Here is a 56,016-nt window from a genome sequence, read left to right as displayed (position 1 = left end):
AGCGCCCCTCGATCCGCGCCTTCGCCTCCTCGCCCGTCAGGGCGCCCCCGAGGACCGGGTAGTACCAGTCCATCGAGTAGTGGTCCTTGTCCAGGAACCGCTCGGGGTGACGGCGTATCGCATGCCGCAGCGCGCCCGCCGCGAGCTCCCAGTCCGGCTGCGGTTCCTCGCGGTGCTCGGCGATCGCCAGCGCGCAGCGCAGCGCCTGGTGGATGGAGGAGGACCCGGTCAGCAGCGCGTCGGTGACCGGCGTGCCGTCCGCCTCCCGCTTCCAGCCGATCTCGCCACCCGGCTGTTGCAGCGACAGCACGCACTCCACGGCAGAGTGGACGGACGGCCACATGCGGTCGAGGAAGGTGTCGTCGCCGGTCGACAGGTAGTGGTGCCAGACGCCGACGGCTATGTAGGCGGTGAAGTTGCTCTCGCGGCTCGCGTCCTGCGGCTCGGCGGTGTCCACACCGTCGGGCCGGTCGGCGTAGGCCGCGTACCAGGAACCGTCCTGGTTCTGGTGCCGGGCCAGCCACGCGTACGCCCGGTCGGCCGCCTCGTGCTCCCCGGCCGCGTCCAGCGCCATCGCCGCCTCGGTGTGGTCCCACGGGTCGAGGTGGTGACCGCGGAACCACGGGATGGCGCCGTCGGCGCGCTGCACCGCGAGGATGCCCGCGACCGTCTCGGCGGCCTGCTCCGCGGTCAGTACGCCATCCAGGACGAGGTGTTCGGTACGCCCGGGCGAGCTCACTGGGTCGCGCCGACGGGAAGGTGGGGCTTGGTCGCGTACGCGACGAAGCTCTTGCCGATGAGCGGGTTGAGGGCCTGCTCCGCGAGCCGCGTCGCGAGCGGCTTCTTCATGATGTCCCAGACCAGGAGCTTGTGGTACGCCTTGACCGGCAGCGCCTTGTCGTTGTCCACGCCGAAGGCGCACTTGAGCCACCAGTACGGCGAGTGCAGCCCGTGCGCGTGGTGCGTGCCGTACGGCTTGAGGCCCGCGGCCCGCATCTTGCCGAGCAGCTCGTCCGCCTTGTAGATGCGGATGTGGCCGCCCTCGACCTCGTGGTAGGCGTCGGACAGCGCCCAGCAGATCTTCTCCGGGCCGTAGCGCGGGACGGTTATGGCGATGCGCCCGCCCGGCTTGAGCACGCGGACCATCTCCGCGAGCACGCCCTTGTCGTCGTGGATGTGCTCCATCACCTCGGAGATGATGACGACGTCGAAGGAGTCGTCGGGGAAGGGCAGGGCCAGGGCGTCGCCCTCCATCGCGGTGGCGGTGGCACCGGCCGGGGCCTCACCGGCCTCCTTCATCGCGGCGAACCACTTGGCGACCTCGCGGATCTCCTCGCCGTTGCGGTCGACGGCGACCACCTGGGCGCCTCTCCGGTAGCACTCGAAGGCGTGGCGGCCTGCGCCGCAGCCGAGGTCGAGTACGCGATCGCCTGCGGCGAGCGGGAACCGGGAGAAATCGACGGTCAGCACGGGGTCCTGCCTTCGCGGTCGCGGGGGTGTACGGGGGTGGGGACGGTGTGGATGAGGCGGAAGGTCACCGCGCGCGGCGGCTGCGGGCGGCCCGGGACTGCTCGATGGCGGCACGGTAGTGCGCGGCGGTTCCCTCGGCGGCGGCGGCCCAGGTGAAACGGGTCAGGACCCGTTCGCGTCCGGCCGCGCCGAGGCGGGCCCGCAGCTGTGGATCGCCCAGCATCCGGCCCAGCGCGGCGGCCAGCGCGCCGGCGTCGCCGGGCGGCACGGCGAGGCAGGTCTCGCCGTCGGGTCCGGCGACCTCGGGGATCGCACCGCCGGTGGTGGCCACGAGCGGGGTGCCGGTGGCCATGGCCTCGGCCGCCGGGAGCGAGAAGCCCTCGTACAGCGACGGCACGCACGCCACCTGCGCGCTGCGCACCAGGTCGACGAGCTCGGCGTCGGTGATGCCCTTGACGAAGCGGACGGCGTCCTGGAGGCCGTACGTCTCGATGGCGCGGGCCACGGGGCCCTGCTCGGCGCGCTTGCCGACCACGACGAGGTGGGCGTCGGGCTGCTCGGTGCGCAGCTTCGCGAGCGCCTCGACGAGGAAGACCAGGCCCTTGAGCGGCACGTCGGCGCTGGAGGTGGTCACGATGCGGCCGGGCACCTCCGCCACCGACGCGTCGGGCGACCACAGGTCGGTGTCGGCGCCGATGTGCACGACGTGGATGCGCTCGTCCCGGACGCCGAGGTGGTCGGCGATCTCCTGCCGGGAGGACCCGGAGACGGTGAGCACGGACGGCAGCTTGCGGGCCACGCGGCCCTGCATGCGGGTGAAGGCGTACCAGCGGCGCACGGAGGCCCGCTTCACGCGGCCCTGCGCGGCGTCGAGGTCGAGCTTGCGGTCGACGGTGATGGGGTGGTGGATCGTCGTCACCAGCGGCGCGCCGAGGTCGCCGAGCAGACCGTAGCCGAGGGTCTGGTTGTCGTGGATGACGTCGAACTCGCCCGCCCGATCCCGCAGATGGCGGCGGGCGCGCAGCGAGAACGTCAGCGGCTCGGGAAAGCCGCCGGTCCACATCGTCGCGACCTCGAGGGCGTCGATCCAGTCCCGGTACTCGTCGCGCCCCGGCGTACGGAAGGGGTCGGGGCTGCGGTACAGGTCGAGGCTCGGCAGCTCGGTGAGCGTGGCACCCGTGTCGAGCACCGGGTAGGGCTGCGCGCCGATGACCTCGACGGAGTGCCCGAGGCGGACCAGCTCGCGCGAGAGGTGACGTACGTAGACGCCCTGACCGCCGCAGAACGGGTTCCCCTTATAGGTGAGGAGGGCGATGCGCAGCGGACGCTCACCGTCGTCGGCGGGACCCGCGAAAGGGCTCGTCGCCACGGCCTCAGCGGTCACTCTCGGCCCCCTTCTCACTGCACTTTCGCCGGAGCGTAACCGCTCGGATAATGTAGAACAAGTTTCAGACTTGATCCGTCCAAGAGCATTGAATCTACCGGCCGGAAACCACACCGTAAGAGATGGAGCAGGTGATTCGCGCCACGACCGCGGCGCCTGAGATGCTGGCTGCGGATCAGCCCGGAAACAGCCCGCGCAACGACACGGAACGGGACACATGAGTGCGGAAGTGAAGGCCGTCACCACACCGGCGTCGCCTCCCCTGACGGAGCGCCAGGAGGCACGCCGCCGCCGGATCCTGCACGCGAGTGCCCAGCTGGCCAGCCGGGGCGGCTTCGACGCCGTCCAGATGCGCGAGGTCGCCGAGGCCGCCGGCGTGGCCCTGGGGACGCTCTACCGCTACTTCCCGTCCAAGGTGCACCTGCTGGTCGCCACCATGCAGGACCAGCTCCAGCACATGCACACCACGCTGCGCAAGCGCCCGCCCGCCGGGGACGAGCCGGCGGCACGCGTCGCGGAGACCCTGATGCGCGCCTTCCGCGCCCTCCAGCGGGAGCCGCAGCTGGCCGACGCGATGGTGCGGGCGCTGACCTTCGCGGACCGCAGCGTGAGCCCCGAGGTCGACACCGTGTCCCGCCTGACCACGGCGATCATCCTGGACGCGATGGGCCTGGAGCACCCGCCGACGGCGGAACAGCTGTCGGCCGTCCGGGTCATCGAGCACACCTGGCACTCCGCGCTGATCACCTGGCTGTCGGGCCGCGCCTCGATCGCCCAGGTAAAGATCGACATCGAAACGGTCTGCCGCCTGATCGACCTGACGTCGCCGGAAAAGTCCTGAACCAGACGGTTGGCGTCAGACCATGATGGTGGTCGACCAGGGGACGGCCGCGTTCCAACCGGGCCAGAGGCTCTCGGGTTCGGCTCGGGCGGTCAGCACCACGAGCAGGGGTGTGCGGCCCGCCGTACGGATCACCTCGCCGACGCATTCCGGCACGCCGCCGCCCACGTCGTGCAGGTTCTCGGCGACCACCACCAGCGGGCGGTACGGGGTGGCGCGGCGCAGGGCGGCGCGCAGGTCGTCGCCGAGCGCGGCGCCGTCCGGACCGGTGCGCACGTGCCAGACGGTGACCTGGCCGTCCTGGCGCAGCGTGCTCGCCAGTTCGGAGAGGAGCCAGCCCTGGCCTCCCCCCGGATCGCCGGCGAGGGTGACCACGTGCGGGCGCCGCTGGCGCTGCACCAGTGCCAGCAGGGCGAACAGCAGGTCCAGTTCGGGGTCGGACTGGGAGCTGAAGTCGAGGTCCGGGCCGCCGGACGGGAGCAGTGCGGGGTCCTGGTTGATGATCGCCTGGTGCAGGTCGCGCACCTCGCGACCGGGCTGGACGCCGAAGTCCTTGCTCAGCTGCTGGTGGAGCCGCTCGTACGCCCGCAGGGCTTCGGCCTGGTGGCCGGCCCGGTAGAGGGCGAGCATGAGGAGGTGGCAGGAGCGCTCCCGGGAGGGCTCGGCGGCCGCCCCGGCCTCCAGGCCGCCGATCACCTCGTGGTGGCGTCCGTTGCGCAGTTCCGCGTCGCAGTAGTCCTCGAACGCCGCGGTGCGGGCGCTGTCCACCACGGCCAGCTGCGGCCACTCGACGCCGGATTCGGCGAGTTCCTGCGCAGCCCGGCCCCGCCACAGCCCCAGCGCGGCACGCAGCAGGCGGGCGGCGCTCTCCGGCTGCCCGGCAGCCAGCGCGTCGCGGCCCTGGTCCGCGAGGACCCGGAAGCGTTCGAGGTCGAGGACTCCCGGCGCCATCCGCAGCATGTAACCGGGAGCCTGGCTGACCAGTGAGGCGGCGTGGGCCGGTACGGCCCCGCGGGCGAGTACGCCGCGCAGCGCCGAGATGGTGTTCTGCAGCACCTTGCGCGCGGTGGCCGGGGCGTCCCCGTTCGGCCAGAGGACCTGCATGAGGTCGCCGGTGGCGACCACCTGGTTGGCGTGGAGCAGCAGGAAGGCGAGGATGGCGCGCTGGTTCATCCCCCGCAGCGGGAGCGGTCCGGCCCCGGTGGCGATCTCCAGCGGTCCGAGGAGCCGGAAGGACACCCCCGGGTCCGCGGCGGCCGCAGGCCGGGTACCGGGCCCGCCGGACGGATTCGATCGGACACCTGTCATTGCCGCGCCCCGGGAGCCGGACTGCGCCGCCACGGGGCCGCGGGCCGCCGGAACGCGGCCGAGTGTTCGCGACATCGTCTGATTGAGCATGTCTCCCCCGAATTCAGCTGCCGTCGGCGAAGGCATCATCGGCCGTTTACGGCTGAACGCCTCCGCCTTGCGTGGGGGAGTTCTGAAACGGGCCCGGCATGGCCACATGTCGGGCCCGTTCCCGTCGGCGCGATCGCATGGCCTCCCCCCGGTAAGCCTTCTCCGCCGCCGTGAACGAATGTCCAGGACGGCTCGGAACTGCGATTGACCTGGGACGTTAGCAGACAGGTCAAAGGCGCCGACGATTACCCTACTCGCGAGTAACGGTTAGCCCCATAACGTCCCTCACCTCTGCGCTATTTTCAGCCACCTCTCGCAGCACCGTTTCCATGGTGACGACGGACTGCGAGAAGAGCTCGCGGCCGGACGGCGTGAGCCGGACGTCGAACCCCCTCCGGTCACTCGTGCACGGCTTGCGCTCGGCATATCCCGCGCCGACCATCTGGGCCAGCAGGCGCGAGACCTGCGGCTGGCTGCGGGAGGCGCGGGAGCTGAGCTCCCCCGCCCGGATCCAGCCATCCGCGTGCGCCATCACGTCCATGATCTCGAAGGCGCTGGCACACAGGCCGTGGCGCTCGGACAGGACGCGCTCGGCGGCCTGGTTGATCTGCGCACAGGCGCGGGTCACGGCCACCCAGCGGTCGGTGAGAGCTGTTTCAGTCACGGTGCTCATCGTAGGTTCACTACCTCCTCTTGTCGATGCATACGCATGCATGTACTGTGCGGCATCAAGATCGATGCATTCACATAAATCGTTAGCACAAACGAAGGAGACGTGGTGACCGAGCAGACGCTGGCACCCCAGGCAGCCGAGCAAGACGCGCCAGGAACACCCGCACCGGCCCCCGGCAAGGCCCCCTGGACCACTCTGGTGGTGGTCGGCGTCGCCCAGCTGATGGTCATGCTGGACTCGACGGTCGTGAACGTGGCCCTTCCCTCGATCGGCGCCCAGCTGCCCGCGGATCAGACCGCCCTGCAGTGGACGATCAGCGGGTACGTCCTGATGCTCGGCAGCCTGCTGCTCTTCGGCGGCCGCGTCTCCGACGTCTTCGGACGCCGTCGCACCTTCCTCACCGGCCTCGCCGTCTTCGCCGTGGCCTCCGTGCTCTGCGGCATCGCGGGCAACCAGGAACTGCTCGTCGCGGGCCGCGCGGTACAGGGCGCCGGCGCCGCACTGCTCTCCGCGGCCGCCCTGTCGATCATCCTGGAGGTCTACCAGGACGAGGAGCAGCGCAAGATCGCGCTGACCGCCTGGAGCGGCCTCGGCGTGATCGGCGCGACCATCGGCGTGGTGCTCGGCGGCCTGATCGTCACGGCGATCAGCTGGCGCTGGGCCTTCCTGATCAACATCCCGGTCAGCATCGCCGCCGGCTTCGGCGCCCTGCGCAGCATGCCCGCCCTCAACACGAGCAGCGGCCGCAAGCTGCGGCTGCCGTCGGCGATCGTGTCCACCGCCGGACTCGCCGCCCTGTCCTTCGGCCTCATCCGGCTGCACGAGGGGTTCGGCGACCCGACGGCCTGGATCAGCATCGGCGCCGCCGCCGTCCTGCTCGCCGCGGTCACGTTCATGGAGATCGGCCAGGCCGACCCGCTGCTCCCGCTCCACCTGCTGCGCAAGCCCACCTACTGGCTGTCCAGCGTCGGCCTGCTCCTGGTGGCCAGCGTGATGATCAGCAGCTCCTTCCTGGCCAGCATGTACTTCCAGCGGGTCCACGAGATGAGCGCCTTCGCCACCGGACTCTCCCTGCTCCCCATGGGCCTGGCCGCCCTCGTCGTCGCACTGGTCGCGCCGTCGCTGGCGAACGCCCTGGGCCTGGGCGGGATGTACGCGGCCGGAGCCGCCCTCCAGCTGGTCGGCACGGGCATCCTGGCGACCGGTACCGACAGCGTCGCGCTCACCATCGTCGCGCTGGCCGTGATCGGCGCCGGGCTGCCCGCCTGCTTCGTTCCGCTCTTCGGCATCGGCACCTCGCACGTCAAGGTGGAGGAGTCGGGCGTCGGCTCCGGCCTGCTCAACACCTTCAACGAGACCGGCGCCGCCCTCGGCATCGCCGTCATCGGCACCATCCTCGCGACCTCGGTCGACAGCCGGCTCGACGGCGGCGGCTCGGTCGCGGACGCGACCACCGAGGGCGTCGCCAACGGATTCCTGGCCCTGGCCGTCTGCTCCGGCGTCGCCATCGTGATCGCGCTCGCGCTGCGGTCGCTGACCCGCGCCCCGGCGGGCGCCGAGGCCTGACCGCCCCCGCGGGAACCGGCGTACGCACCCCGGTTCCCGCCGCGTACAACCACACACTCCCCTGAACGTGGGCTTGCAGACACCTCCGACTGCAAGCCCACTTCGCGTTTCCGGAAACCTTGCCGCACGACGCCCCGCGGGTGGCCGCGCATTCCGTTCCACCAGCCGTTTCAAGCCTCCGATGGACGGCCGATTACCGCCCGCTGGACCGCCCGTTCCATTCGCATGGAGCGGCAATTGAATTCTTGGACAAGGCATCAGGCATATCTGTAGCTTGATGATCACCGCACGGCCGGCGCCGCGAACGAAGAAGTCCGAGCCGAATCCGCCCGGCTCCATTCGGAAACGCTTTCATCCCCTATGGATCGGGTTTCCGACGGTAACCCAGCGGATTCGCCGCACACTGCGCCCGCCGGCCCGCCGTCCGGCACTCACACATCATTTCGACCCCGAACGCGAAGGAAATTCCGCATGGCCCTCTCGTCCGAAGAAATCCCGAACGCGCTGGCCGCCGCCGCGCAGGCCGCCCCCGCCTGGGAGGCCGCGGGTGCCACCGTCCGCTTCGTGGTCACCGAGCCCGCGGCCGAATTCACGCTGGACCCCCGGGGTGCCCTCACCGACGCGGAGCCCACCCACGTGTTCCGCATCGCCTCCGCGGACCTCGACGCCCTGACCGCGGGACGCCGCACCTTCCTGCGGACCGTCACCAGCCGCCGCGTCGCCGCCCATGGCCCGGTCATGCAGACGTTCGCCGTCGGGCAGGCCCTGACGACCTTCGCCATCCAGCACTGACCCCACCGGACAAGGAACCACCATGACGTACGCGCACAACCCCGCCGCCCACCCGCTGCTCGACTCCGTCGAGGCCGCCTTCCTGGAACAGGTCGTCGCCTTCGCCCGCGAGGAGATCGCCCCCGGTGCCGCCGAGCGCGACCGCATCGAGAAGGGCCACGTCGACTGGGACACCGTCCGCAAGGGCCACGCGCTCGGCCTGCTGCGGATGGCCATCCCGCGCGACTTCGGCGGCCTCGGGCTGAGCCAGCTCGCCATCGCACTGACCCTGGAGGAGCTGGCCTCCGCCGACCCGGGCATGGCCCTGGTCTTCGGTGCCACCGGCCTGTTCCAGACCCCGCTGCTGATCTGCGAGAACCCGCGCCTCCAGGAGAAGTACCTCCCCGCCTTCCTCGGCCCGGAGCCGGTCCTCGCCTGCAACGCGGTCGCCGAGGAGCGCAACGGCACCGACCTGGTCCTGCCGCAGCAGGCGGCCCACGCGCAGGACATGACGGTCGCCCGCCGGTCCGGCGGCGAGTACCTGCTGACCGGCACCAAGCGCTACATCACCAACGCCCCCGTCGCCACGTACGCCACCGTCATGGCGAACCTGGACGGCGCCCCCGGTTCGACCGGACTGACCTGCTTCGTCACCGAGCTCGAACAGGACGGCGTCACCCGCGGCGAGATCCACGACAAGGTGGGCTACCGCACCGCCCCCGCCGGCGAACTGATCCTCGACAACGCCCGCGTGCCGGAAGAGAACGTCATAGGTGACGAGAACGGCGGCTGGGACCTCAACGTCGCCATCGGCAACCTCACCCGCGTCACCTGCGCTGCGGTCGCCACCGGCATCGCGCGCCACGCCCTCGACCGCGCCGTCGCGTGGGCCGGCACCCGCCGGCAGGGCGGCCGGCTGCTCTTCGAGCACCAGATGTCCGCCCGCAAGCTCGCGGACATGTCCGCGCGGGTGTCCGCCGCGCGCGCCCTGTACCTGGACGCGGTGCTGAAGGCCGACACCGTCATCCCGACCCCTGCCTACGAACCCGCCGTCGCGAAGCTGGTGGCCGACCGCGCCGCGATCGACAACGCAGACGCCGCCATGAGCCTCATCGGCGCCGCGGCCTTCCAGCGGGAGGACGGGATGGACCGCGTCCTGCGCGACGCCTACGGCCCCCGCATCTACGAAGGCAGCCCGGAAGCGCTCGCGCTGGTCATCACCGGCGAGCTGTTCGGCGTCCCGGAGGTCCGGTGACCACCGCCACCACCACGGGGTACGCCACCGCCTCCTACCGGGAGCGAGTCCTGCGGGACACCGCCGCGATCCGGCTGCCCGACCTCGACAGCCGCGTGGACGGCGAACCGCTGTTCCGCTCCGCCAGCCCCGAGGGCCTGCTGACCCTCACCGTGCGGGGGGCGCAGCTGCCCCCCGCGTACCTCGACGACATCTACCGGTTCCGGCTGGCCCAGTACCTCAAGCGGGGCTGGCTCAACGAGGGGCTCGCCGCCGCCGCGGACCTCGCCGCCGAGCCGTACGACGCCCACGCCCTCCAGGACCAGCACACCCTGGTGGTGGAGGAGGACACCTGGCGGCTGCGCGGCTACGGCACCCTGGCCCGCACCCGCAGCCCCGAGCGCACCCTCCTCGGTGACGACGCCCACCGGCCGTTCGTCGTGGAGCGCGACTACGGTCTGCGGCTCGCCGACGAACTCGGCCCGGCCACCCCGGCGGACCGGGTCTGGGAGGGCAAGCGGCTCATGCGCGACTACGCCATGGACCGTTCGCAGGCCGCCGTGTCCGTCCCCTGGTGGGTCTACCGGGGCTGGGCCGAGGGCTGTCTGCAGGCGCTGGCCGTTGACGGCGCCGCGATCGTCGGCGACGGCAAGCCGAACGGGGCCGTCCTCCAGCTGGCGATGCTCGGCTTCCGCACACGGACCCTCGACGTACCCGCACTGCCGGCCGACCCCACCGACCTGTTCGCACCCATGTGGGACCAGCAGCAGCGCTCGTACCCCTTCATCCTCACCCACGGGGACGCGCTGCGCCCCACCATGGACCACCTCGACGCGATCCTCGCCTCCGGGGAGACCGGATCGGTCGCGGCCCGGCTGAGCGCGTTCCAGGAAGCACGGAAGGAGGCACGGACATGAGCACGAGCACAGACCCGAGCGGCCCGCCCGACGTGGGCACCCCCTCGGAAGCGCGCGAACTGGACGAGGAGCTCTACTACGCCTCCCTCACCCAGCGCAACCGCGGCCTGATCCCCGCGGCGCTCCAGGAGCAGATCCGGCACACCCCCCTGCTCATCGCGGGATGCGGCTCCATCGGCGGCGCCACCGTGCAGCCCCTGGGCCGCATGGGGTACCGGGACTTCGTCCTCGCGGACGTCGGCACCTACGAGCTGAACAACCTCAACCGGCAGAACGCCACCGTCGACGACCTCGGCCGCAACAAGGCCGAGGTGGGCGCCGACGCCCTGCGCGCCATCAACCCGCACGTCCGGGCCGAGGTGGTGCCCGTCGGCATCACCCGGGACAACGTCCGGGAACTGGTCCGCCGGGCCGAGGTCGTCATCGACGGGGTCGACGTGACCACCCCGTCGGGGCTGCGCGCGAAGATCGCCCTGCACCAGGAGGCGTGCCGCCAGCGCAAACCCCTGGTCACCGGCTGGGACATGGCCGGCATGCTGGCCGCCCAGTGCTTCGACTACCGGCTGGTCCGCAGGATCTTCGACGGCCAGCTGCTGGCCGAGGACGCCGACGTGCTGAGCACCTGGGAAGTGATCTTCCGTATCGCCCCCAGGTCGCACATCCCGGGCGAGATGTACCGCGAACTCCGCAGGGGTCTCGGACGTCCCGACTACAGCGTGCCGCAACTCACCGAGGCGGCGACCCAGTTCGGCTCGCTCGCGGTCCACATGGTCAACCAGCTGGTGGCGGGCGAGGACGTGCCGCGCACCGTCGCCGTCGACGTCCACCACATCGCCCTGAAGCCGGGGCGCCGGGTCGTGGACCGGGTCACCCGGCACTGGGAGCGGGCCCGCTTCCTGAACCACCTCCCGCGCGAGCAGGCCTGGCGCGGCTTCAGCCCCGCCGCCGTCTACCGCCTCGGCCGCCGTTCCGCACCGGCCGCATAGCCGAGCCGACCCGCAGAAAGGAAAGCCCTCATGAGAAAAGAATTCTCGTACGCCGACGCGCGCCCGTCCGGGATCGTGCTGAGCGAGACCGAGTCCGACATCATCGAGGCCGCCGCACTGAAGCTGGCCGCCCAGTACGCGGACTACTCACTGCACAGCACCGACCTCCTCCACGCCGTGGAACTCGCAGCCGCCGCCCTGCCCAGCCGGGTCCGGCGCGCGCTGATCGCCTTCCGCGACGAGAGCAACGCCGCCGGCACCCTCCTGCTGCGAGGCCTCCCGCTGGGCAGCCTGCCGGCCACCCCGGACCGCGTGGAGGACGAGCCGGCCTGGACCGAGGTCGCGGTGGCGACGCTCGGCCAGCTGATGGTGATGTCTGTCCTGGGCCGGTCGATCTCGTACAGCGACGAGAAGAGCGGCAACCTGGTGCAGGACGTCAGCCCCAAGCGCGGGGCCGAGAAACGCCAGGAGAACAGCGGCTCCATCCTGCTGGAACTCCACACGGAGGACGGCTTCCACCCCGCCGCCCCGCACTTCCTGAGCCTGATCTGCCTGCGCGGCGACCGCGACGGACGCGCCGCCACCGTGACGGGCGGGATCGGGGACGTGCTGCCGCACCTGGACGGGGAGACCGTCGCCGCCCTGCGCCGACCGGAGTTCAGGACCAGGTTCAGCACCTCCTTCGTCCACGACACGGACGAGGAGGTACTGACCCCGCCCGTGCCGGTGCTCTCCGGCCCGGAGGGCCGGCCCGACCTCCGGGTGGACTTCCACGGCACGGTCGGCACCACCCCGGCGGCCCGGGCCGCGCTCGCCGAGCTGGAGGACGCCGTACTCGGGTCCCTGCGCGGCATCGTGCTGCGGCCCGGTGAACTGATCATCCTCGACAACCGCCGTACGGTGCACGGGCGGACGGGCTTCACCCCGCGCTACGACGGCGCGGACCGCTGGCTGCGCCGCTCCTTCGCCCTGGCCGACCTGCGCCCGGTCCTCGACGACCTCGGCGAGGGCCGCAGCCACAACGCGATCACCGCGCGGCGGCCCGCCCGCGGGCTGGCAGCGGCGGCTGCGGCCTGACGGACGCCCGGGGTCCGGTCCGGCCTCCCCGGCCGGCCGGACCCGGACCGCCCTCCCGTCCGGGCCCCCGGGCCGGTCCCCCGGGCCGGCCCCCATTTTCGGTGGACAGCGGTCCCCACCGCGTCCGATAGTGCGCCCCATGGCTTCTCTCATACGACACATCACAGTTGACTGTTCCGACGCCTACCTGCTCGGCCAGTTCTGGGCCGGCGTCCTGGACGGCTCTCTCGCCGACGACGACTTCCCCGGGGACCCCGAGGCCCTGGTCACGGCGCCCGGTTCGACGCTGCTCTTCGTGACCGTTCCCGACGCCAAGAGCGTCAAGAACCGCGTGCACGTGGACCTTCAGCCGCAGGACCGCACCCGCGACGAAGAGGTGGAGCGCATCCTCGCCCTCGGCGCCACCGTCGTCGGCGACCACCGCCGCCCCGACGGCACCGGGTGGGTGACCCTCGCCGACCCCGAGGGCAACGAGTTCTGCGTCGAGCGGAGCGCCGCCGAGCGGAAGTGACCGGCGCGGGGGCGGGGCAGGGCCCCGGCCCCCGCCCCGCCCCCGCAGCCGCTCCCCTACTCCTCCGGCGGGAAGACCGGTTCGCCGGTGACGGCCAGGGTGATCATGATGGCCTCCACGGGGCAGCCCTCCGCCGCCGTGAGGACCGGTTCGCTCGCGTCCGACTGCGGGCTGCGGGGGTGGGACTGGCGCGCCGAGTCCAGGACGAAGCCGTCCGGGGCGTGGTTCACGCACATGCCCGAACCGATGCAGACCCCCCGGTCCACCTCGACCTGCCAGCGGTCGCCCATCAGGCACCCGCCTCGTAACCCGCCGGCAGGTGGATCATCTTGTGCTCCAGGTACTCGCCCAGGCCCTCCGGGCCGAACTCCCGCCCGAGACCGCTGTTCTTGTAGCCGCCGAACGGCCCCAGCATGTCCAGGCTGAAGGTGTTCACGTTGAAGGTGCCGGTGCGGATCTGGCGGGCGAAGTCGATGCCGTGCTCGACGTCGCCGGTCCAGACGCTGCCGCTGAGGCCGAACTCCGAGTCGTTGGCGACCCGTACGGCCTCCGCCTCGTCCCCGTAGGGGATCAGGCAGACGACCGGGCCGAAGATCTCCTCGCGGGCGATCCGCATGGAGTTGTCGACGTCGCCGAAGAGCGTGGGCTCCACGTACCAGCCCCGGTCGAGGCCGGCCGGGCGGCCGCCGCCCGCCAGGACCTTCGCGCCCTCCTCCTGGCCGATGCGGATGTAGTCCAGGGAGCGCTGCTGCTGGCGCTGCGCGACGAGCGGGCCGAGTTGCGTCGCCGGGTCGAGCGGATCGCCGACGACGAGCGCGCCGGCCGCCGCCGCGAGGGCCTCGGCGACCTCCTCGTACCGGCTGCGGGGGGCGAGGATCCGGGTCTGGGCCACGCAGGCCTGGCCGTTGTTCATCCAGGCGGCGGGCACGATCCCGGCGACCGCGGCCTCCACGTCGGCGTCCGGGAGGACGACGGCGGCGGACTTGCCGCCGAGTTCGAGGGTGACCCGGGTGAGGTTGCGCGCGGCGACCTCCATCACGCGCCTGCCGGCGGCCACGGAGCCGGTGAAGGCCACCTTGTCGATGCCGGGGTGGCCGACGAGGTACTCGCTGACCTCGCGGTCGGCGGGCAGGATCGACAGCACGCCCTCGGGCACTCCGGCCTCGCGCGCGATGTCGGCGAGGATGTAGGAGTCCAGCGGCGCTTCCGGGGAGGGCTTGAGGATCACGGTGGAGCCGGACAGCAGGGCGGGGGCCAGCTTGGCGGCCGCGACGAACTGCGGGACGTTCCACGGGATGACGGCGGCGACGACGCCCACGGGCTCGCGGCGCACCAGGATCGGGCCGAGCACGCCCTGGCGGTGCTCCTCGTACGGGTAGGCGCGCGCGACGGTGATCGCGGCGTCGTAGACCATCATCGGGCCGAGCGCCTGGGCCAGGACGCTCCAGGAGTACGGGGAGCCGTTCTGGGAGCTGATCGAGCGGGCGATCTCCTCGTGGCGGACGGCGATGGCGTCCTTGATGCGGGAGACGACCGCGATGCGCTCCTCCAGCGCCATCCGCGGCCAGGGGCCTTCGTCGAAGGCCCGGCGCGCGATCGCGACGGCGCGGTCGACGTCGGCCTCGGAGGCGTGCGGGACGGAGCCTATGACCTGCTCGGTGTGGGGGGAGACGATCCGGATGGTGTCGGTGCCCAGCGGATCCGTCCACTCACCGCCGATGAACAGTTTTCCGTGTTCCACGAGCTCCGTCATGGCTGAGGCCTCCTGCGGCTTGGCGTTCCCGAACTGATACCAGTTCTAGTTCTAGGAGTCCACGGCCAGGACGGAAGAGTGGAGAAGATCCAACGACTAGCCAGAAAGCCGCCCGGATGGTCGACTTGGGCCACTACTGGAACGCGTTCTCGTTCGAGGACGGCCGACAGGCGGAGGGCTCATGCCGCAGGACACGTCACAGGTCACCGATCACGGCGGAGGCGTGTGGGGGATCAAGGTGCCCATCCCCGACAACCCCCTCGGACACACCCTCGTCCACGTCCTCGACACCGACCGCGGCTCGGTCCTCGTCGACACCGGCTGGGACGACCCCGAGTCCTGGGACACCCTCGTCGCCGGCCTCGCCGCGCTCGGCATCGCGATCGCCGACGTCCACGGCGTGGTCATCACCCACCACCACCCCGACCACCACGGACTGTCCGGCCGGGTCCGCGAGGCGTCGGGCGCGTGGATCGCCATGCACGCCGCCGACACCGAGGTCGTCGTACGCACCCGCTCCTCCGAGCCCGGCGTGTGGTTCGACTACATGAGCACGAAGCTCGCCGCCGCCGGAGCCCCCGAGGAGCACATCGCCCCGCTGCGCGCCGCCCGCGCCGGCGGCCGCATGCGCACCCTGCCCGGGCTGCGCGCCGCCGTCCCCGACCGGGAGATCGTCCCCGCCGAGCTGCTCCCCCTCGCCGGGCGTCGGCTGAGGGCGGTCTGGACCCCCGGCCACACCCCCGGCCACGTCTGCCTGCACCTGGAGGAACAGCATCCGGCGAACCTCCCCGGCAACGGCCGCCTCTTCTCCGGCGACCACCTGCTGCCCGGGATCTCCCCGCACATCGGCCTCTACGAGGCCCCCGAGGACACCCGCGTCACCGATCCCCTCGGCGACTACCTCGACTCCCTCGAACGCATCGGCCGCCTGGCACCGGCCGAGGTGCTCCCGGCCCACCAGCACGCCTTCACCGACGCACCCGCCCGCGTACGGGAGCTCCTGGACCACCACGAGGAACGCCTGTCGGGGCTGTGGGAGCTGCTGGCCGATCCGCTGACCCCGTGGGACCTCGCCGAGCGGATGGAGTGGAACCGGCCCTGGGAGCAGATCCCGTACGGCTCCCGCAACATCGCCGTCTCGGAAGCGGAGGCGCATCTGCGGCGGCTGGTGAAGCAGGGCCGCGCCGAGGCGGTCCCGGGCACCGACCCGGTGACGTACCGGGCGCTGTGAGGGCGGCCGCAGGGGCCGGCCGCAAGCTGCCCGGCGCCGCCCGCCCCCGGACGCCCCGGGGCCCGGGAGCTACGGGCCGGTAGAGTGAGGCGGTCGTCCACACCCCGTACGGGGGGAAGCCGGTGCGATTCCGGCGCTGACCCGCAACCGTGACCCGCCCCCGGCACCACCCGGGCGGGAAGCCGGAATGCCCCGTACCGAAGTGCGCGGCTCGTGCCGCCGGTCCTCCCGGCGGCCGGCACCGTCGAGGAAAACGGAGCCGGAGCCCGGTGCCCGTGCGTGCCTGCCCCGGTTCCCCAGCAGGAGAGGCACCCTCCCCCATGACCGTCCGCCGCAGCGCCGCCGCGCTCGCCGCCTCCGCCGTGCTCTGCGTGGGTGTCGCCCCCGCAGCCCTCGCCGACACCGCGCCGCCCTCCCCCTCCGCGCCCCCGGTCATCCCCTCCGGGCTCTACGGCAAGAACGACCCCGCCTACGACGGCGTGTGGCGGCAGTCCTTCGCGCTGCTCGCCCAGGACACCGTCGGCGTCAAGCCCGCCGCGCAGGCCGTGGACTGGCTGGTCGGCCAGCAGTGCGCGAACGGCTCCTTCCCCGCATTCCGCGCGGACACCACCAAGGACTGCGACGCGACGGCGTACATCGACTCGAACGCGACGGCCGCGGCCGTGCAGGCGCTGACCGCGCTCGGCGGCCACGACGCCGGCGTCAAGAAGGCCGTGGGCTGGCTGAAGTCCGTACAGAACGAGGACGGCGGCTGGAGCTCCAACCCCGGCGGCGCCATGGACACCGGCACCGACGCCAACTCGACCGCCATCGTGATCAGCGCCCTGACCGCGGCGGGCGAGAAGCCGGCCGAGACGAAGTCGAAGGCGGGCAAGTCCCCGTACGAGGCACTGCTCTCCTTCCAGCTGGGCTGCGCCGCCGAGCCGGCCGCGGACCGGGGCGCCTTCGCGTTCCAGCCGGTCGGCGGCAAGCTGGTCGCCAACGCCGACGCCACGGCCGCGGCGGCGCTCGCCGGCCTCGGCAAGGGCACGGCCGTCGTCCCGTCCGGTACGGACACCCCCGCGACCACGCTGACCTGCCCGGCGGCTGCCGCCGCGGACCCGGCCGCCGGTGCCGCGGCCGCCGCCCAGGGCGCGGCCGGCTACCTGGCCGAGGCCCTCAAGAAGGACGGCCACCTGACCGCCCTCACCCCGGGTGCGGACCAGCCGACCGCGGACACCGGCAACACCGCCGACGCGGTGATCGCGCTCGCCGCGGCCGGGCACAAGCAGTCGGCGGCGGGCGCGCTGGAGTGGCTGAAGGGCAACTCCGCCGAGTGGGCCAAGGGCTCCCCGGCCGCCCTGGGCACCCTGGTCCTCGCCGCGCACGCCACGGGCACCGACCCGAAGTCCTTCGGAGGCACCGACCTCGTGGCCGCGCTGAACGCGACGGGCCCGGCCCCGCAGGGCGCGGACACCGGCGCGACCGAGGTGGAGGGCGAGAAGGAGGAGCCGTCCGGCGGCCAGAACCTCTGGTGGATCATCGGTGCGGGGGCCGCGGCCGGTATGGGCATCGGCATCCTGCTGAGCGGCCGCCGGAAGAAGAACCAGCTCTGATGCGCCGCCGCCTGCCCGCCGCGGCCCTCGCTCTCGGCATCGTCCTGGCCCTGCTGGCCGCCGCTCCGGCGCTGGCGGCCGGCTACCGCTACTGGTCGTTCTGGGACGGCGCGGCCGGCGGCCAGTGGTCGTACGCGTCGCAGGGGCCCTCGCTGGCCCGCCCCGCGGACGGCTCGGTCCAGGGCTTCCGCTTCGCGGTGAGCAAGGACGCGGCGACGGAGGCGGCGAAGCCGCGGGCCGCTGCCGATTTCGAGGCCGTGTGCGGGGCGACCGCCCCGGCGGAGGGCCGCAAGCGGGTGGCCCTCGTCATCGACTTCGGTGTGCAGGCGGACGCCCCGTCGGGCGAGGTGGTCCCGCAGGAGGCCCCGCGCACGGCCTGTGCGCAGGTGGCGCCGGAGGCCACGACGGCCGAGGCGCTGGCGGCGGTCGCCAAGCCGCTGCGCTACAACAGTGCGGCGCTGCTGTGCGCCATCGCGGGCTACCCGCAGCACGGTTGCGGGGAGCAGATCGCGGAGACCGGCGCGGCCGAGGCGTCCGCCGAGCCGTCCGGGTCCGCCCCGGGCGGCGGGGGCCCGTCCGCCGGTCTGCTGGTGGGCATCGCCGCGGTCGCCGTCCTGGCCGCCGCGGGCGTGTGGCAGTCCCGCCGCCGGCGCCGATGACCCACCCCGCGTCCCGCCCCACCGGAGCACCCGCACCCGTATCCGCGTCCGCAGGAGCACGTGCGGGAGTGCCCACCGGAGCCGCACCCGGCGACGTGCCCCCGGCCCGCCGGAGCGCGCCCGGGGCGGCGGGCTCCCCGCGCCGGTCGGCGTACGAACGCTTCAGGCCCCCGCAGGCCGGCCGGGCCACCGCCCTGCACGCGGGGGCCTGGTGGCTGTGGGCCCTCGGTCTGGCCACCGCCGCGTCGCGCACGACCAATCCGCTCGTCCTCGGGCTGATCGTCGGCGTCGCCGGTTTCGTGGTGGCCGCCCGCCGCACGGACGCGCCCTGGGCCCGTTCCTACGGGGCCTTCCTCAAGCTCGGCCTCGTCGTCATCGGCCTGCGCCTGCTCTTCTCGATGCTCCTGGGCTCGCCCATCCCCGGCTCGCACACCCTCTTCGTCCTCCCGGAGGTCCCGCTGCCCGCGTGGGCGCAGGGCATCCGGTTCGGCGGGAGGGTCACCGCCGAGCAGCTGGTCTTCGCGTTCTACGACGGCGCCAAGCTGGCCGCGCTCCTGGTCTGCGTGGGTGCCGCGAACGCCCTCGCCAATCCGGCCCGGCTGCTGAAGTCCCTGCCGGCCGCCCTCTACGAGGCGGGGGTGGCCGTCGTCGTCGCCATGACGTTCGCGCCGAACATGGTCGCCGACGTCGTGCGCCTGCGCACCGCCCGCCGGCTGCGCGGCCGCCCCACCGGCGGGATCAAGGCCGTCCTGCAGATCGGCCTGCCGGTGCTGGAGGGCGCCCTGGAGCGCTCGGTCGCGGTCGCGGCGTCGATGGACGCCCGCGGCTACGGCCGTACGGCGCAGGTCCCGCCGGCCGTCCGGCACACCACCACCGTCCTCACCCTCGGCGGCCTGCTCGGCATGTGCGCGGGCACGTACGGGCTGCTGGCCGCGCAGGGCGCGGCGTACGGGCTGCCCGTGCTCGGCATCGGCGCGGCCCTGGCCCTGGCGGGCCTGCGGCTCGGCGGGCGCCGGTCGGTGCGCACCCGCTACCGGCCCGACCGGTGGGGTGTGCGTGCCTGGCTGGTCGCCGGTTCCGGGGCGGCCGTCGCCGGCCTGCTCATCTACGCCGGCGGTGTCGATCCGGCCGGTCTGCATCCGGGTGTGGTCCCGCTGGTGGCCCCCTCGCTGCCGTTGTGGCCGGCGGCCGCGGTCCTGATCGGCCTGCTGCCCGCCTTCGTGGCACCCGTACCGCCCGAGGAGGCGTCGCAGTGATCCGCTTCGATCAGGTGTCGGTCACCTACGACGGCGCCTCCGCCCCCTCGCTGCAGGGCGTCGACCTGGAGATCCCGGAGGGCGAGCTGACGCTGCTGGTCGGCCCGTCCGGGGTCGGCAAGTCCACCCTGCTGGGGACGGTGAGCGGGCTCGTCCCGCACTTCACGGGCGGCACCCTGCGCGGCCGGGTCACGGTCGCGGGCCGCGACACGCGTACGCACCGGCCGCGGGAGCTCGCGGACGTGGTGGGCACGGTGGGCCAGGACCCCCTGGCGCACTTCGTGACGGACGTGGTGGAGGACGAGCTGGCCTACGGGATGGAGTCCCTGGGCCTGCCGCCCGCGGTGATGCGCCGCCGGGTGGAGGAGACCCTCGACCTGCTGGGCCTGAACGAGCTGCGCGACCGGCCGATCGCGACGCTGTCGGGCGGCCAGCAGCAGCGGGTGGCGATCGGCTCGGTGCTGACGACGCACCCGAAGGTGCTGGTGCTGGACGAGCCGACGTCCGCGCTGGACCCGGCGGCGGCCGAGGAGGTCCTGGCGGTCCTCCAGCGGCTGGTCCACGACCTGGGCACGACCGTGCTGATGGCGGAGCACCGGTTGGAGCGGGTGGTGCAGTACGCCGACCGCGTCCTGCTGCTGCCCGCCCGCGGCGCGGCGCCGGTGCTGGGCTCCCCGGCCGAGGTGATGGCCGTCTCCCCGGTCTGCCCGCCGGTGGTCTCCCTGGGCCGCCTCGCGGGCTGGTCCCCGCTCCCCCTCTCGGTCCGCGACGCCCGCCGCCGGGCCGCCCCCCTGCGGAGCCGCCTCTCGCCCGCGGCGGGCTCCGCACCGGGCAACCCCGTGCACCCCCTGCCCGCCCCCAACCCCGCTTCCGGGGCTCTGCCCGGACCCGCGCCGTCGGTTGCCCTTCCAGCCCCGCCGACGCTCGAGGCACCGGGATCCGACAATCCAGCCCCGCCGACGCTCGAGGCACCGGGATCCGACAATCCAGCCTCGCCGACGCTCGAGGCACCGGGATCCGACAATCCAGCCTCGCCGACGCTCGAGGCGCCGGGGTCCGGCAATCCAGCCTCGCCGGCGTTTGAGGCGCGGGGGTCCGGGGGCGGCGCCCCCCGCAGCGACGCCGCACCCGGCCTGCTCAGCCGCCTGCTGCGCCGCGGCGGCAAGCCGGAGCCCGCCGAGCCCGCCGCAGGCGACACGGCAGGCGACACCGCCCGGGTACGGAACCTCGGCCTCCGCCGCGCCCGCACCGACGTGCTGCGCGGCATCGACCTCACGGTGGCGCCCGGCGAGACCATCGCCCTGATGGGCCGCAACGGCGCCGGCAAGTCCACCCTGCTCTCCACCCTCGTCGGTACGCTCGCCCCCACCACCGGCGAGGTGACCGTCGGCGGCCGGACCCCGCACCGTACGCCGCCGCCCGAGATGGTGCGCCGGGTCGGCCTCGTCCCGCAGGAGCCCCGCGACCTGCTCTACGCCGACACGGTCGCCGCCGAGTGCGCCGCCGCCGACTCCGACGCCGGCGCGGCCCCCGGTACCTGCCGCGAGCTGGTCTCCGGACTGCTGCCGGGTGTCCCCGACGACACCCACCCGCGTGACCTGTCCGAGGGCCAGCGCCTGGCCCTGGCCCTGGCGCTGGTCCTCACGGGTCGGCCCGCCCTGCTGCTGCTCGACGAGCCGACCCGCGGTCTGGACTACGCCGCCAAGGCCCGCCTGATCGAGATCCTGCGCGGCCTGGCCGCCGACGGCCACGCCGTCGTCCTGGCCACCCACGACGTGGAGCTGGCCGCCGAGCTGGCCGACCGCGTGGTGATCCTGGCGGGCGGGGAGGTCGTGGCGGACGGCCCGACGGCGGAGGTCGTGGTGTCCTCTCCGGCCTTCGCGCCGCAGGTGGCGAAGGTGCTGGCGCCGGGCCACTGGCTCACCGTGGGCCAGGTGGCCGAGGCTCTCGACGCGGCGGCGGGCCGATGACCGGCCCGGCGAACCGCCCGTCGAACCGCCCGGTCCGGATCGGCCCCCGGGCCGCCGCCGCCCTGGTGCTGGTCACCCTCATCGGCATCGCGGCCTTCGGCTGGCCGCTCCTCGCCGACCGGCAGTCGGGGCTCGCGCACTCCCAGGACGCCCCATGGCTGTTCGCGGTGCTGCTGCCCCTCCTGGTCGCCATCGTCGTGGCGACGATCGCCGACGACGGCATGGACGCGAAGGCGGTGGCGATGCTCGGCGTGCTCGCGGCCGTCGGGGCGGCCCTGAGACCGCTGGGCGCGGGCACGGCCGGCCTGGAGCCGATGTTCTTCCTGATGGTGCTGGCCGGCCGGGTGCTCGGCCCGGGCTTCGGGTTCGTGCTGGGCTCGGTGACGATGTTCGCCTCCGCCCTGCTGACGGGCGGGGTCGGGCCGTGGATGCCGTTCCAGATGCTGACGATGGGCTGGTTCTCGCTGGGCGCGGGGCTGCTGCCGGGTCCGGAGCGGATCCGGGGCCGGGCGGAGCTGCTGATGCTGGCCGCGTACGGCTGCGCGGGCGCGTTCGCGTACGGCGCGGTCATGAACCTGCAGGGGTGGACGATCATCCCGGGCATGAGCGACGGCATCTCCTTCCATGCGGGGGAGCCGTTGGCCGCGAACCTGGCGAGGTTCGTCGCGTACTACCTGGCGACCTCGCTGGGCTGGGACCTGGGCCGGGCCGCGCTGACGGTCGTACTGACGCTCACGCTCGGCGGCACGCTGCTCAGGGCGTTGCGGCGGGCGACGCGCAAAGCTGCGTTCGATGCGCCGGTCTCCTTCGATTCCGGGGGCGCAGACGTCCGTAAACCTGCCGCGGACGGGTACGCGTCCGGCCACTGAGGGTGAGTTCGGGGGGCCTCGCCGGTGAGGCGGCCCACAGGACGCAGGTCACATACGAGGGCGGGTAGTAGGCCTTCGAACGGCAAAAGGCGCCTTTTTGTCCCATTTGCCCGGAGTCGGTGGGCCCGGGCGTGCGAGGCGGGCTAGTAGGCGGGGGCTTTGCCAGGGCGTCGGGGCGTCTGTAGAACTGGATGTGTCGCAAGGCGGCAGGGGTGCTTCACCCCCCGCCGACGAACCCCTCTCCCTCGCGTGAGTGGCTCACGCATGACTTCGGCATGCGTGCGACCGCCCTTGTCCCCTTCGGAAGGTTCATCCGTGTCCAACACTGTCATCCGCCGCATCGCCGCTTCCAAGAAGACCCTCGTGGGTTCCGTCCTCGCCCTGGGCGTCGCCGGTTCCATGCTTGCCGCGGTTCCCGCGCAGGCCGCTCCGACGGGTGCGAAGGCGATCGCGCAGCAGATGATCAAGGACCCGGCGCAGTTCGCGGCCTTCGACAAGATCGTCTCGCACGAGAGCGGCTGGAACCACACCGCGACCAACTCTTCTTCCGGCGCGTACGGCCTGGTCCAGGCCCTGCCGGCCTCGAAGATGTCCTCCGCGGGCGCCGACTGGAAGACCAACCCGGCCACCCAGATCAAGTGGGGCCTGGACTACATGAACGAGCGCTACGGCAGCCCGGTCCAGGCCTGGAACTTCTGGCAGGCCAACCACTGGTACTAAGCCGGCACCGGCCGCAGCAGTAGCAGTAGCAGTAGCAGTAGCAGCAAGACATTCGAAGGCCCCGGTGGCCGGCCTCCCCAGGTCCGGCCACCGGGGCCTTCTGCATCCCATCCCAAGGGATCGCGGGCGCCCTGCGCGCGGGGTGTGCGCGCGGGCGCGGTCAGAGGCGCTGGATGATCGTCCCGGTCGCCAGTGCGCCGCCGGCGCACATGGTGATCAGGGCGAACTCCTTGTCGCGGCGTTCCAGCTCGTGCAGTGCGGTGGTGATCAGGCGGGCACCGGTGGCGCCGACGGGGTGGCCGAGGGCGATGCCGCCGCCGTTGACGTTGACCTTCTCCAGGTCCTGGTCGAAGACCTTGGCCCAGCTGAGGACGACGGAGGCGAAGGCCTCGTTGATCTCGACGAGGTCGATGTCCTTGAGGGACACGCCGGCCTTGCCGAGCACGGCCCGCGTTGCGTCGATCGGCCCGTCGAGGTGGTAGTGGGGGTCGGCGCCGACGAGCGTCTGGGCGACGATCCGGGCGCGCGGCTTGAGCTTGAGGGCGCGGGCCATCTTGCGCGAGGCCCACATCACGGCCGCGGCGCCGTCGGATATCTGCGAGGAGTTGCCCGCGGTGTGCACGGCGGTGGGCATGACGGGCTTGAGCCGGGCCAGGGCCTCCATGCTGGTGTCGCGCAGGCCCTCGTCCCGGTCGACCAGGCGCCACATGCCCTGTCCGGCGGCCTGCTCCTCCTCCGTGGTCGGCACCTGCACGGCGAAGGTCTCGCGCTTGAAGCGCTCCTCGGCCCAGGCGGCTTGGGCCCGTTCCTGGGAGAGCAGTCCGAGGCGGTCGACGTCCTCGCGGGTCAGGCCCCGGTTGCGGGCGATGCGTTCGGCGGCCTCGAACTGGTTGGGGAGGTCGACGTTCCACTCGTCCGGGAAGGGCTTGCCCGGGCCGTGCTTGGAGCCCGAACCCAGCGGCACGCGGCTCATGGCCTCGACCCCGCAGGCGATGCCGATGTCCATGACACCGCCGGAGATCATGTTGGCGACCATGTGGTTGGCCTGCTGCGAGCTGCCGCACTGACAGTCCACGGTCGTCGCGGCGGTCTCGTACGGGAGCCCCATGGCGAGCCAGGCGTTGCGGGCGGGGTTCATGGACTGCTCGCCGGCATGGGTGACGGTGCCGCCGACGATCTGCTCGACGCAGTCCGGCTGGATTCCGGTACGGGCGAGGAGTTCGCGGTAGGTCTCACCGAGCAGGTAGGCGGGATGGAGGTTGGCGAGCGCGCCTCCGCGCTTGCCGATGGGGGTGCGTACGGCTTCGACGATGACGGGTTCCGCGGCCATGAGCTCGTCCTCTCCTGCACAGCGCCAGCGCGGCGGGCCGTCCCGGCGCCCCGCCTCGAACTAGTACGCGTTCTAGTTCTATCCGCAGTCTTATGACCTGGGGCCCCGCACGCAAGGGTCTTGCACGCGCCCTGCACGGATTCCACACGCAACAGTTGGCGCGCCGACCCTTGTCACTTCTAGAACTCGTTACTACCTTCAAGCCAACTTCTGATGGTCCGTCAGACTTTGGAGTTGCCCGATGTCCTGCCCCGCGCTCCCCGATGGCTTCGACGCCACCGACCCCGACCTCCTCCAGAGCCGGGTCCCCTACCCGGAGTTCGCCCGGCTGCGGCAGACCGCCCCCGTGTGGTGGTGCCCGCAGCGGCGGGGGGTCACCGGTTTCGACGACGAGGGCTACTGGGCCGTGACCCGGCACGCGGACGTCAAGTACGTCTCCACGCACCCCGAGCTGTTCTCCTCGACCACCAACACCGCGATCATCCGCTTCAACGAGCACATCCAGCGTGATGCGATAGACGCCCAGCGGCTGATCATGCTGAACATGGATCCGCCGGAACACTCCCGCGTACGCCAGATCGTGCAGCGCGGTTTCACCCCGCGGGCCATCCGCGGACTGGAGGAGGCCCTGCGCGACCGGGCGCGGAAGATCGTCGAGGAGGCCTCGGCGGCAGCGGCCGACGGGAGCTTCGACTTCGTCACGCACGTGGCGTGCGAGCTCCCGCTGCAGGCCATCGCCGAGCTGATCGGCGTACCGCAGAAGGACCGCTCCAAGATCTTCGACTGGTCGAACAAGATGATCGCCTACGACGACCCGGAGTACGCGATCACGGCCGAGGTCGGCTCCAACGCCGCCATGGAGCTCATCGGCTACGCGATGAACCTCTCCGCGCAGCGCAAGGAGTGCCCGGCCCAGGACATCGTCACCCAGCTGGTGGCCGCCGAGGGCCAGGGCAACCTCGGCTCCGACGAGTTCGGCTTCTTCGTGCTGCTGCTGGCGGTCGCGGGCAACGAGACCACGCGCAACGCCATCAGCCACGGCATGCACGCCTTCCTGACCCACCCCGAGCAGTGGGAGCTCTACAAGGCGACCCGGCCGTCCACCACCGCGGAGGAGATCGTCCGCTGGGCCACCCCGGTGGTGTCCTTCCAGCGCACGGCCACCCAGGACACCGAGCTGGGCGGCCAGAAGATCAAGGCGGGAGACCGGGTGGGGATGTTCTACTCCTCCGCCAACCACGACCCCGAGGTCTTCGAGAACCCGGACGTCTTCGACATCACCCGCGACCCGAACCCGCACCTGGGCTTCGGCGGCGGCGGTCCGCACTTCTGCCTCGGCAAGTCCCTGGCGGTGATGGAGATCGACCTGATCTTCAACGCCCTGGCCGACGCGCTGCCCGACCTGCGGCTGGCCGGCGAGGGCCCGCGCCGACTGCGGGCCGCCTGGCTCAACGGCATCAAGGAACTCCGGGTCAGCCACGGCTGACCCGTGACCCAGGACGGCAGGGGCCGCTCCTCCCACGCCCCGGCCCCTGCCGTCCGCTGGTCGCTCCGGTACGCCGTTCGAGTGGCGGACCCACCCGAACGGGGTGATCCTTACTCACGCGGCGATCCAGCCGAAGGGGCGCCGGGGCGATGTGCGCCCCGGCGCCCCTTCGGCCCGTGCGGTCCGGGCGGTCCGGGCGGTCCGTGCGGTCCGGGCGGTCCGGGCGGTCCGGGCGGTCCGTGCGTCCGTGGCGGGCCCGACCCGCGTCAGCCCATGCGCAGGATCGCGCAGGTCGTGGTGGCGTGGGCGTAGAGCTTGCCGTCGTGCGTGCCGGTCACCCGGGCCTCGGCGGTGGCGGTGGTCCGGCCCACGTGCAGGGCGGTTCCCTCGCAGCGCAGGGTGGGGGTGTCCGCCATCACCGGCCGGATCATGTGCACCCCGAGCTGCACCGTGGTGTAGGCGGTGCCGGCCGGGAGCAGGGTCATCACGGACGAGCCGAGCGCCGAGTCGAGCAGGGTGGCCAGGAATCCGCCGTGCACCGTCCCCATGGGGTTGAGCAGGTGGTCGCCCGGGTCCCCCTCGAAGACGGCGACGCCCTCGGCGGCCTCGGTGAGCCGGAAGCCCAGGGTGCTCATCATCGACGCGCCGGGCAGTTCGCCCTTGAGGCTCGCCCGGAGGATCTCCAGTCCGCTCATGCCGAGGATCTCCGGGGTCGTCTCCGGACGCGGCTGCCAGGTGTGCGTACGGCTGCGGAGCGGGGCGCCGGTCGCGGGCGGGGCGCCGGTCGCGGGCGAGGCGCTGGTCTCATACGTGGTCATGGCAACGACCCTAGGCACGGGCCGGGCCGATCGGGAGTGTCGGATCCGGCAGCTTCCGCACGGTTTCCGACACCCTCACCGAGGCCGTCCGCGCTACCGTGGAGCGGTGAAAGTCGCCGTACTGGCCCTCGACGGGGTCTTCGACTCGGGCATCTCGGCCGTCCTGGACGTGCTGCACACCGCCGACGTGCTGCGCGGCCGGGTGGCCGGCCACCGGGCTCGGCCACCGCATCGACACCGAGCCGGTCTCCGTAGCCGAGGACGCCGACCTGCTGGTGGTGCCCGCGCTGATGGAGCGCCGCCCGGAGGCCCTGGTCGAGGCCGTCGCGTCGGCCGCGTGCCGGCCGGCCCGCAGGGTCCTGGCCGAGGCCCGCGAGCGCGGCACTCCGCTCGCCACCTCCTGCACGGGAACGTTCCTGCTGGCCGAGGCCGGGGTGCTGGACGGCCGGCGGGCGACGACCAGCTGGTGGCTGGCCCCCTTCTTCCGGGACCGGTACCGGAAGGTCACGCTCGACGAGACCCGGATGGTCGTCAGCTCCGGCGGGGTCACCACGGCGGGCGCCGCGTTCGGCCACCTCGACCTGGCCCTGGCGATCGTCGGCACGCGCAGCCCCGCCCTCGCGGATCTGGTCCGGCACTACCTGGTCGTCGACGACCGGGCCTCACAGGCGGCGTACGCCATTCCCAGCGCCCTCGCCCGCCACGACCCGCTCGTCGCCGCCTTCGAGCAGTGGGCGCGGACCCGGCTCGCGGAGCCGGCGCCGATCGCGGACGCGGCGCGGGAGCTCGGCGTCAGCGAGCGGACCCTCCAGCGCGCGGTCGCCCGCACCCTCGGCCGCACTCCCGTCGGGCTGGTCCAGGACCTGCGGGTGGAGCAGGCCGAACACCTGCTGCGCACCACGGACCTGCCGCTGGCGGTCGTCGCCCGGCGGGTCGGGTACGAGAGTCCGGGACCGTTGCGGACGCTGCTGCGCAGGCGGCGCGGCGGAAGCTGACAGGGCACGGGAACGGGAACGGGGACGGGGACGGGGACCCTGGGAACGGGGACCCGGGGCTCAGGGGCGCGACCCTGCGACGGGCTCGGCCGCCGTCGCCGTCGCCGCCGCCGTCCCGGGTGCGGTGGCAGCGGCCCGCAGCGCACCGTCCCCGCCCGGCTGCGCCGGAACGTTCGGGTGCAGGCCGCGCGGACCCGACAGGACGTGCACGAGTCCGAAGCCGGCGGTCACGACGACCGCGCCGCCGACCGCGTCCAGCACCCAGTGGTTGGCGGTGGCGACGATCGCGCACACCGTGATCAGCGGGTGCAGTGCCCCCAGCAGCTTCTGCCAGCCCTTCGGGGCGAGCACCACGATCACGATCCCGCACCACAGCGACCAGCCGAAGTGCAGCGAGGGCATCGCCGCGTACTGGTTGGAGATCGCGGTCATGGCCCCGTACGACGGGTTGGCCAGGTCCTGCGGACCGTGCACGGTGTCGACGAAGCCGAGGCCGGGCATCAGGCGCGGCGGGGCGAGCGGGTACAGCCAGAACCCGGCGAGGGCGAGGACGGTGGCCAGGCCCAGGGAGGCCCGGGCCCAGCGGTAGTCGCCGGGGCGCCGCCAGTAGAGGACCGCCAGGATCGTCAGCGGGACCACGAAGTGGAAGGAGGTGTAGTAGAAGTCGAAGAAGGCCTCCAGCCAGGGCGTTGCCACCACGGCGTGGTTCACGGCGTGCTCGATGTCGAGGCCCAGCGCCTTCTCGATCCCGAGGATCTGGCTGCCGTTGCCCTCGGCGAGGGAGCGGCTGGTGGGGGCGGCCGCCCGGATGTGGGAGTAGAGCGAGTAGCCGACCCGTATCAGCAGGAGTTCCAGCAGCAGGTTCGGGCGGGACAGCACGCGCCGCCAGAACGGCAGCAGCGGCACGCGCGACCAGCGGGCCGCCGCCGGCCGCCCGTAGTCCGTCGGCACGGGATCGCGCCAGTACGGGGACGAGCGGGGCAGGAACGGCACCGCGCAGGCCGCCGCCACCGCGGTGAGCAGCAGCACGTTGTCGCGTACGGGCGCCAGCGCGGTCAGGTTCGGCAGCAGCACCGCGCTCGGCAGGGTCATGGCGAGGACCACGGCCACCGGCCACACGCGCCGGTCGGCGGCGCGCTTGCCCACCTTGCCGGCGACGGCGAGCAGCACCCACAGCAGCTGGTGGCGCCAGCCGGTCGGGGACACGGCGACGGCCACGCAGCCGGTGACGGCGACGGCGAGCAGCAGCTGGCCGTCGCGGGCGTAGCGGACCGCGCGGCGCAGGCCGACCCAGACGATGGCGCCCGCGAGGGCGGCGTAGAGCAGGACTTCGGCCGGTCCGGTCAGGCCGAGGCGCAGCAGGGCGCCGTGCACGGACTGGTTGGCGAGGCCGTCGGGGGCGCCGCCGAGGCCGGTGCCGCCCAGGTGGTGCACCCAGTACGTCCAGGAGTCGCGCGGCAGGGCCGCCCACGACAGGGCGGTGGCCGCGGCGAAGGTCACGGCGGCGGTGCGGCCGGCGGGGCGGCGTCCGGTCAGCCACAGCAGCGGGGCGAAGAGCAGCAGCGCCGGCTGGAGCGCGGCGGCGAGGCCGACGAGGACGCCGGCGGGCCGGTCTCCGGGCACCCGGAAGACCGCGAGGAGCAGCAGCAGGACGGGGACGACGGCCGTCCGGCCGGGTGAGGCGGCCTCGCGGACCGGCAGCGAGACCATCATCAGGGCCGTCAGGACGGGCGCGGCGAGCAGCGCGGTGCGCCGCGGCACGGGGTCGGGCAGGCCGCGGGCGGCGACGAGCCCGATGGCGGCGACGAACAGCAGCGTCACGCAGGTCCAGGCGACCTCCAGGGAGGGGGCGGCGAGACCGGCGAGCGGCTTGAGGACCAGCCCGGCGAAGGGGGTGCGGGCGAACTGTCCGACGTCGTAGACCGAGCCGACGGCCGGGCCGCCCGCACCCGGGAGGGTGCCGGGGAGGTGGAAGCCGCCCAGCCACTCGGCCGGTGGCACGCGCAGCACCGCGACGGCCTGTCTGACGGCGAGGGCGCCGGCCAGCGCCCACAGGAGGAGCCGCGCCGCGCCGAGCCTGCTGTTGCCGCCTATGACCCCGGCATGTCCGTTCGCTGTGCTGTGCTCCGCCGCGTTAGCCACGCCTCGCCGGCCTCCCACCCTGTTGACCGCAACCCCGACTTCGCCTGGCTGCCGCGCTCCCTTACGCGCACGACGATATCCCCCGCAGGGTCCCTAGGATGGCTCCCATGAGCATCGTGAAGATCAACGCACTGACGGTCCCCGCCGAGCAGCGGGAGGTCCTGGAGCGGCGCTTCGCCTCGCGGGCCGGGACGGTGGAGAGCTCGGACGGGTTCGAGTGGTTCGAACTGCTGCGCCCCGTGGAGGGCACCGACCAGTACCTCGTCTACACGCGGTGGCGTTCGGAGGAGGACTTCCAGGCGTGGATGGAGGGGCCGATGAAGGCCGCTCACCAGGGTGGCGGCGGCGAGGGCGGCCAGGGCGGTGCGGCCGGCGCGGAGCGGCCGAAGCCGGCGGCCTCGGCTTCGACGGTGTGGTCGTTCGAGGTCGTGCAGCAGGCGGCGCCGAAGAAGGCCTGAGCGATCAGCGTCCGGACCCCGGGTGGTGTCCCGGGGTCCGGACGGTCGGGGCGACCGGAGTCGGGTCGGTCAGGTCAGGTCAGGTCAGGTCAGGTCGAGCCGATCGGGGGGGCGGGTCAGCTCCAGAAGGCGTCTTCCTCGTCGATGTCCGCGGTGCACTGGTCGATGTCGGTGATCTTGTGACCGACGATCGTGAAGAAGAGGCCTTGGCGGATCTCGATGCCGCGGTCGCCGCGGTCACCGCGCGCCGTGTGGAAGCTCATCACGTGCCCCCGCCCGTCCACGAGCACCGATTCCAGGTGCACCTGGAAGGTCCCCTTCGTCTCCTCGCCGAGGCGGCGGTAGAAGTCGAGGACGTGCTCACGGCCCTTGTGGTGTCCGGACATGGGGTTGTTGCCGGGTACGTGGTGGATGACGTCGGCGGTCATGAGCGCGCCCAGCGCCTCCATGTCGCCCTTGCCGAAGGCCTCGTAGCCGCGGCGGATCAGGGCACAGTCCGGATGCTCTGCCATGGCGAATCACACCCTCCGGGTAGGCGGAATGGTCGTTTTTCCTATCATCAGCCCGTCCATGTGGATATTCCACGCGGGAGATCGCGCGCCGACTCCACAATGACGCCATGACCACTCACAGCGAACACCGCACACCGCGGTCCACGCCCACACCCACGCCCACACCCACTCTCGCTCCCGGTCCCGCGGTCACCAGGTCGTGGACCGTGTCCCCCGAGCCGTTCACGACGGCCGACGCCACCCGGCTGCGCCGTGCCTACTACGCCGAAGTCGCCGGCCGGTACTGGAAACGCGAGGTCACCGAGGCCGAGATCGACCAGGGGCTGTTGGACTTCCCGGACGAGGGGCTGGAACCGCCGACGGGGCAGTTCGTCGTCGGCCGCCTCGACGGCGCGGCACTCGCGTGCGGCGGGGTCCGGCTGCTCGACGCAGTGACCGCCGAGCTCACCAGGGTGTACGTCGACGGGCGCGCCCGCGGTACCGGCGGCGGGGCGGCCCTGCTCCGGGTCCTGGAGGCGGAGAGCCGTGCGCTGGGCGCCGAGCGGGTCCGGTTGGACACCCGGTCGGATCTCGTGGAGGCCCGCGCGTTGTATGCGCGTCACGGCTATGCCGAGATACCCGCGTACAACTCCGGCCCGTATGCGGAGCACTGGTTCGAGAAGCGCCTGGTCTGACTGCTCCGCGGAGGGCAGGCGGCGGCTAGGGCGCGGCGTGGTCGCGCCGCGGCTCGGCGTCGTAGGGCTCTTCGGCGTCGGATCCGCACAGCTCCGTGTTGATCTCCTCGACCAGCTTGACCAGGTCGGTCGGCCGGTCCGGTCCCCACCAGTCGCCGAGGAGTTCGGCGAGGGAGTCCTGCCGGGCCGCGCTGAGCTTCGCGGCGGCCTCGCTGCCCCGCTCGGTCAGCACCAGCGGCAGCCCGTCCCGGACGGCGAGCCCGCGCTCCTCGACCTGGCGGGCGGCGTCCGTGATGACCTTCACCGGCACGTTGACGCGTTCGGCGAGCAGCGCCGGTTCCGCCGAGCCGTATTTGTTGATCCGCAGCAGCAGCCAGCTGGAGGCGGGCAGCAGGTCGTAGCCGGCCTTCTCGGTGATCTTCTCGTAGACGTGGCGTCGGCCCTCGCGGGTGCCGAGGACGGACAGCGCGCGGGCGACCTCGTCCCGGGAGGAGCGCTGGACGGGGTTGGAGGCCAGGGTCTCGGTCACGTCGGGTGCGGTGACGGAGGCGCGGAGCTTGTCCTCCTTCAGGAAGCAGGCGAGGACGAAGGCGACCAGGACGATGGGGACGGTGTAGAGGAAGACGTCGGTGATGGCGGTGGCGTAGGCGTCGAGCACGCGGGGGCGGAGGTCGGCGGGGAGTGCGCTGATGGCCCGGGGGTCCGCCTCCAGTTGGGGGATGCCCGCGTCGGCGGGCAGCGTGACGCCCGCCAGGGAGGCTGCCAGTTTGTCGTCGAGCTGGTTGGTGAAGACCGTCCCGAAGATCGCGACGCCGAAGGAGGCGCCGATGGAGCGGAAGAAGGTGGCACCGGAGGTGGCGACGCCGAGGTCGGCGTAGCTGACGGCGTTCTGCACGACGAGGACGAGGACCTGCATGACCAGGCCGAGCCCGGCGCCGAAGACGAAGAAGTAGACGCTCATCTCCCAGGTGGAGCTGGTGCGGTGCAGCTGGTGGAGGAGGAGCAGGCCAAGGGCGGTGACGGCGGTGCCGGCGATCGGGAAGACCTTCCAGCGGCCGGTCCGGCTGACGATCTGGCCGGAGGCGGTCGAGGAGATCAGCATGCCGATGACCATCGGCAGCATGTGGACGCCGGACATGGTCGGTGAGACGCCCTGGACGATCTGGAGGAAGGTCGGCAGGTAGACCATCGCCCCGAACATCGCGAAGCCGACGACGAAGCTGATCGCCGAGCAGAGGCTGAAGGTGCGGATGCGGAAGAGCTTCAGCGGCAGGACGGGTTCGGCGGCCTTGCGTTCGACGAGGAGGAAGGCGGCGAGCAGCACGACGCCGAGGACGGCGACGCCGATGATCCGGGCCGAGGCCCAGCCCCAGGTGGCGCCGAGGGAGGCGACGAGGACGAGGCAGGTGGCGACGCACGCGATGAGGAAGGTGCCGAGGTAGTCGATGGTGTGCTTCGAGGAGCGCGCCGGGATGTGGAGTGCGGCGGCGATGACGACGAGGGCGACGAGACCGATGGGGAGGTTGATGTAGAAGACCCAGCGCCAGGAGAGGTTGTCGACGAACAGGCCGCCCAGCAGGGGGCCCAGCACGCTGGTGGCGCCGAAGACGCCGCCGAAGAGGCCCTGGTACCGGCCTCGTTCGCGGGGCGGGACGATGTCGCCGACGATCGCCATCGACAGCACGATCAGTCCGCCGCCGCCCAGGCCCTGCAGGGCGCGGAAGCCGATGAGCTGGGGCATGTCCTGGGCCAGTCCGCACAGCGCCGACCCGATCAGGAAGAGGACGATGGCGTACTGGAAGAGCTTCTTGCGGCCGTACTGGTCGCCGAGCTTGCCCCACAGGGGCGTGGCTGCGGTCGCGGCGAGCATGTAGGCGGTGACGACCCAGGACAGGTGTGCCATGCCGCCGAGGTCGCTGACGATGGTCGGCAGGGCGGTGGAGACGATGGTCTGGTCGAGCGCCGCGATCAGCAGGCCCAGGAGCAGGGCGCCGATGGGGACGAGCACCTCGCGGGAGCTGTGCTCGCCTGTGGGGCCGGGCTTCTGCGGGCCGGGGACGGGGTCCGCGGCACCTTGGGTCGCATCCTGAGCCATCGATTCCTCCTCCGGCCGGATCAACATTTCCATCCTGAGTGGTGTGTCCGGTTATGGCCTCTCGGGTGGTTGGGAGGGCTGCGGCGGGTCTGCATAATCGCAGGCAATGGCCAGGGAGGGAGTCCCCAGTGAACGGTGAGCACTGTCCGAATTGCGACGCTGCCGGCGCCGCCTGCGGGTGTGCACCGGGTGTGGCTTTCAACCCTCTGCGCATCCGTCCGTACGTGACGTTGTCCGATCCCGGCGAGCTTGCCGCCGAGGCCGTGCCGCCGTCCCCGCAGCCGGTGTCCGGGGTGGTGTCCCCACCGCCGGCGGCGCCGCAGCCGGTGCACGCGGAGGACGACACCCCGGCGTACGGGGTACCCGCGGCGCCCGCGGCCGGGCCGTGGCAGGACGGCCCGTGGCAGGCAGGGCCGGCGCCTGCGCCGCACCCGGCGGAGACGGTCCGGCTCCGCGCGGTCCCGGCGGCCGCACCAGCAACCGGCGGAGGAGGGGGTGGGGGCGGGGGCCCGGAGGAGCGGTCCGGCTCCGCTTCCCGCCGCCGGCCGCTGGCGCTGCTGCTGGGGGCTGCGGCGGCGGTGGCCCTCAGTGGCACGGCCGTGGCGGTGTGGGTGCTGCCCGCTTCCCCGGAGAGCGACACGACCCTGCTGGACGCGAAGGCGTCGGCGCCCGCGGTGGGCGCGGCTCCGGCCGCGCCGTCGGGCAGCCCGAGCCGCGCCAGTGCGTCCCCGTCGGCTTCCGCGTCGCCGAGTGCGTCGAAGTCGTCGTCGCCGTCGGCTTCCCCGTCGCCGAGCGCGTCCCGTTCCGCTTCCTCCGCGCCCCCGTCGCCGAGCACGTCGCCCAGCGCGAGCCGTTCCGCCAGTACGCCGCCGCCCGCTCAGGCCCCGGTCCTGCGCTACGGGGATTCGGGTCCGGAGGTGGAGAAGCTCCAGCGGCTGCTGGCGGCGGAGGGTCTCTACCGGGGCAGGTTCCACGGAAAGTTCGACTCGAAGGTCGAGAGCGCACTGTCGACATTCCAGTACTACAACGGGATCGACGACCAGGAGTGGGGCGTGTACGGGCCCCTCACCCGCAAGGCACTGGAGGGATAGGGGCCCGAACACGCCCCAGCAGGGGCGGGGCGCGGCGGCAGGCGACGGGGGTCACACGTCCGCGAGTGGCGCAGACCGTCCCCGGTTTTGTATCGTGAGGGAACAAAGTGGTTCCGTCCTCACTCCCTGACCGGTGGACGGAACCACTTGTTCTCTTTTCCCGCCCGTCTGGAGCCCCGTCAATGCCGGCCAGCACCTCCACCACCGCACCCGTAGCCCTCACCGCCAAGGCCCTGCTCCTTGACATGGACGGCACGATCGTCAACTCCGACGCGGTGGTCGAACGCTGCTGGCGCGACTGGGCCCTCTCCCACGGGCTGGACCCACAGGAAGCCCTGAAGGTGGTCCACGGCCGCCAGGGCTACGCCACCATGGCCGTGCTCCTGCCCGAGCGCCCCATGGAGATCAACCTCGCCGAGAACGCGGAGATGCTGGCGCGCGAGACGGCCGACACCGACGGCGTGGTCCCGGTCGCGGGGGCACCGGCCTTCATGGCCGCGATCGGCGGTCTGCCGCACGCCCTGGTCACGTCCGCCGACGCCGCGCTGGCCACCGCCCGGATGACGGCCGCCGCGCTCCCTATGCCCGAGGTGCGGATCACGGCCGAGTCCGTCGGAGCCAGCAAGCCGGACCCCGAGGGGTTCCTCAAGGGCGCCGCCGCACTGGGAGTGGACCCGGCCGACTGCATCGTCTTCGAGGACTCGGCCGCGGGCATCGCCGCCGGCCGGGCGGCGGGCATGCGCGTGATCGGCGTGGGCCCCCGCGCCGCGGCCCACGGCCCGACGGTGCACGTCCCGGACCTGACGTCCCTCGACATCACGACCGGCGCCGACGGCTCGATCCGCATCACGCTGCGACCGGAGCCCCAGGACGCGCCCGCGCAGTAGCGCGGCCACCCGAAGGCTCGGGAGCCTGCTGGCACCCGGCACCCGGCACCCGGCACCCGGCACCCAGCGAGGCGTTGCGCGGCAAGGCGGTGCGCGGCGAGGCGGTGCGCCGGGCGGCGCGCGCCCGCTGCGCCCGGCCCGCCCGCACCGGGGCCCGGCCCGGGCGTGCCTACTGCCCCACGCGCCCGTCGATGCGTTCCCGCAGGAAGTCCGCGTGGCCGTTGTGGCGGGCGTACTCCTCGATCATGTGGACCAGAACCTCGCGGAGCTCCATCGGCTCGCCGCCGCATTCGCCCGTGACGTCCACGCCGGGAGCCTGCGCGACGAACCGTTCCGCGAAGGCGACCTCGGACCGCCAGGTCGCCCACGCGTCCGCGACCAGCTCCGGGTCGGCCACCGCGCCGGTGAACTCCCCGGCGGGTTCCTCCTCCGAACGGTAGTGCCGGCGGATGTCCTGGCCCGCCATGACCTGCCGGAACCAGTACTGCTCGACACCCGCGAGGTGGCGTACGAGTCCCAGCAGGGACAGGTCGGACGGCTCCACCGAGCGCCGCGCGAGGGCTTCGGCGTCGAGGCCCGCGCACTTGAGCTCCAGGGTCAGCCGCTGGTCGTTGAGGTAGCCGATGAGCACGTCCCGCTCGCCGCGGAAGCCCCCGTCGGTGCGCGGATCCGCGTCGGGATCGACGAACATGTTGGACCAGCCGAAACGGCGGTCCGGGGCGGGCGCGGAGCCGGGGCCGGAGCCGGGGCCGGTGAAGGAGGGGGCGGAGGAGGTCGAGTCGATCACGCGCAGAGCGTGCCGCTCGGGCGCACCGTCCGCAACGGAGTTTCCACCGCCGGAGCCCGGGCCCGCCCCCCTCACCGCCTCCCTCCCCCCTCCCTTCCGCGGGCTGATCAGCCCGCGATCGCCTCGTACAGCGAGAACACGGCCAGCGCCGCCATCACAGCCGCCGCGATCTTGGTGATGAGCCGCAGCGGCACGTACTTCATCAGGGTGCGACCGCCCAGGATGCCGATGCCCGCGACCGCCCACAGCGCCAGCACGGCGCCGATGCCGACGGAGACGGGGTCGTCGTACCGTGCCGCCAGGTTGGCGGTCATGATCTGGGTCAGGTCACCGAACTCCGCCACCAGGATCAGCATGAAGCCGGCCCCCGAGACCTTCCAGAAGGACTGGTCGGCAGGCGGCTTGACCTCCTCGTCCCCGGCGTCCTTCTTCAGGAGCAGCATGGCCGCGCCCAGGAGGAAGAGGATGCCGACGACGGCCTGGACGAGGCGGTGCGGGAGCAGGGTGAGCACGCTGCCGGCGGCGATGGCGAGGGCGACGTGCACGGCGAAGGCGGCGGCGACGCCCGCGAAGACGTAGGAGGCGCGGTAGCGCGTGCCGAGCATCAGGCCGGCGAGGGCCGTCTTGTCGGGGAGTTCGGCAAGGAAGACGACGCCGAAGGCGATCGCCGTGATGCTGAAGCTGAACACGGAGGTGGAACCTCAATCGGTCGGGCAGGACGCCATCGGTACCGAGAGACCTGGGGTGTTTCAGGGGTCGCTTCGGCTCGGCGGCGCCCTGGCTTGCGCGTGCGCGTACGGAACGCGCCCACGACGGGACAGGACACTGCGGCCGAAGGTCTCGCTGGCCGACCGCTGGTGCTGCGCGGCCTGCCTCCGGGCGCCGGCTGGGTGACCCAGCAGTATGTCGACGGTCCGGCGAAGAGCTACTCCCCTTCTGCTCCGAACAGACTACGCGAGGTCGACGGCCGGCCGGAATGGGCCTTTGGTCCCGCCCTGTGTCGCCCTGCCCCCACCTCTCCTCCGCCTCGACCGCCCCACGACTGCGGAACCTCAACTTCCATTTAAATCAGGGGCCTTGCGTGGCTTGATGTGACGTGCCCATGTCGCCAGGCTGTCACCCGGCGCCCATCCCCACGCAACCCGATGGCGCCAGCATGGCCACGCCCCGCCGGGGCGAATCGGCCCGACCCCCCGCACCCAGGGAGCCCCTCATGGCACTCATGCCCAACGTCTACGCGCGTCGAGTTGGCGTGCTCGCGTCAGCAGCTGCGCTGGCGGCGCTCACCTCCCTCCTCAACGCCCCGACCGCCCTGGCCGCCCCGCCCGCCCCCATGAGCGCCTCGGCCGCCCGCGCGTACCTGGCGACGGTCACCCCGAAGACGGAAGGTTCCACCAGCGGGTACAGCCGCGACCTCTTCCCGCACTGGAGCACCGTCTCCGGCTCCTGCAACACCCGCGAGACCGTGCTGAAGCGCGACGGGGTGAACGTCGTCCAGGACGCCTCCTGCGCCGCCGTGAGCGGAAGCTGGTACTCGGAGTACGACGGCGCCACCTGGACGGTCGCCTCCGACCTCGACATCGACCACGTCGTCCCGCTCGCCGAGGCCTGGCGTTCCGGTGCCAATTCCTGGACCACGAGCAAGCGCCAGCAGTTCGCCAACGACCTCACGCGCCCACAGCTCATCGCGGTCACCGACAACGTCAACCAGGCCAAGGGCGACCTCGACCCCGGCAAGTGGCTGCCCTCGCGGACGTCCTACCGCTGTACGTACGCACGGATGTGGGTCAACGTGAAGCAGTACTACGGTCTGAGCATGGACTCCGGCGAGAAGACGGCCCTGGTCAACGTCCTGAACGGCTGCTGACCGGCCCCTGACCGGCTGCCGACCCGCTGCCGGCCGATCTTTCCCCCGCCAGGGGGAGGCGTGGCTCCCCCTCCCCGTCGTACCGTGATCGAAGGGGCTACGGAGGAGGGGGAGTTGCATGGCCGGATTGCGTCTGGGGCCGCTGCTGCGCCACGTCGACTGGGACACGGGCGCTGCGGCCACGATATGGGTCGAGGCCGACCGCCCGTGCACGGCCGAAGTGCGGTGCACCGGCGGGGCCGGCGGCAGCGCGCGGACCTTCCAGATAGCCGGACACCACTACGCGCTGGTGCCGGTGACCGGCCTGACCCCGGGCGCCACGACGCCGTATGAGGTGCTGCTCGACGGCCGGCAGGTGTGGCCGCTGCCCGACAGCGGCTTCCCGCCGAGCACGATCACCACTCCGGCCGTGGCGGGAGCGGGCAGGCCCGCGCCCGGGCCCGGGCTGCGCGTCACCTTCGGCTCCTGCCGGCAGGCCGCGCCGCCCGCCGGCCGTCACGGGCCGCACGGCGCGGACGCGCTCGACACCCTCGCGGCGCGGCTGGCCGCCGACCCCGAGGCGGAGCGCCCGGACCTCCTGCTCCTGCTCGGCGACCAGGTGTACGCCGACGCCCTGTCGCGGGAGACCCGGCAGTGGCTGGCCGCCCGCCGGGATCTGCGGGAGGCGCCCGGCGCCCAGGTCGCGGACTACGAGGAGTACACCCGGCTCTACTACGAGTCGTGGCTCGACCCGGAGATCCGCTGGCTGCTCTCCACGGTGCCGAGCCTGCACATATTCGACGACCACGACGTCATCGACGACTGGAACACGAGCGCGGCGTGGCTCGCGGAGATGCGGGCGACCCCGTGGTGGCGGGAGCGCGTGCTCAGCGGCCTGATGTCGTACTGGGTGTACCAGCACCTGGGCAATCTCTCGGCCGCCGAGCTGGCGGCGGACGGGCTGTACCGAGCGGTCCGCGAGGACCCCGACGGCACGGACGCCCTCCGGGCCTTCGCGTCCGCGGCGGACGCCGACCCTGCCACGGTGCGCTGGAGCTACCGGCGCGACTTCGGGCGGACCAGGCTGCTGATGGTGGACACCCGGGCGGCCCGGGTACTGGCCGAGGACGGGCGGGCGATGCTCGATCCGGCGGAGCAGCAGTGGCTTCGGGAGAACGCCCTCGCCGGGCACGGGGGCTATGACCACCTGCTGATCGGGTCCTCGCTGCCCTGGCTGATGCCGCCGCTGATCCATGACGCGGAGACGTGGAATGCGGCGCTGTGCCGCGGGGATCGCGGGCCGCGGTGGGCTCGGATCGGTGAGGATCTGCGGCGGCGCAGCGATCTGGAGCACTGGGCGGCGTTCCCGGCGTCGTTCGCGGCGCTGACGGATCTGATCGAGGAAGTGGGGACGGGGCCCCGGGCGCCGGCGACGGTGTGCGTGCTGTCGGGGGACGTGCACCACGCGTATGTGGCCGAGCCTCGAATACCGAGTACGGCGCGGGTGTTCCAGCTGACCTGCTCACCGGTTCACAATTCCATTCATACCGTGGTGAAGTGGGGGTTCCGGCTGGGCTGGTCGCGGACGGGCCGCTGGCTGGGGCGCGGTTTCTCCCTGCACGGGCGGACGGGACGGCCGCCGCTGAACTGGCGTCGTACGGGGGGTCCCTGGTTCGGGAACCAGCTGATGACGCTGGCGTTGTCCGGGCGGACGGCGCGGTTGCGGCTGGAGCAGGCGCGCAAGAAGCGAGGGCGGGCGGAATTGGTGACGGTGCTGGACCGGGAGCTCACGGCGGCGGAGTAGCGCCGGCGCCGGTGGCGCGGCCGGGTCGGTGGCGTGACCCGTTGGGCGGCGGCGGAGTTGACACCGCTGTGGTGTGCGATCCGCCCCGGGCGCCCGGGGCGGGAGTGCCGGGCGTACGCTGTATGGCTGTCAGCCGCCCCTGCCGCTCCCCCGCGACGTCGCGGCGCTTCATGCCGCAGCACGTCAACCGGACTGGGGAGTCCCGCTTTGTTTGAGACTTTGGGGTCGCTGACCGCGAGTCCATGGATCTACGCCCTGGTGGCGCTGTCCGTCGTGCTCGACGTCTTCCTTCCGGTGCTGCCGAGCGGGGTCCTGGTGATCACCGCAGCGGCGGCAGCGGCGGCAGCCGGGGCTGCGGGGCCGGTGCCGGTTCCGGGGCCCGAGCAGGTGCCGGACATCCTGCTCCTGCTCGTGATCGCGACGACGGCGTCGGTGCTGGGCGACATGGCTGCGTACCGGCTGGGCCGGCGCGGCGGGGCCCGGCTGGACCGGGCCATCGCCCGCTCCCGTCGACTCACGCGCGCCCAGGAGCGCCTGGGCACGGCCCTCGCGCGCGGTGGCGGCGCCCTCGTGGTGATCGCCCGCTTCGCCCCGGCGGGCCGCTCGGTGGTGTCCCTGGGCGCGGGCAAAACCCAGCGCAAGGTGGCGGAGTTCCTGCCCTGGTCGGTCCTGGCGGGCATGGCGTGGGCCGGCTACAGCGTGGCCCTCGGCTACTTCGGCACCCAGTGGCTGGGTACCCAGTGGCTCGGCACCGCGGTGTCGATCGTCGCCCTCTTCGCCGCGGGCGCCCTCGCGGCCTTCCTCGTACGCCGCCCGCCCTCGGCTCCGGCCGCGACTCCTGCGGCGTAAGGACCCGGAGCCGGGGCGGCAGACCCCGTGGGCTCGGCGGGCTCGGCGGGCTCACCCGTGTGGAGCAGTGGCTCACCCGTTCACCCGGCCCCGATCGCAGCCTGCGCGCCTGGCTCCTAGCGTCCGGAGAGCGGTGCGCAACCGAATCCGCGTCACATCCGTGGCCTGGCCGCGCCGTTTCGAGGAGCCGAGGAGTTCTCTCCATGCCCGCCACGCAGCTCGCCCAGCCGCCGGCTACCGCACCCCGCTCGCGGTCCGCCGCTCCACGCCGTCTGATGACCGCCGCGGCCGCCACCCTCATCGTCGCCGCCGCCACTCCCGTCACGCTCGCCCGCGCCGCCCCCTCCGCCAGCGTCTCCCCCACCACGGTCGCCCCGGGCGGCCGGGTCGCCCTGAACGTCGCGGGGTGCGGGACCAAGGTCGCCAGGGTCACGTCGACCGCGTTCAACGAGGTACGGCTGACTCCCGGCAACCTCGAGGCCACGAACCTCTTCGGCAGCGCCACGGTCTTCTCCGACGCCAGCCCCGGCGCCCACCGGGTCACCTTCGAGTGCGGCGGCCCCGGCGGCCAGAGCGTCACCGTCTCCCTCCAGGTCACCCCCGGCGCCGCACGCGGCGGAACGGGCGGCAGCATCGGCTCGATGAGCACGACCCAGATCGCCGTCGGCGGCACCCTCGCCGCAGCCGCCCTGGTGGGCGGGGTGTGGGTGCTGCGCCGGCGCGCGGCCGCGTAGGCCGGACCCGGCCACGCCTCGGTCGGGCCGGGCCCGGTCGGGCCGGGGATCACGCGGGGGCGGCCTGCCCCCGTACGTGCACCCCGTCGAGCAGGGCCGCGGTGGCCTCGGCGACGGCGTCCACCGCCGCGTCGAAGACCTCGCGGTTGTGCGCGGCGGGCACCCGGAACCCGGACACCTTCCGCACGTACTGCAGGGCGGCGGCCCGGATCTCCTCCTCGGTCGCCCTCTCGGGGATGGCGGGCGGACGCAGGGTCTTAATCGATCGGCACATGTCTCCACTATCCCGCTCACCGGGGCAGTTCGGCCCCGGAAAGCTTCATGATCAGACCGGCCTGGAGGCGGGCCCTCAGTTCCGGGTCGCCGACCGATTCCAGCAGCCCGATGGCCTGCTGGGTCGTCTCGGCGGCCCGGCGGTCGTCGCGCAGCGCGGCGGTCTGGTCGGCCATGTGCTGCAGCGCGATGTCGGCCCGGCGGTGGAAGAGCTGCCCGATCAGGGTCGTGACCAGGCCCGTCGCGCTGGTGACGATGCCGAGGTACAGCTCCCCGCCGGCTTCCGCCTTCCGGACGGCGAGCCCGATGCCGAGGAGCAGGATCGCCGCGCCGGCGCCGGCGAAGCGCTGGCTCGTTCCGAAGCTGCTGCGCGCCTGCGTGAGCCCGTAGGCGTAGTACTCCACGAGGATCGGGGTGAAGTCGTCCCGCCGGTCACCGAGTTCCGCCTGCGGGTGCGGGGTCCGGATGCCGCCGACGTCCTCGAACTTCCGGGGGCCGGGTAGGGCGATGGTCGGCCCGGCGGTTTCGGTGCCGAGGTGGGCGAGCAGCCGCTCCCGCTCCTCGTTCCGTTTCCGCTCGAAGCCCCCGCCCAGGGAGCGCTCCGTGACCACCATTACCAGCACGGCCGCGACCACTGCCGCGGCCACCGCGCCCCATGCGAGCCAGTCGCCCATTCTCCGACGATCCCACGCCGTGGTGCGTCGGCCAAGAGTGCGCGGGGCGGCGCTGGTGCGGACGCCCCCGCCCGCGCCTAGACTGGCGGCGTCATGAAGGTCACCGAGAGTAGGGAGACTGTCACCATGGCCAAGCGAGGCAACAAGAAGCGGGCCCGCAAGAAGAAGAAGGCCAACCACGGCAAGCGTCCCAACGCCTGAGCCGACCGAAAGACCCCCGGCCCCACTGGGCCGGGGGTCTTCGCATGTCAGGGGAATGCACGACCGTCAAGTCACGGGTTCTCCTGTCACGCGATCCAGTGGCATGACCCACATCTGCGTTCCGGGGCCTAATGGCGGAAAAGCAATCCGCCCGCACGGCCCTGCCGGTGCGGCCCGCACAAGAAATGATGTGACAGTCATGATCTCCACCTCCTCCTACCCCCTGCGCGTCGAGGCGACGTTGGACCCCCGGCTCACCCGGTGGATGTGGCTGGTGAAGTGGATATTCGCCATACCGCACTACATCTGCCTGTTCTTCCTGCAGATCGCTTTCCTGCTGATGAGCCTGGTCGCCTTCTTCAGCATCCTCATCACCGGCCGATATCCGCGACCGCTCTTCGATTTCAACGTCGGCGTCATCCGCTGGAACACGCGCGTGCATTACTACTGCTCCATCGTGCTCGGCACCGATGAATACCCGCCGTTCACCCTCAAGGACGTGCCCGCATACCCGGTACGCGTGGACGTCGCGTATCCCGAGCGGCTGTCCCGCTGGCTGGTCCTGGTGAAGTGGCTCCTGGTCATCCCGCAACTACTGGTCATCGGCGTGCTGGCCACCAGCAGCTGGAGCACCTACCAGTACATCGACGACTACAACCCGTTCTCCGGCCTCATCGGCCTGCTGTCCCTGATCGCCGTGGTGATCCTGGCCTTCACCGGGCGCTACCCGCGGGGCCTGTTCGACTTCCTCATGGGCCTGTTCCGCTGGATCCTGCGCGTACTCGCCTACGCATCGCTGATGACCGACAGGTACCCCCCGTTCCGGCTGGACTCCGGCGGCCCCGACCCCAGCCCCGCCTGACACATCCCGAAGGCCCCACCCGGCCGGCACCGGAAGATGCCCGGCGCGCGTTCTGAGACCTCACCTCCGAGGTCCCGCACCTCGATCCGCGCGTCGGCATCCCCTGTGAAGAAGACGAGCGCAGCTCGTGCTCCTGTGCCCCCTTGCGTGCTCAGCGTGCTGCCCACACCGTGAGGAGGTGCAGCTCCGCGTTCCGATCGCGCAGGGGGAGGGCGACACGTAGTGAGTCCAGCGACAGAATGGGCCGTCAAGACGTTCGGTGCCGTGGCCGGGCAACTGGCCGAGACCGTCCCGGCCTGCCTCGTGGAAGCCCACGCCAGAGCGCGCCACGCTCACGAAGGCGTCCACACACAGACCCTGGAGGCCTACGGTCATGGGCTCCACGCCGCGCAGTACGAGGCACTCGCAGCCGGCCTGACACCTCTGGAAGGTGTGACGTCCCGTCGACTGCAAGGCCGTACGGTGATGCTCATCGGCAGCAACGCGATCTACCCGATCCGCTACGCGAAGAAGGACGTCCCGGTCACTGAGGCGCGCTTGCGAAAGGCTGCGGGATTCCGCGCCGACCTGATCCGCCGCCACGGCCCGGAACCGATGCAGCAGGCCTTCGACCTCGGCCTGGACGAGCTGGACGAGGAGCACGTGCATCCGGACGTTGCCCTTCTGCCGCCCGACCTCCGCCTGGTCATCGTGGCCTACGCCTGTTCGATGGAGCGCGGCGTCATGCGAATCGAGTGGGGCTCGGCTGAACTACGGCGCGAGGACCGCTATCTCGTCTGGCACCACCACGAACCGCTCCTCCCGCCGGCAACACCTCGCGCAGCCTAGACCGACCGGTCACCAGCGAGCGTCTTCCTGCGGCCCGAGGCAGCCCCGGAGAGGCGCTACCTCTGCTCGCGCTCCAGGGCGGCGATCGCCTTCCGCTGCCAGCGCAGCGCGGCACCTACTGCTATCGCCCCGACGAGCAGAGCGACAACGGGCGCACCCTAGACCACGGCACTGAGCGCATACCCGAGCGAATCCATAGAGCCTCCTCTGCAGCATGATCGTACTGGGGCAAGACATGGAACAGCAGGCGCGGCCAGGCTGCGGCTCATGCCTGACATCAAGCCGACGGACCCCAAAGGCGAAAGGGCCGGAGGACGTGCCCTCCGGGCGTCGGCTGCGGTGCCAAGCTCGGGCCGAGCCGCTGACCGAGGCCCCCACAGCCCGCAGTTGAACCGCCCCTGGTCAGGAGGCGTGGGTGATCGGATCAGCCCGAGACACCAGCTCGATCGTCACCGGTGCCGCCGAGTCGAGGTCGATCGTGTCCCCGTCGTCCTCGCCAAGAGCCTCGGCGGGGTGGTCGGCAGGTACTACCACCAGCATCGTGTGGGGACGGGGAAGCCAGCCCACATCCTGTGGAGGGTCGTGACGGCCGATGTCGACGACCCGCACCAGCGTCTCCGGGATGCCCACCAGGCAGGTGTCACCGACGTGCAGGTTCCATGGCTCGGGGTCGGTTTTGAACAGCCTCATGGTCCGCTCCGGGGAGTCGGGCGCCGTCGCGAAGGCCCGGTGACCGTTCCACCCGAACTCGGACTGCCGTACCAGGCGACGGCTGCCGCCCACAGCCCTCCGGGACTGTCTCTTCGTTCCGATATTGATGTCAGCAGCGGATGTCAGATCACGGCTTCAAAATCTGCTCGTCAACCGCGCTACGCGGTCGGGCGATGACTTCCGCGGCGCGCCTGTCGGCTGCGTACTTTCGCTCGATGGAGGCCCGCAGCTCCCCAGGGGTGGGCCATGGCGCACGCCGGTGGATCATGCGGTGACAGTTGGCACAGATGAGGGCGAGATCGCTGAGCTTGGTCCGCCCCTCGCCGGCTTCGTGCAACGGCACGACGTGATGGCACTCGATGTACCCAGCACCGCGGTCGCCGTAGACCTCCTCGAAGTCAAACCCGCACGCCTCGCACGCCAGCCGCCCACCGCCGTGAATCACAGAAGCGATCTTCTTCTTCCGCAGGCTCTTGTTCCGCTCGCGGGCTTGGTGTCGGCGCATGAGGAGCCGTCCCTCAGGAGCGCTGAAGTCGTCGACCTCCTCGCCCTCGGTCGGCGCAAGGGTCTGCAGCTCGCCAGCCGCGATGCCCTGACGAATGAGCCGAGCAACCCCGGCCATCTCGTCAGGCCGGTCGAGGAAGTCCATCAGCACCGCAACGTCGAGAGCGCCGCCGTTGGTGGGCTTGCCCTGGTACTCCGGATGCCGCGTAGCGATGTCGAACGTCTTGCGCGCCACTCCGTTCGGGTTGCGAAATTTCTCGTTGCGCTCCGCCTCGTGATGGATGGGAAGCAGCTGAAGCAGTCCTGACAGCTCGACCACCCTGGCGTCCTGAGCGTCCAGCCCCTTCCAGCCGTTCTCCCTCACGAGCTGGCAGGCGAGGATGATCTCGTCCCGGGCCCAGTCAGGATTCTTGACCGCCTTGACCTGGAAACCAGCCCGCTTCAGCCACGCGGCGGCGTGCTCCTTGCCTCCACTGAACTCATCAGACCTGAGGGCCCGCCCTTGTCCCCATTGGTGCGCCACGCCTGCTATGGCTTTGGAGTCGTACTCCCGCCCGTCGTGCACCACAACGTACGAGCGGGCTTCACCGAAGCCGTACTTCGCCAGGAACTCCTCCCGCCCCAACTGGTCATACTCCGCGATAGCCTTGAGTACCGACCCCTGCGTGATCGCTCCTTTGTGCATGGCGGCAGCGTACGGCCAGCCGCCGACAGTCCACTGCCGTTCGACCAAGCGATGGAAGTCCTGAACTCCGCGGCGGCACGGCGCGCGCCCCCTCACCCGATCCACACACGGGCCGATTCATCGAAGCCGTGAGTCCGGCCCGCCCGGTCGCTCCTGACCGTCTCCGTTGATGTCAGATGTAGATGCCAAAGGCCCCCCGCCATGATCGGCGGGGGGCCTTTTGACTGGTGGGCGCGGACGGTTTCGAACCGCCGACATCTGCTTTGTAAGCTCACCCGGCTAAGAAGGCGACCTCGAATCGCACGCCTGCCCACTTTCCAAGCTTCATCTCATGATCAGCCGCAAGCCCTCGGCGTACGCTGGCGTTGCCGTCAACGGTTGCCGTCAGAGCACGGCTGCGGGCACACGGCTCCGGAGGGCCCGTGTGTCTCACGCGTTTCAGCAGGTTAGGCGTATAAGAGTGACACAGCAGGCTCGGATGGTCCGCGAATAGACCGCGCCTCGCCACCGCGCACTGTGGCGTGCGCCAGCCGCTTACCCCAGGTGCAATCCGGATGTTTCGGACACGGGGGAGGGTGTAATCGGCAAGAGGCAGCACATGCTGGCGCCCCTCCGGCTACCCTCTGCTTCACCACCGAGGATTGGAGCCTTGTGTCCGCAGCTACTCCTACCGAGCTTTCCGTTCAGGGTGAGAGTATCCAGCAACTCTACAACGACCACACGGCGAGCAAATATCTCGTAAACCGCCGCTATCAAAGAAAACTGGTCTGGGGCGTAGAGGAGAAGGAGCGGCTCATTGATTCAGTTGTTCAGAAGCTCCCCATTCCTCTAATCCTGCTCGCAGAATCCTCCGGCGAACACCTGGGGCGCCTTGAGGTAATCGATGGCCTTCAGAGGCTGAACTCGGTATTTTCGTTCATCGAGAACGAATTTCCCCTGGGTGGGCACTACTTTGACCTGGAAACTTTGGCCGACACCAAGGCCCGCCTGGATGATGGAACCCTCACGCAAAAGGAGCCTGTCCTCAGCCGCGATACCTGCGTGAAGATCGCAAATTATCAGCTGCCGGTCTCCGTGTATCGCTCCGCTACCGATGAATCGGTCGACGAGGTATTTCGGCGCATCAATTCTAGTGGGCGTCACCTGAGCCCGCACGAGATCAGGCAGGCGGGAGCTACGCAGGCGATTGCCGGCCTCGTGCGCCGGATCGCGTCTACGGTTCGGGGCGACGCATCTTTGACAGATTTCGTGCCGCTGTCAGAAATGCCGAAGATCAGCATCACCAACAATGAGCTTCCATATGGAATCTATGTCGAGAATATCTTCTGGGTGGCGCAAGGTATTCTGACGCGTGAGTCGGTGCGCGAATCCAGAGACGAGGAGCTGGTCCTGGATATCCTTCTGGACCTGGCTTTGGAGCGGCCGGCAGCGACAGGCCTCCGGTATCGAGACTCGGCCTATGGGATCGAGAATGACCGCGCCGTAACTAGTTCCGATGTAGTCCATCGGCGCATCGCGACTATCGGAGAGTCGGAACTCGAAGATCGCTTCGTAGCAACGCTTGAACTCCTCAAAGATGTTCTGGAGCGGGCGCCAAAGCCATTCGCCTCCTTCACAGTGACACAGCAGAACTACAGGGGCGTACCACGGCATTTCCAGGCCGTGTTTGTCGCTGTAAGTCAACTCCTGCACGACGAGAACCTCGAGCCTAAGGGCACCCAGGAACTCCTGGATGTTCTCGCTGGATTCTGGGATGGAGATCTCAGGATCCCGTCAGGAGGCGGCGACTGGGGGTCGGAGCGGAAGATCCAGCTATTGGATATGGTGAAGGCCGCTCTTCGCCCGGCGTTCAAGCCCGCGTTGAACTCCGATAAATCTCACGTGAAGGATCACTCGGTGAGATTCGAAGCGACTCTCGCCATGGCGTTGACGGAGGAGTCGCTATTTGAACTCAAGCAAGGGTTCTGTCGGATAAACGACATCGGCACCTTTGACGAGAATAGCTTTCGTAAAATTCTGCGCACTGCGAGCGCAATGGCAAATACTAGCCCATCGGCCAGTGGCGTCATCTTTATTGGTGTTGCCGACGATCGCCCAGACGCGGCGGCGGTTGAGAAGTTCGGCGGAATCAAGGCTCTGGAGCACGAGAATTTCCATATCACTGGAACCCAGCATGAGCTTTCGGCTCTTGGGAAGTCGGTCGACGAGATGTGGCGTGAGCTAGTTCAGAAAATCAAGAGTTCTCCACTGGATGTTGAATTCGCGAATAACTTGGCACAAACCCTCACGCCTTTCAGGTATAAGGGATACTTGATCTGGCGCCTTACTCCGACTGCCATGGGTAGGCCGGTAACCTTCGACAACGGATTCTTCGAAAGGGTGGGCCCTCAGACAGTAGAGGTAGTTGGCGCTTCGATCATCTCGCTGGCAGGCCGTTTCCATAGGCCTTAGACGTCGATGAGGTTTGTGCCTACTCGGCCTGGAGCGTGCAGTGGCTGACCAACTCTGACCTTCCACAGCACGTCCCCAACTCCCATCCCGTCTGCCGTCGACCCACACGTACGTGGAGCGGGCGCGGTGCCGGGCGTCCATGTGGAGCGCCCAACTGGACGTACGACCTGGACGCCCGGTGCCGTGTCTGCTCGGCTTGTCCTGGGTCGATGGCAGACGGGATGGGAGTTACCCCGTCTCAGCCCTATTCGGCCGGCACTCGCGAGCGGCGCCCCCGCCATCCCGGAGTGTCGGAGCGCCCCCGCCGGAGGCAATATCGGTGAGCGGTGGGTCCGGCGGCCCGTATGGGCTCGACTCATGCCTTCGGGCCTATCCCCCTGTAGGGGCGGGCGTCGGCGCAGCGCGCGCGGAGCGGACCGAAGGCAGAAGCGTCGCGCGGAGCGGAGCCGGGAAGCCCGCCCGGCGGAGCGGAGCGCAGCCGGGTGCTTGATGCAGCAGGGAATCTCTCACCAAAGCCGCGAACCGCGACGGCTTTCAGGACCGCCTACCAAGTGGAACTCACACTTGGCCTGACCTGCACCGCAACGACGGGCTACTCCATCAGGCCGCAGCATCTGGCCAGAGGAGGTTGGCCGCAGAGCATGATCAGCGCACGCTGGATGAGACCTGCTACGCGCAGTCCGCCCTCAGGCCGCCAGCAGCCGGACTCCGTCATGCGACCGCACGTGGGGTGCCTCGCCGTCCAAGGCGTCCGCCACACGCACGGCGAAGACTTCCTTCATGGCATCCTCGGCTTCGCCTGGCGTTAGCCAGCGGACCGCCGTCGACTCCTCGGACAACTGCTCCACCCCACCTACGGGCCGGCATCGGAAGACCAGAGCAATCACGCCGAGCGTCAAGTTTTTGTAGACCCCGGTGAGCTGTTCTACCTCTACCGCGATCCCGGTCTCCTCGGCAACCTCGCGCAGTACGCCCTCCTCAGGCCGCTCGTCCCGTTCGAGGATGCCGCCCGGCGGCTCCCAAGCCCCGTTGTCGGCGCGCCGGATCGCGAGGACGCGCCCGTCCTCCCGGACGACGATTCCGGCAACCGAGACGGAATGAAGCGGCTTCTCGGCGGTAGCGTTAGTCATATACATGAGTCTAGGAGAATCAGCAGAGTATGCCCCTCACGCCAGCACGTGACGCAGGCCGCCCGCGTTACCTTCAGATCGCCGACGACCTCAGCCAGCAGATCCAGGAAGCCCTCGGGGACCCGCAGGCCAAACTCCGCCCGGGGGCGAAGGTGCCGAGCGAGGCCGACCTCATGGACCGGTACTCGGTCGCCCAGGGGACCGTCCGCAAGGCCATGACCGAGCTGCGCGTTCGCGGGCTGGTCGAGACGCACCACGGTCGCGGCTCCTTCGTCCGCAAGGCTCCGCCGGTGCAGCGAAAGTCGAGTGACCGCTTCCGCAGGTCGCACAGGGTGGCCGGCAAGGCTGCATACCTGGCCGAGGCGGAGCAAGCAGGGGCGAAGCCCAGCGTCCGAGTCCTCTTCGTCGGTCAGACCGAGGCTCCCGCGGAGGTGGCTGTCCGGCTTGGGCTGGAACCGGGTGCCAGGGTCCTCGCACGTCGTCGGCTGTACTACAGCGACGGCATCCCCACTGAGGAAGCCACGTCTTACCTCCCGTGGGACTTGGCCGAGAGCATCCCGCTGCTCAGGGATGAGAACCCGGGGCCTGGTGGAATCTACGCCCGCATCGAGGAGCGCGGCGCCCTGCTCAAAGAGTTTCGGGAGACGGTACGCGTTCGTCTCGCCACTAAGGAGGAGCAGAGCGCGCTGGGCCTGAGCCCTGGAGCACCCGTCATCCACCTCATGCGCGACGCTCAAATCGAGTCAGGTCGAGTGGTCGAGGTCTGCGACACACTCATGAGCGCTGACCAGTTCGTTCTGGAGTACCGCATCCCTGCCGGGGACTGACGACCCGCCACATTTGAGTCATCTCGCTCGGCGACTCGTTACTCTGCGGGTTGACTCCTCTACATGAGTACATCACTCTCTTACTCGGAACTCCTGCACAGGAGTACACAACTCAAGGAGTTGTGGGCCCTTCTTTGGGCTGCTCTAGGTGCTCGTTCGACCGCGCACCTGCCTGGATCGCCCTTCACGGCGCTCAGGCGCATGCATGACCAGGAGCCCCGCACTCGGACGGGGGGAGGGCGCCGGCAACCCTTTGCAGCCGGACGGCAGGTCTCTGCCTACCAACGGGAGCGCGCTTCCGGAAAGAGACCAACTTGCACGTGATCAACCTCCGCAACCTCGGTTGCGGCCGGTTGCCTCCTCCGCCCGTCCGCCGCTCACGGTGTACGGGCGGGGTCGAGGTGAGCCGGACAGTCCGGACCCGTGATCCGAGGGAGAGCCCGATGCAGCAGTACAACTTCACCGCCCAAGCGCTCACCGACACCCTGAACCCGGGGGAGATCACGAGTGCGCGCGGCACGTTGAGCGCGCGCTCGGTGGAGGCCGCCAAGACGGCGGTCGAGACGAGCCTGCGCTCCAGGGGATACGAGCCGACCGGCAGCATCACGATCACCCCGAAGTAAACCCGCCCGCCGCATTACGGCTCAGATGGCCGTACTTGCGGGGTTCGACGCCTGCCCAGGCATTCGATTCATCAACGCGCCCCCGGAGCTGTAACTCCGGGGGCGCTGTTCGAGCCGTACACCTGCTAGGGAGAACACGACTCATGAAGCACATCGCTGCACTTCAGGACGTTGTTACGCCGTGGTCCGACGGTCTGGAGCCGTCGGACGCGGAGCTGGACGCGATCGAGGCCGAGATGGACGTGGTCCTAGCCGAGGTCGAGTTGCTGGACGCGCTGATCGTCCTGCTGGACCGGCCGGCGTCGGAGTTCGACACCCGCCGGATCCTCCGGGCTCACCACCGGGTTCTGACCGCCCGCCGGGATGCGGCCAACCGCGCCGCCGGTGCGCAGGTGTCGGGTGACGCGGCATGAGCGAGCGCACCGAAGCTCACGTCAACCTGCTGGACGCGGTCGTGGCCGCGCTGGACCTGCCGTTGCCGTCGATCGAGGCGGCGGACGAGCGGATCTACTACCGGCTGCTGGAACGCCGGGCTCTCGCCGTACGGATCACTCTGGCGGCGAACCGCGCCGGCACCCGCGACCCTCGGCTGGCCGCAGCCGTGATTCGCACCCGGACCGCCGAGGAGCCCGTCAGTTACACCCCGTTCGAGCCGGACAAGGCCGGGGAGGGTCGGTGAACGGCCGCCCGCCGTTGGAGCAGATTGCGGCGTTGTCGGGTCTGCTGTCGCGGCTGACGCGGGTCCTGGTGGCCGTCGCCTCGGTGGCGCTGGTGTTCACCGCGTCGAACGTGACGATGTTCGCCATCGACCACCACGTGTCCGTGTGGATCGCGTGGCTGCTCGATCCGATGGTCGCGGTCGCACTGGGCACGGTCCTGATCTTCGACGGGCGTCTGTCGGAGTACGGCCTGTACCCGTCGGGGTGGGCGACGGTGCTGCGCTGGTTCGCCGGTCTCGGCACGTGGGTGATGAACTGCTGGACCTCGCTGTGGCCGGCGGGATCCTCCTTCGGGATTCCCCGCCAGGTGGACCCGGCTGGTCTCGTCCTCCACTCCGTCCCCCCAGTCCTCCTGATCGTTCTGGCCGAGGCCATCAGCCACTACCGGCACCAGATCCTGACCAAAATCACCAACCTGCAAGCTCAGGTGGACGCCGAGGTGGACGAGGTGGAAACCACCCCCGCCCCCACACCGTCCACCCCGCTCACCGGCCCGGCGCCGGTGGCTGCACCGCAGGAGCCGGTGGCGGCGCCGGTACGGGCGATTCCGCTGGTCATCTGTGGTGACCGGCAGGTGTTCCACCCGCTCTTCCCCCTGGCGTCCACCCCCGTCCACCGCAAGGAGCTGGAACCGGCCCGGCTGTCGGCGGCAGAGGCGGCGAACGTGATTCGCGCCTGCTGGGTGCAGGGCACGTCCCTGCCGGAGGCGGCCCGGCTTTCCACCCGTTCCACCTCCTACGTCCACAAGATCTACCAGCGCCTGAACGAATCCCGCCAAGCCCGCGACATCCTCGCCGTGACGGTGTCCTGATGGCCACCGCCACCCTCCCCGTCTACCGGTGGCACCTCGCCCCCGACGGCCTCGCCACCCGCCGACAACTCCGAGCCCTCGGCCTCCGCCCCGGCGGACAGGACGTCGTCGCCCAGGTGGAACGGCCCCGCTACCGACGCGGGCCGCTCGTGGCTTACCTGTACCGGATCGAGCTGGCGCTGCCCGTCCGCGCGATGACCGCGGCCAAGGCCGCAGCGCTCGCCAAGGCCAACACCGCTCGCCGAACCTGCCCCACCTGCCGCCGCGACGCGGGGTACGTCATTCCGACCTCACTCGGCATGTGCGTCCCCTGCGCCTACCCCAACGAACAGCGCGCCGCCTGACCAACCGTCCTCGTCAGGAGAGTCACGTGACCACGCCCCACTCACACGCCGCCCCGGATGCGGCAGCCCCGCAGGGCTCGCACCAGTGGATTCTCACACTGGAGCTGCCTGGCCGTGCCGCAGCCACTCAGTACGGCACCTGGAACCCGCACCCCGAATCGACCCGCCACGACGTGTTCGTGGCCATCCGTCAGCACGTGACCAGCAGGTTCCCGGAGCTGGAGCGCGCCACTGTCGCGTTCTTCGCCCTGGAGCCCAATCAGCTCTGACCTGCCTGTATCAGCAGGGCCCGGCCACCGCCTCCTACAGCAACCGGCCGGGCCCCTCATCCCCCGAAGGGGGCTCGTACAGCATGACCGAGACCATCGTCGAAGTGGTACCGCAGACACCACCCGCTCCAACTCCGCCCGTGTCCAAGGCTGCTGAGGCTTTGGCGCCGTTGCCGGGTGTTCCGCTGGCCGTGGCCGGGGCGAATGCCCTGGGTGCGGTAGCGGCCGGCGCGGTAGCCGTGGGCGGCCCGGCCGGGCTGGCCGTGACCGGCGCCGCCATGGGCGCCGCCGCGGCCACCGGCCTGGCCCACCGCATCGCCGCCCGCCGGGCGAAGAACAAGCCCAAGTCCCTCCCCGCGCAGCGCACCCCGGCCGGCGGGCGCGACCGCTCCTCGCCCTCGCCCTCGTCGGGTGGCGGGTCTGGCGGTCACCGCCGTACGTCCGGGCCGCGTTCCGGCGGGCTCCTGGGCAAGGGGCCCGGTGCTTCCGCTGCCGGGCTGCGGGCGGCGGCCCGGAACCTGGGCCGTCACCGCGCCGACAGCCGGTCCGCCGGCACGCAGACACACGGCACTGCAAAGACCGCACCATCCCCGGGCGGATCTCTCAAGGGCCACACCAGCAGGCCCAACACCCCCTCGTCCCGCCCGGTCTCGTCCGGTGGTGCGGACAAGCCGCAGCGCCGGTCTGGCGGCGGGTTGGTGCAGGCGGCGCGGCGGGCCGCGGTCGGCGCCGCTGCCGGGGCGATCCGGGCCGGGCATGCCCGCTACGCCGCGGGGGCCCCGGCCCGCGCCGGCAAGGTCGCCGCGCGGTCGGCTCGGCGTGCGGCGAAGGGTGAGGCGAAGGCCCGCCGGCAGTCCGGTCTCGACCCGGCCGGCAACCCCACCCCCAAGGCCCCACCCGCGGCGATACGGCAGAAGGCCCTGCGCCGCTCCGCGCTGCGGCACGCGGCCCGGATGACCGGCAGCGCACTGCTGGCCGCAGGGGCGGGGCTGGCGTCGGGCGTGTGGAACTGGAAGAAGCCCGGAGTCGCCACCCGCCACATGCGGGTGGTGTGGCGGCGGCTGGCGGGCCGGGCCCTGCAGGTCCGCGCCGCCCGTGACGCCGCCATCAACGGCACCCCCACCGACGGCAGCAAGCCCGTGGTAGCCGCGCCCGCGACGCAGGTGAACAACCCCAACCGCCCCAAGGACCGGGTGCTCGCCCCGGTTGGGCAGACCGTGAAGTCCCGGCCCGTCGTTCTGGCGGGGGCCGACCGTATTGGAGGCACTGTGTCCGAGTCTGGTACCGCGTTCACCCGCCTGTCCGACGCCGCCGAAGTCATGCTCCAGGCCGCGTCCACCTTCGACCCCGAGTACATGGCCGAGTTCCAGGACCTCATCGACGACCTGCCCGAGGCCATGTCGACCGTGCAGGAAACCCTGCGGGTCCTGGCGGAGCTGTCGCAGGAGAAGCTGCCCGTCGACCCGCTGGTGGTGGAGGAGATCGGCGAGGGCTACCGCGCCATGAGCCGCGTGGTCAGCGCCCTGGACGAGGTCGGCACCGTCTACCGCCGCGTCCACGCCGGCGACATCGAGCGCATCGAGAACCCCCGCAACGGCATCGACGGCGAACGCCGCTGGAACGTCAGCTGACCCCTCACCCCCTGCACCGCTCGTTCGGCCCGCCGTCAACAGCCTGTGGGCGGCGGGCCGCTGTCATCGCAAGGAGAGAACACCTGTGAGCAGCAACAAGAACACCGTGCGGGTCGACTGGAAGGCCCCGCACGGCATCCTGACCGGCACCCTGAACGCCACCGCCGGAACCCTCGTCACCACCGCGCTCGCCCACTCCGCCGGCATGCCCTCCGGCTACGCCCTCGCCGCCGGTGCGGCCGGAGCGGTCGGTTCGTCGGTCGCGGGGTGGCGCAACCGGCTGACCGGCGCCACCATCGGCTTCCGCGCCGCCTGCTGGACCGCCGCCGGCACCTGGTCCTGCTGGGCCCTGACCGCGGGCGGCCCGATGACCCTGACCGGTCTCGGCTCCCTCCTCGTCGGCGGCGTCGCGACCGGGACGCTGGCGGCCGGGTTCGCGGCGCGGGAGGAGACCGAGCAGGCCCGCCGCCGCATGCTCCTGTCCATCGGCACCCGCCGCGCGCTCGCCGCCGAGTGGATCGAGCGCATCGCGAGGGTGTGCCGGGTGGAAGACGTGAGCGTGCTGGGGATCGAGCACTGGCCATCCGGCATGGGCTACACCGTCGAAATCGAACTCCCCGAAGGCGGCGTGACACGCAAGCACGTTGCCGACCGGACCGACGCCCTCGCCTCCGACCTCGACCTTCCCAACGGCTGCGGCCTCCAGGTCCTCCCCGGCATCTCCCGCCGTCGTCTGCTGATCGAGGTCGCGACCAAGACCTACCAGGGGCAGGAGATCCCGTTCCCGGTAGAGGAGATGACCGAGACCACCACCATCAACAACCCCGCCCCCATCGCCCTGCTGTCGGACGGCGGGCGGGCTGAGCTGGACATGCGGCAGGCCTCAACCGTCGTCGCCGGAGGCACCGGCAGCGGCAAGACGAACTGGCTCCAGACCCTGATCGCCCGACTGCTGCAGACCAACGACACCCTCGTCTGGGTCATCGACCTCAACGCCGGCAGCCTCGGCCTGCCCTGGCTGCACGCCTGGCGCGAAGCCCAGACCGACCCCGAGCGACGGGACGAGGTTCCCGCGCCCGGGGTG

At 71.4% G+C, this 56,016-nt stretch carries 57 protein-coding genes (2 of these 57 running past the window's edge); 38 read left to right on the top strand and 19 right to left on the bottom strand.

Annotated elements, in window-relative coordinates; translation table 11 throughout:
* The 3 genes from OHA91_RS26100 to OHA91_RS26090 all read right to left on the bottom strand — a co-directional run.
* Positions 1-739 carry the 5' portion of a prenyltransferase/squalene oxidase repeat-containing protein gene (locus OHA91_RS26100; RefSeq protein ID WP_031146084.1) on the bottom strand. It extends 344 nt beyond the left edge of the window, so the window shows 739 of its 1,083 coding nt (coding positions 1-739); its start codon is at positions 737-739; the stop codon falls past the left edge of the window.
* Positions 736-1,470 (bottom strand): class I SAM-dependent methyltransferase, encoded by a 735-nt coding sequence (locus OHA91_RS26095; protein ID WP_030722916.1) that lies wholly within the window; start codon positions 1,468-1,470, stop codon positions 736-738. The genes OHA91_RS26100 and OHA91_RS26095 overlap by 4 nt, the downstream gene beginning before the upstream one ends.
* A gap of 64 nt (positions 1,471-1,534) precedes the next feature.
* On the bottom strand, positions 1,535-2,854 hold the full coding sequence (locus OHA91_RS26090) for a glycosyltransferase family 4 protein (protein WP_031146080.1): 1,320 nt from the start codon (positions 2,852-2,854) through the stop codon (positions 1,535-1,537).
* Positions 2,855-3,071: 217 nt separating this feature from the next.
* Here OHA91_RS26090 and OHA91_RS26085 point away from each other — a divergent pair, with 217 nt between their 5' ends.
* On the top strand, positions 3,072-3,695 hold the full coding sequence (locus OHA91_RS26085; RefSeq protein ID WP_030852348.1) for a TetR family transcriptional regulator: 624 nt from the start codon (positions 3,072-3,074) through the stop codon (positions 3,693-3,695).
* Between the two features lie 15 nt (positions 3,696-3,710).
* Here the strand turns inward: OHA91_RS26085 and OHA91_RS26080 are convergent, their stop codons facing one another.
* The gene (locus tag OHA91_RS26080; protein WP_051892555.1) at positions 3,711-4,934 is read right to left on the bottom strand and encodes an AfsR/SARP family transcriptional regulator; all 1,224 of its coding nucleotides are present in this window, start codon (positions 4,932-4,934) and stop codon (positions 3,711-3,713) included.
* A 409-nt stretch (positions 4,935-5,343) separates the two neighbouring features.
* The gene (locus OHA91_RS26075) at positions 5,344-5,757 is read right to left on the bottom strand and encodes a MarR family winged helix-turn-helix transcriptional regulator (RefSeq protein WP_158714688.1); all 414 of its coding nucleotides are present in this window, start codon (positions 5,755-5,757) and stop codon (positions 5,344-5,346) included.
* A 114-nt stretch (positions 5,758-5,871) separates the two neighbouring features.
* Here OHA91_RS26075 and OHA91_RS26070 point away from each other — a divergent pair, with 114 nt between their 5' ends.
* The 7 genes from OHA91_RS26070 (at position 5,872) to OHA91_RS26040 (ending at position 12,828) form a co-directional block, all read left to right on the top strand.
* Positions 5,872-7,332, top strand: a complete 1,461-nt coding sequence (locus OHA91_RS26070; protein ID WP_037631399.1) for an MFS transporter — start codon at positions 5,872-5,874, stop codon at positions 7,330-7,332.
* 471 nt (positions 7,333-7,803) lie between these two features.
* On the top strand, positions 7,804-8,124 hold the full coding sequence (locus tag OHA91_RS26065; protein WP_031146072.1) for a hypothetical protein: 321 nt from the start codon (positions 7,804-7,806) through the stop codon (positions 8,122-8,124).
* A gap of 22 nt (positions 8,125-8,146) precedes the next feature.
* Complete coding sequence (locus OHA91_RS26060) at positions 8,147-9,358, top strand: acyl-CoA dehydrogenase family protein (protein WP_051892551.1); 1,212 nt, start codon at positions 8,147-8,149, stop codon at positions 9,356-9,358.
* Positions 9,355-10,254: a hypothetical protein gene (locus tag OHA91_RS26055; RefSeq protein WP_328740127.1), complete on the top strand. Its 900-nt coding sequence runs from the start codon at positions 9,355-9,357 to the stop codon at positions 10,252-10,254. The genes OHA91_RS26060 and OHA91_RS26055 overlap by 4 nt, the downstream gene beginning before the upstream one ends.
* Entirely contained in the window at positions 10,251-11,240 is a 990-nt protein-coding gene (locus tag OHA91_RS26050; RefSeq protein WP_051892549.1) for a HesA/MoeB/ThiF family protein, read from the top strand. Before OHA91_RS26055 ends, OHA91_RS26050 begins: the two co-directional genes overlap by 4 nt.
* A 30-nt stretch (positions 11,241-11,270) precedes the next feature.
* Positions 11,271-12,317, top strand: a complete 1,047-nt coding sequence (locus tag OHA91_RS26045; RefSeq protein ID WP_051892547.1) for a TauD/TfdA family dioxygenase — start codon at positions 11,271-11,273, stop codon at positions 12,315-12,317.
* Between the two features lie 139 nt (positions 12,318-12,456).
* Entirely contained in the window at positions 12,457-12,828 is a 372-nt protein-coding gene (locus OHA91_RS26040) for a VOC family protein (RefSeq protein WP_266501670.1), read from the top strand.
* Positions 12,829-12,884: 56 nt separating this feature from the next.
* On the opposite strand, the gene OHA91_RS26035 is transcribed toward OHA91_RS26040, so the two are convergent.
* Both OHA91_RS26035 and OHA91_RS26030 read right to left on the bottom strand, forming a co-directional pair.
* The gene (locus tag OHA91_RS26035; protein ID WP_031146059.1) at positions 12,885-13,118 is read right to left on the bottom strand and encodes a ferredoxin; all 234 of its coding nucleotides are present in this window, start codon (positions 13,116-13,118) and stop codon (positions 12,885-12,887) included.
* Complete coding sequence (locus OHA91_RS26030; RefSeq protein ID WP_031146057.1) at positions 13,118-14,581, bottom strand: aldehyde dehydrogenase; 1,464 nt, start codon at positions 14,579-14,581, stop codon at positions 13,118-13,120. Before OHA91_RS26030 ends, OHA91_RS26035 begins: the two co-directional genes overlap by 1 nt.
* Before the next feature lie 181 nt (positions 14,582-14,762).
* Between OHA91_RS26030 and OHA91_RS26025 the strand changes: the two genes are divergently transcribed.
* The 7 genes from OHA91_RS26025 (at position 14,763) to OHA91_RS25995 (ending at position 22,881) form a co-directional block, all read left to right on the top strand.
* A complete protein-coding gene (locus OHA91_RS26025) occupies positions 14,763-15,812 on the top strand; it encodes an MBL fold metallo-hydrolase (protein ID WP_328740126.1) in 1,050 nt (349 codons plus the stop codon).
* A gap of 320 nt (positions 15,813-16,132) precedes the next feature.
* Positions 16,133-17,407: a prenyltransferase/squalene oxidase repeat-containing protein gene (locus OHA91_RS26020; protein ID WP_328740125.1), complete on the top strand. Its 1,275-nt coding sequence runs from the start codon at positions 16,133-16,135 to the stop codon at positions 17,405-17,407.
* Complete coding sequence (locus OHA91_RS26015; RefSeq protein WP_031146051.1) at positions 17,407-18,066, top strand: SCO2322 family protein; 660 nt, start codon at positions 17,407-17,409, stop codon at positions 18,064-18,066. Before OHA91_RS26020 ends, OHA91_RS26015 begins: the two co-directional genes overlap by 1 nt.
* Before the next feature lie 68 nt (positions 18,067-18,134).
* Positions 18,135-19,322: an energy-coupling factor transporter transmembrane component T gene (locus tag OHA91_RS26010; protein WP_031146049.1), complete on the top strand. Its 1,188-nt coding sequence runs from the start codon at positions 18,135-18,137 to the stop codon at positions 19,320-19,322.
* A complete protein-coding gene (locus OHA91_RS26005) occupies positions 19,319-21,292 on the top strand; it encodes an ABC transporter ATP-binding protein (RefSeq protein WP_328740124.1) in 1,974 nt (657 codons plus the stop codon). The genes OHA91_RS26010 and OHA91_RS26005 overlap by 4 nt, the downstream gene beginning before the upstream one ends.
* Positions 21,289-22,161 carry an ECF transporter S component gene (locus tag OHA91_RS26000; RefSeq protein WP_328740123.1) on the top strand — a complete coding sequence of 291 codons (873 nt, stop codon included), beginning with the start codon at positions 21,289-21,291 and terminating at the stop codon, positions 22,159-22,161. Before OHA91_RS26005 ends, OHA91_RS26000 begins: the two co-directional genes overlap by 4 nt.
* 315 nt (positions 22,162-22,476) lie before the next feature.
* Positions 22,477-22,881, top strand: a complete 405-nt coding sequence (locus OHA91_RS25995) for an aggregation-promoting factor C-terminal-like domain-containing protein (protein WP_031146042.1) — start codon at positions 22,477-22,479, stop codon at positions 22,879-22,881.
* A 160-nt stretch (positions 22,882-23,041) separates the two neighbouring features.
* On the opposite strand, the gene OHA91_RS25990 is transcribed toward OHA91_RS25995, so the two are convergent.
* Positions 23,042-24,211, bottom strand: a complete 1,170-nt coding sequence (locus OHA91_RS25990) for a steroid 3-ketoacyl-CoA thiolase (RefSeq protein WP_328740122.1) — start codon at positions 24,209-24,211, stop codon at positions 23,042-23,044.
* 241 nt (positions 24,212-24,452) lie between these two features.
* On the opposite strand from OHA91_RS25990, the gene OHA91_RS25985 reads away from it, so the two are divergent.
* Positions 24,453-25,697 carry a cytochrome P450 gene (locus tag OHA91_RS25985; RefSeq protein ID WP_031146040.1) on the top strand — a complete coding sequence of 415 codons (1,245 nt, stop codon included), beginning with the start codon at positions 24,453-24,455 and terminating at the stop codon, positions 25,695-25,697.
* Positions 25,698-25,963: 266 nt separating this feature from the next.
* Here the strand turns inward: OHA91_RS25985 and OHA91_RS25980 are convergent, their stop codons facing one another.
* Entirely contained in the window at positions 25,964-26,515 is a 552-nt protein-coding gene (locus tag OHA91_RS25980) for a PaaI family thioesterase (RefSeq protein ID WP_266501647.1), read from the bottom strand.
* A gap of 275 nt (positions 26,516-26,790) precedes the next feature.
* Here OHA91_RS25980 and OHA91_RS25975 point away from each other — a divergent pair, with 275 nt between their 5' ends.
* Entirely contained in the window at positions 26,791-27,510 is a 720-nt protein-coding gene (locus OHA91_RS25975; protein WP_328740121.1) for a GlxA family transcriptional regulator, read from the top strand.
* 60 nt (positions 27,511-27,570) lie between these two features.
* On the opposite strand, the gene OHA91_RS25970 is transcribed toward OHA91_RS25975, so the two are convergent.
* Positions 27,571-29,652: a bifunctional glycosyltransferase 87/phosphatase PAP2 family protein gene (locus OHA91_RS25970; protein WP_328740120.1), complete on the bottom strand. Its 2,082-nt coding sequence runs from the start codon at positions 29,650-29,652 to the stop codon at positions 27,571-27,573.
* A 107-nt stretch (positions 29,653-29,759) separates the two neighbouring features.
* On the opposite strand from OHA91_RS25970, the gene OHA91_RS25965 reads away from it, so the two are divergent.
* Complete coding sequence (locus OHA91_RS25965; RefSeq protein ID WP_031146035.1) at positions 29,760-30,110, top strand: antibiotic biosynthesis monooxygenase family protein; 351 nt, start codon at positions 29,760-29,762, stop codon at positions 30,108-30,110.
* Between the two features lie 116 nt (positions 30,111-30,226).
* Here the strand turns inward: OHA91_RS25965 and OHA91_RS25960 are convergent, their stop codons facing one another.
* A complete protein-coding gene (locus OHA91_RS25960) occupies positions 30,227-30,622 on the bottom strand; it encodes a nuclear transport factor 2 family protein (protein WP_031146033.1) in 396 nt (131 codons plus the stop codon).
* 107 nt (positions 30,623-30,729) lie between these two features.
* On the opposite strand from OHA91_RS25960, the gene OHA91_RS25955 reads away from it, so the two are divergent.
* Entirely contained in the window at positions 30,730-31,296 is a 567-nt protein-coding gene (locus OHA91_RS25955) for a GNAT family N-acetyltransferase (RefSeq protein ID WP_078959038.1), read from the top strand.
* Between the two features lie 25 nt (positions 31,297-31,321).
* On the opposite strand, the gene OHA91_RS25950 is transcribed toward OHA91_RS25955, so the two are convergent.
* Complete coding sequence (locus tag OHA91_RS25950) at positions 31,322-33,391, bottom strand: MFS transporter (RefSeq protein ID WP_328740119.1); 2,070 nt, start codon at positions 33,389-33,391, stop codon at positions 31,322-31,324.
* Positions 33,392-33,582: 191 nt separating this feature from the next.
* On the opposite strand from OHA91_RS25950, the gene OHA91_RS25945 reads away from it, so the two are divergent.
* Positions 33,583-34,482 (top strand): peptidoglycan-binding domain-containing protein, encoded by a 900-nt coding sequence (locus tag OHA91_RS25945; RefSeq protein WP_328740118.1) that lies wholly within the window; start codon positions 33,583-33,585, stop codon positions 34,480-34,482.
* A gap of 182 nt (positions 34,483-34,664) precedes the next feature.
* A complete protein-coding gene (locus OHA91_RS25940) occupies positions 34,665-35,369 on the top strand; it encodes an HAD-IA family hydrolase (protein WP_031146026.1) in 705 nt (234 codons plus the stop codon).
* A 169-nt stretch (positions 35,370-35,538) separates the two neighbouring features.
* Here the strand turns inward: OHA91_RS25940 and OHA91_RS25935 are convergent, their stop codons facing one another.
* Together OHA91_RS25935 and OHA91_RS25930 are read right to left on the bottom strand one after the other, a co-directional pair.
* A complete protein-coding gene (locus tag OHA91_RS25935; RefSeq protein ID WP_031146024.1) occupies positions 35,539-36,060 on the bottom strand; it encodes a DinB family protein in 522 nt (173 codons plus the stop codon).
* Between the two features lie 203 nt (positions 36,061-36,263).
* A complete protein-coding gene (locus OHA91_RS25930) occupies positions 36,264-36,845 on the bottom strand; it encodes a TMEM165/GDT1 family protein (protein ID WP_328740117.1) in 582 nt (193 codons plus the stop codon).
* Positions 36,846-37,378: 533 nt separating this feature from the next.
* Here OHA91_RS25930 and OHA91_RS25925 point away from each other — a divergent pair.
* The 4 genes from OHA91_RS25925 (at position 37,379) to OHA91_RS25910 (ending at position 41,389) form a co-directional block, all read left to right on the top strand.
* The gene (locus tag OHA91_RS25925) at positions 37,379-38,023 is read left to right on the top strand and encodes an HNH endonuclease family protein (RefSeq protein WP_266502677.1); all 645 of its coding nucleotides are present in this window, start codon (positions 37,379-37,381) and stop codon (positions 38,021-38,023) included.
* A gap of 118 nt (positions 38,024-38,141) precedes the next feature.
* Entirely contained in the window at positions 38,142-39,806 is a 1,665-nt protein-coding gene (locus OHA91_RS25920) for an alkaline phosphatase D family protein (RefSeq protein WP_328740116.1), read from the top strand.
* 207 nt (positions 39,807-40,013) lie between these two features.
* Positions 40,014-40,655 (top strand): DedA family protein, encoded by a 642-nt coding sequence (locus OHA91_RS25915; protein WP_031146014.1) that lies wholly within the window; start codon positions 40,014-40,016, stop codon positions 40,653-40,655.
* A 203-nt stretch (positions 40,656-40,858) separates the two neighbouring features.
* Positions 40,859-41,389, top strand: coding sequence for a hypothetical protein (locus OHA91_RS25910; protein ID WP_328740115.1), 531 nt, complete (start codon positions 40,859-40,861; stop codon positions 41,387-41,389).
* 49 nt (positions 41,390-41,438) lie between these two features.
* Here OHA91_RS25910 and OHA91_RS25905 read toward each other — a convergent pair whose 3' ends face one another.
* Complete coding sequence (locus tag OHA91_RS25905) at positions 41,439-41,663, bottom strand: DUF2277 family protein (RefSeq protein ID WP_031146011.1); 225 nt, start codon at positions 41,661-41,663, stop codon at positions 41,439-41,441.
* A 16-nt stretch (positions 41,664-41,679) separates the two neighbouring features.
* Positions 41,680-42,336, bottom strand: a complete 657-nt coding sequence (locus OHA91_RS25900) for a TRADD-N-associated membrane domain-containing protein (protein ID WP_328740114.1) — start codon at positions 42,334-42,336, stop codon at positions 41,680-41,682.
* 126 nt (positions 42,337-42,462) lie between these two features.
* Between OHA91_RS25900 and OHA91_RS39895 the strand changes: the two genes are divergently transcribed.
* The 3 genes from OHA91_RS39895 (at position 42,463) to OHA91_RS25890 (ending at position 44,227) form a co-directional block, all read left to right on the top strand.
* Positions 42,463-42,537: a 50S ribosomal protein bL37 gene (locus OHA91_RS39895; RefSeq protein WP_099895366.1), complete on the top strand. Its 75-nt coding sequence runs from the start codon at positions 42,463-42,465 to the stop codon at positions 42,535-42,537.
* Positions 42,538-42,736: 199 nt separating this feature from the next.
* Positions 42,737-43,399, top strand: a complete 663-nt coding sequence (locus tag OHA91_RS25895; protein WP_328740113.1) for a DUF4389 domain-containing protein — start codon at positions 42,737-42,739, stop codon at positions 43,397-43,399.
* Between the two features lie 264 nt (positions 43,400-43,663).
* Positions 43,664-44,227, top strand: coding sequence for a hypothetical protein (locus tag OHA91_RS25890; protein WP_245239971.1), 564 nt, complete (start codon positions 43,664-43,666; stop codon positions 44,225-44,227).
* A 402-nt stretch (positions 44,228-44,629) separates the two neighbouring features.
* On the opposite strand, the gene OHA91_RS25885 is transcribed toward OHA91_RS25890, so the two are convergent.
* Both OHA91_RS25885 and OHA91_RS25880 read right to left on the bottom strand, forming a co-directional pair.
* Positions 44,630-44,917, bottom strand: a complete 288-nt coding sequence (locus OHA91_RS25885) for an SH3 domain-containing protein (RefSeq protein ID WP_266501565.1) — start codon at positions 44,915-44,917, stop codon at positions 44,630-44,632.
* Between the two features lie 148 nt (positions 44,918-45,065).
* On the bottom strand, positions 45,066-46,127 hold the full coding sequence (locus OHA91_RS25880; RefSeq protein ID WP_266501562.1) for an HNH endonuclease: 1,062 nt from the start codon (positions 46,125-46,127) through the stop codon (positions 45,066-45,068).
* 651 nt (positions 46,128-46,778) lie between these two features.
* Here OHA91_RS25880 and OHA91_RS25875 point away from each other — a divergent pair.
* Positions 46,779-48,578: a GmrSD restriction endonuclease domain-containing protein gene (locus tag OHA91_RS25875; protein ID WP_328740111.1), complete on the top strand. Its 1,800-nt coding sequence runs from the start codon at positions 46,779-46,781 to the stop codon at positions 48,576-48,578.
* 686 nt (positions 48,579-49,264) lie between these two features.
* Here the strand turns inward: OHA91_RS25875 and OHA91_RS25870 are convergent.
* The gene (locus OHA91_RS25870) at positions 49,265-49,708 is read right to left on the bottom strand and encodes an NUDIX domain-containing protein (protein ID WP_328740110.1); all 444 of its coding nucleotides are present in this window, start codon (positions 49,706-49,708) and stop codon (positions 49,265-49,267) included.
* Between the two features lie 29 nt (positions 49,709-49,737).
* Here OHA91_RS25870 and OHA91_RS25865 point away from each other — a divergent pair, with 29 nt between their 5' ends.
* The 9 genes from OHA91_RS25865 to OHA91_RS25825 all read left to right on the top strand — a co-directional run.
* Complete coding sequence (locus OHA91_RS25865; RefSeq protein WP_328740109.1) at positions 49,738-50,535, top strand: GntR family transcriptional regulator; 798 nt, start codon at positions 49,738-49,740, stop codon at positions 50,533-50,535.
* Positions 50,536-50,978: 443 nt separating this feature from the next.
* Positions 50,979-51,158 carry a hypothetical protein gene (locus tag OHA91_RS25860; RefSeq protein ID WP_328740108.1) on the top strand — a complete coding sequence of 60 codons (180 nt, stop codon included), beginning with the start codon at positions 50,979-50,981 and terminating at the stop codon, positions 51,156-51,158.
* A gap of 143 nt (positions 51,159-51,301) precedes the next feature.
* Entirely contained in the window at positions 51,302-51,571 is a 270-nt protein-coding gene (locus OHA91_RS25855) for a DUF6284 family protein (RefSeq protein ID WP_328740107.1), read from the top strand.
* Entirely contained in the window at positions 51,568-51,837 is a 270-nt protein-coding gene (locus OHA91_RS25850) for a hypothetical protein (protein ID WP_328740105.1), read from the top strand. Before OHA91_RS25855 ends, OHA91_RS25850 begins: the two co-directional genes overlap by 4 nt.
* Entirely contained in the window at positions 51,834-52,688 is an 855-nt protein-coding gene (locus OHA91_RS25845; protein ID WP_328740104.1) for a hypothetical protein, read from the top strand. The genes OHA91_RS25850 and OHA91_RS25845 overlap by 4 nt, the downstream gene beginning before the upstream one ends.
* Complete coding sequence (locus tag OHA91_RS25840) at positions 52,688-53,032, top strand: RRQRL motif-containing zinc-binding protein (RefSeq protein WP_328740103.1); 345 nt, start codon at positions 52,688-52,690, stop codon at positions 53,030-53,032. Before OHA91_RS25845 ends, OHA91_RS25840 begins: the two co-directional genes overlap by 1 nt.
* A 26-nt stretch (positions 53,033-53,058) precedes the next feature.
* Positions 53,059-53,301 (top strand): hypothetical protein, encoded by a 243-nt coding sequence (locus OHA91_RS25835; RefSeq protein WP_328740102.1) that lies wholly within the window; start codon positions 53,059-53,061, stop codon positions 53,299-53,301.
* Between the two features lie 83 nt (positions 53,302-53,384).
* The gene (locus OHA91_RS25830; RefSeq protein ID WP_328740101.1) at positions 53,385-54,932 is read left to right on the top strand and encodes a hypothetical protein; all 1,548 of its coding nucleotides are present in this window, start codon (positions 53,385-53,387) and stop codon (positions 54,930-54,932) included.
* Between the two features lie 85 nt (positions 54,933-55,017).
* Positions 55,018-56,016, top strand: partial view of a hypothetical protein gene (locus tag OHA91_RS25825; RefSeq protein WP_328740100.1) — the beginning only. 1,086 nt of this gene lie beyond the right edge of the window; 999 of the gene's 2,085 nt are visible here — the first part of the coding sequence; the start codon lies at positions 55,018-55,020; its stop codon lies beyond the right edge, outside the window.

This window comes from Streptomyces erythrochromogenes (assembly GCF_036170895.1).
Taxonomy (GTDB): domain Bacteria; phylum Actinomycetota; class Actinomycetes; order Streptomycetales; family Streptomycetaceae; genus Streptomyces; species Streptomyces erythrochromogenes.
This window is presented reverse-complemented; position numbering and strand designations above follow the sequence as displayed.

Coding starts and splice junctions, on each gene's coding strand:
- OHA91_RS25850 (WP_328740105.1), top strand. CDS start 51,568: ATGAGCGAGCGCACCGAAGCTCACGTCAACCTGCTGGACGCGGTCGTG.
- OHA91_RS25935 (WP_031146024.1), bottom strand. CDS start 36,060: ATGTTCGTCGATCCCGACGCGGATCCGCGCACCGACGGGGGCTTCCGC.
- OHA91_RS25895 (WP_328740113.1), top strand. CDS start 42,737: ATGATCTCCACCTCCTCCTACCCCCTGCGCGTCGAGGCGACGTTGGAC.
- OHA91_RS26015 (WP_031146051.1), top strand. CDS start 17,407: ATGCGCCGCCGCCTGCCCGCCGCGGCCCTCGCTCTCGGCATCGTCCTG.
- OHA91_RS26065 (WP_031146072.1), top strand. CDS start 7,804: ATGGCCCTCTCGTCCGAAGAAATCCCGAACGCGCTGGCCGCCGCCGCG.
- OHA91_RS26045 (WP_051892547.1), top strand. CDS start 11,271: ATGAGAAAAGAATTCTCGTACGCCGACGCGCGCCCGTCCGGGATCGTG.
- OHA91_RS25920 (WP_328740116.1), top strand. CDS start 38,142: ATGGCCGGATTGCGTCTGGGGCCGCTGCTGCGCCACGTCGACTGGGAC.
- OHA91_RS25955 (WP_078959038.1), top strand. CDS start 30,730: ATGACCACTCACAGCGAACACCGCACACCGCGGTCCACGCCCACACCC.
- OHA91_RS25900 (WP_328740114.1), bottom strand. CDS start 42,336: ATGGGCGACTGGCTCGCATGGGGCGCGGTGGCCGCGGCAGTGGTCGCG.
- OHA91_RS26050 (WP_051892549.1), top strand. CDS start 10,251: ATGAGCACGAGCACAGACCCGAGCGGCCCGCCCGACGTGGGCACCCCC.
- OHA91_RS25910 (WP_328740115.1), top strand. CDS start 40,859: ATGCCCGCCACGCAGCTCGCCCAGCCGCCGGCTACCGCACCCCGCTCG.
- OHA91_RS25830 (WP_328740101.1), top strand. CDS start 53,385: ATGACCGAGACCATCGTCGAAGTGGTACCGCAGACACCACCCGCTCCA.
- OHA91_RS26030 (WP_031146057.1), bottom strand. CDS start 14,581: ATGACGGAGCTCGTGGAACACGGAAAACTGTTCATCGGCGGTGAGTGG.
- OHA91_RS25885 (WP_266501565.1), bottom strand. CDS start 44,917: ATGAGGCTGTTCAAAACCGACCCCGAGCCATGGAACCTGCACGTCGGT.
- OHA91_RS26085 (WP_030852348.1), top strand. CDS start 3,072: ATGAGTGCGGAAGTGAAGGCCGTCACCACACCGGCGTCGCCTCCCCTG.
- OHA91_RS25855 (WP_328740107.1), top strand. CDS start 51,302: ATGAAGCACATCGCTGCACTTCAGGACGTTGTTACGCCGTGGTCCGAC.
- OHA91_RS25950 (WP_328740119.1), bottom strand. CDS start 33,391: ATGGCTCAGGATGCGACCCAAGGTGCCGCGGACCCCGTCCCCGGCCCG.
- OHA91_RS25925 (WP_266502677.1), top strand. CDS start 37,379: ATGCCCAACGTCTACGCGCGTCGAGTTGGCGTGCTCGCGTCAGCAGCT.
- OHA91_RS26000 (WP_328740123.1), top strand. CDS start 21,289: ATGACCGGCCCGGCGAACCGCCCGTCGAACCGCCCGGTCCGGATCGGC.
- OHA91_RS26035 (WP_031146059.1), bottom strand. CDS start 13,118: ATGGGCGACCGCTGGCAGGTCGAGGTGGACCGGGGGGTCTGCATCGGT.
- OHA91_RS26025 (WP_328740126.1), top strand. CDS start 14,763: ATGCCGCAGGACACGTCACAGGTCACCGATCACGGCGGAGGCGTGTGG.
- OHA91_RS25865 (WP_328740109.1), top strand. CDS start 49,738: ATGCCCCTCACGCCAGCACGTGACGCAGGCCGCCCGCGTTACCTTCAG.
- OHA91_RS26020 (WP_328740125.1), top strand. CDS start 16,133: ATGACCGTCCGCCGCAGCGCCGCCGCGCTCGCCGCCTCCGCCGTGCTC.
- OHA91_RS25990 (WP_328740122.1), bottom strand. CDS start 24,211: ATGGCCGCGGAACCCGTCATCGTCGAAGCCGTACGCACCCCCATCGGC.
- OHA91_RS25905 (WP_031146011.1), bottom strand. CDS start 41,663: ATGTGCCGATCGATTAAGACCCTGCGTCCGCCCGCCATCCCCGAGAGG.
- OHA91_RS25960 (WP_031146033.1), bottom strand. CDS start 30,622: ATGGCAGAGCATCCGGACTGTGCCCTGATCCGCCGCGGCTACGAGGCC.
- OHA91_RS25985 (WP_031146040.1), top strand. CDS start 24,453: ATGTCCTGCCCCGCGCTCCCCGATGGCTTCGACGCCACCGACCCCGAC.
- OHA91_RS25870 (WP_328740110.1), bottom strand. CDS start 49,708: ATGACTAACGCTACCGCCGAGAAGCCGCTTCATTCCGTCTCGGTTGCC.
- OHA91_RS25965 (WP_031146035.1), top strand. CDS start 29,760: ATGAGCATCGTGAAGATCAACGCACTGACGGTCCCCGCCGAGCAGCGG.
- OHA91_RS25840 (WP_328740103.1), top strand. CDS start 52,688: ATGGCCACCGCCACCCTCCCCGTCTACCGGTGGCACCTCGCCCCCGAC.
- OHA91_RS25940 (WP_031146026.1), top strand. CDS start 34,665: ATGCCGGCCAGCACCTCCACCACCGCACCCGTAGCCCTCACCGCCAAG.
- OHA91_RS25980 (WP_266501647.1), bottom strand. CDS start 26,515: ATGACCACGTATGAGACCAGCGCCTCGCCCGCGACCGGCGCCCCGCCC.
- OHA91_RS25880 (WP_266501562.1), bottom strand. CDS start 46,127: ATGCACAAAGGAGCGATCACGCAGGGGTCGGTACTCAAGGCTATCGCG.
- OHA91_RS25860 (WP_328740108.1), top strand. CDS start 50,979: ATGCAGCAGTACAACTTCACCGCCCAAGCGCTCACCGACACCCTGAAC.
- OHA91_RS26060 (WP_051892551.1), top strand. CDS start 8,147: ATGACGTACGCGCACAACCCCGCCGCCCACCCGCTGCTCGACTCCGTC.
- OHA91_RS26040 (WP_266501670.1), top strand. CDS start 12,457: ATGGCTTCTCTCATACGACACATCACAGTTGACTGTTCCGACGCCTAC.